This window comes from Marinobacter sp. V34, assembly GCF_055524115.1.
Genome location: NZ_JBUPZY010000005.1, coordinates 226,916 through 283,644, shown reverse-complemented (window position 1 = coordinate 283,644; position 56,729 = coordinate 226,916). Strand labels below are relative to the sequence as shown.

At 58.0% G+C, this 56,729-nt stretch carries 53 protein-coding genes (2 of these 53 running past the window's edge); 29 read left to right on the top strand and 24 right to left on the bottom strand.

Features of this window, described 5'->3' with window-relative positions; genetic code table 11:
• The 3 genes in view from pstA to phoU are tightly spaced (at most 33 nt apart) and all read left to right on the top strand, a layout consistent with a single transcriptional unit that may run on beyond the window.
• A protein-coding gene (gene pstA / locus AC0B60_RS11010; protein WP_465085840.1) for a phosphate ABC transporter permease PstA crosses the window boundary here: on the top strand, positions 1–672 show its 3' portion. It extends 603 nt beyond the left edge of the window; only the last 672 of its 1,275 coding nucleotides appear in the window; its start codon lies beyond the left edge, outside the window; it ends in the stop codon at positions 670–672.
• An 11-nt stretch (positions 673–683) separates the two neighbouring features.
• Positions 684–1,571 carry a phosphate ABC transporter ATP-binding protein PstB gene (gene pstB, locus AC0B60_RS11005; protein WP_465085839.1) on the top strand — a complete coding sequence of 296 codons (888 nt, stop codon included), beginning with the start codon at positions 684–686 and terminating at the stop codon, positions 1,569–1,571.
• Between the two features lie 33 nt (positions 1,572–1,604).
• Positions 1,605–2,327, top strand: coding sequence for a phosphate signaling complex protein PhoU (gene phoU, locus AC0B60_RS11000; protein WP_465085838.1), 723 nt, complete (start codon positions 1,605–1,607; stop codon positions 2,325–2,327).
• A 182-nt stretch (positions 2,328–2,509) separates the two neighbouring features.
• On the opposite strand, the gene AC0B60_RS10995 is transcribed toward phoU, so the two are convergent.
• From AC0B60_RS10995 to mnmH, 5 genes are all read right to left on the bottom strand, one after another.
• Entirely contained in the window at positions 2,510–2,875 is a 366-nt protein-coding gene (locus AC0B60_RS10995) for a histidine triad nucleotide-binding protein (RefSeq protein ID WP_465085837.1), read from the bottom strand.
• Positions 2,876–2,914: 39 nt separating this feature from the next.
• Positions 2,915–4,201, bottom strand: a complete 1,287-nt coding sequence (locus tag AC0B60_RS10990; RefSeq protein WP_465085836.1) for an FAD-dependent monooxygenase — start codon at positions 4,199–4,201, stop codon at positions 2,915–2,917.
• Positions 4,202–4,287: 86 nt separating this feature from the next.
• Complete coding sequence (locus AC0B60_RS10985; protein WP_465085835.1) at positions 4,288–4,845, bottom strand: aminoacyl-tRNA deacylase; 558 nt, start codon at positions 4,843–4,845, stop codon at positions 4,288–4,290.
• 171 nt (positions 4,846–5,016) lie between these two features.
• Positions 5,017–5,850: a mechanosensitive ion channel family protein gene (locus AC0B60_RS10980; RefSeq protein WP_465085834.1), complete on the bottom strand. Its 834-nt coding sequence runs from the start codon at positions 5,848–5,850 to the stop codon at positions 5,017–5,019.
• 159 nt (positions 5,851–6,009) lie between these two features.
• The gene (mnmH, locus tag AC0B60_RS10975; protein WP_465085869.1) at positions 6,010–7,101 is read right to left on the bottom strand and encodes a tRNA 2-selenouridine(34) synthase MnmH; all 1,092 of its coding nucleotides are present in this window, start codon (positions 7,099–7,101) and stop codon (positions 6,010–6,012) included.
• 134 nt (positions 7,102–7,235) lie between these two features.
• Between mnmH and AC0B60_RS10970 the strand changes: the two genes are divergently transcribed.
• Positions 7,236–7,886 carry a class I SAM-dependent methyltransferase gene (locus AC0B60_RS10970; protein WP_465085833.1) on the top strand — a complete coding sequence of 217 codons (651 nt, stop codon included), beginning with the start codon at positions 7,236–7,238 and terminating at the stop codon, positions 7,884–7,886.
• Between the two features lie 479 nt (positions 7,887–8,365).
• Here the strand turns inward: AC0B60_RS10970 and AC0B60_RS10965 are convergent, their stop codons facing one another.
• On the bottom strand, positions 8,366–8,779 hold the full coding sequence (locus AC0B60_RS10965) for a VanZ family protein (protein ID WP_465085832.1): 414 nt from the start codon (positions 8,777–8,779) through the stop codon (positions 8,366–8,368).
• Positions 8,780–8,863: 84 nt separating this feature from the next.
• On the opposite strand from AC0B60_RS10965, the gene cysZ reads away from it, so the two are divergent.
• The 5 genes from cysZ (at position 8,864) to AC0B60_RS10940 (ending at position 15,982) form a co-directional block, all read left to right on the top strand.
• Complete coding sequence (gene cysZ / locus AC0B60_RS10960; protein WP_465085831.1) at positions 8,864–9,619, top strand: sulfate transporter CysZ; 756 nt, start codon at positions 8,864–8,866, stop codon at positions 9,617–9,619.
• A gap of 35 nt (positions 9,620–9,654) precedes the next feature.
• Positions 9,655–12,519 carry an RNA polymerase-associated protein RapA gene (gene rapA, locus AC0B60_RS10955; RefSeq protein WP_465085830.1) on the top strand — a complete coding sequence of 955 codons (2,865 nt, stop codon included), beginning with the start codon at positions 9,655–9,657 and terminating at the stop codon, positions 12,517–12,519.
• Between the two features lie 103 nt (positions 12,520–12,622).
• On the top strand, positions 12,623–15,076 hold the full coding sequence (locus tag AC0B60_RS10950; RefSeq protein ID WP_465085868.1) for an acyl-CoA dehydrogenase: 2,454 nt from the start codon (positions 12,623–12,625) through the stop codon (positions 15,074–15,076).
• Between the two features lie 79 nt (positions 15,077–15,155).
• Positions 15,156–15,536 (top strand): fluoride efflux transporter CrcB, encoded by a 381-nt coding sequence (gene crcB / locus AC0B60_RS10945; protein WP_317307647.1) that lies wholly within the window; start codon positions 15,156–15,158, stop codon positions 15,534–15,536.
• A gap of 239 nt (positions 15,537–15,775) precedes the next feature.
• Positions 15,776–15,982 carry a cold-shock protein gene (locus AC0B60_RS10940; RefSeq protein WP_007154967.1) on the top strand — a complete coding sequence of 69 codons (207 nt, stop codon included), beginning with the start codon at positions 15,776–15,778 and terminating at the stop codon, positions 15,980–15,982.
• A 165-nt stretch (positions 15,983–16,147) separates the two neighbouring features.
• Here the strand turns inward: AC0B60_RS10940 and AC0B60_RS10935 are convergent, their stop codons facing one another.
• On the bottom strand, positions 16,148–16,963 hold the full coding sequence (locus tag AC0B60_RS10935; protein ID WP_465085829.1) for a dienelactone hydrolase family protein: 816 nt from the start codon (positions 16,961–16,963) through the stop codon (positions 16,148–16,150).
• Positions 16,964–17,122: 159 nt separating this feature from the next.
• On the opposite strand from AC0B60_RS10935, the gene ald reads away from it, so the two are divergent.
• From ald to AC0B60_RS10880, 11 genes are all read left to right on the top strand, one after another.
• Positions 17,123–18,235, top strand: a complete 1,113-nt coding sequence (ald, locus tag AC0B60_RS10930) for an alanine dehydrogenase (RefSeq protein WP_465085828.1) — start codon at positions 17,123–17,125, stop codon at positions 18,233–18,235.
• A 29-nt stretch (positions 18,236–18,264) separates the two neighbouring features.
• Positions 18,265–18,837 (top strand): glutathione S-transferase family protein, encoded by a 573-nt coding sequence (locus AC0B60_RS10925; RefSeq protein WP_465085827.1) that lies wholly within the window; start codon positions 18,265–18,267, stop codon positions 18,835–18,837.
• Positions 18,838–19,168: 331 nt separating this feature from the next.
• Entirely contained in the window at positions 19,169–20,575 is a 1,407-nt protein-coding gene (locus AC0B60_RS10920) for a carbohydrate porin (protein ID WP_465085826.1), read from the top strand.
• Between the two features lie 81 nt (positions 20,576–20,656).
• Positions 20,657–21,877, top strand: coding sequence for an ABC transporter substrate-binding protein (locus AC0B60_RS10915; protein WP_465085867.1), 1,221 nt, complete (start codon positions 20,657–20,659; stop codon positions 21,875–21,877).
• 125 nt (positions 21,878–22,002) lie between these two features.
• Positions 22,003–22,875, top strand: coding sequence for a carbohydrate ABC transporter permease (locus AC0B60_RS10910; protein WP_465085866.1), 873 nt, complete (start codon positions 22,003–22,005; stop codon positions 22,873–22,875).
• On the top strand, positions 22,872–23,714 hold the full coding sequence (locus AC0B60_RS10905; protein WP_465085825.1) for a carbohydrate ABC transporter permease: 843 nt from the start codon (positions 22,872–22,874) through the stop codon (positions 23,712–23,714). The genes AC0B60_RS10910 and AC0B60_RS10905 overlap by 4 nt, the downstream gene beginning before the upstream one ends.
• A 16-nt stretch (positions 23,715–23,730) precedes the next feature.
• Positions 23,731–25,347, top strand: coding sequence for an alpha-glucosidase (locus tag AC0B60_RS10900; protein ID WP_465085824.1), 1,617 nt, complete (start codon positions 23,731–23,733; stop codon positions 25,345–25,347).
• Positions 25,348–25,396: 49 nt separating this feature from the next.
• Positions 25,397–26,533 carry an ABC transporter ATP-binding protein gene (locus AC0B60_RS10895; RefSeq protein WP_465085823.1) on the top strand — a complete coding sequence of 379 codons (1,137 nt, stop codon included), beginning with the start codon at positions 25,397–25,399 and terminating at the stop codon, positions 26,531–26,533.
• Between the two features lie 12 nt (positions 26,534–26,545).
• Positions 26,546–27,610 carry a LacI family DNA-binding transcriptional regulator gene (locus tag AC0B60_RS10890; RefSeq protein ID WP_465085822.1) on the top strand — a complete coding sequence of 355 codons (1,065 nt, stop codon included), beginning with the start codon at positions 26,546–26,548 and terminating at the stop codon, positions 27,608–27,610.
• Between the two features lie 122 nt (positions 27,611–27,732).
• Positions 27,733–28,344: a Yip1 family protein gene (locus AC0B60_RS10885; protein ID WP_465085821.1), complete on the top strand. Its 612-nt coding sequence runs from the start codon at positions 27,733–27,735 to the stop codon at positions 28,342–28,344.
• Positions 28,345–28,457: 113 nt separating this feature from the next.
• Positions 28,458–30,197, top strand: a complete 1,740-nt coding sequence (locus AC0B60_RS10880) for an alkaline phosphatase D family protein (RefSeq protein WP_465085820.1) — start codon at positions 28,458–28,460, stop codon at positions 30,195–30,197.
• Between the two features lie 29 nt (positions 30,198–30,226).
• On the opposite strand, the gene AC0B60_RS10875 is transcribed toward AC0B60_RS10880, so the two are convergent.
• Positions 30,227–30,622 carry a glutaredoxin family protein gene (locus tag AC0B60_RS10875; RefSeq protein WP_465085819.1) on the bottom strand — a complete coding sequence of 132 codons (396 nt, stop codon included), beginning with the start codon at positions 30,620–30,622 and terminating at the stop codon, positions 30,227–30,229.
• A complete protein-coding gene (locus AC0B60_RS10870; RefSeq protein ID WP_465085818.1) occupies positions 30,619–31,143 on the bottom strand; it encodes an HPP family protein in 525 nt (174 codons plus the stop codon). Before AC0B60_RS10870 ends, AC0B60_RS10875 begins: the two co-directional genes overlap by 4 nt.
• Before the next feature lie 358 nt (positions 31,144–31,501).
• Here AC0B60_RS10870 and ilvD point away from each other — a divergent pair, with 358 nt between their 5' ends.
• Positions 31,502–33,178, top strand: coding sequence for a dihydroxy-acid dehydratase (ilvD, locus tag AC0B60_RS10865; protein ID WP_465085817.1), 1,677 nt, complete (start codon positions 31,502–31,504; stop codon positions 33,176–33,178).
• Between the two features lie 5 nt (positions 33,179–33,183).
• On the opposite strand, the gene AC0B60_RS10860 is transcribed toward ilvD, so the two are convergent.
• Positions 33,184–34,818: an EAL domain-containing protein gene (locus AC0B60_RS10860; RefSeq protein WP_465085816.1), complete on the bottom strand. Its 1,635-nt coding sequence runs from the start codon at positions 34,816–34,818 to the stop codon at positions 33,184–33,186.
• A gap of 254 nt (positions 34,819–35,072) precedes the next feature.
• On the opposite strand from AC0B60_RS10860, the gene pbpG reads away from it, so the two are divergent.
• Positions 35,073–35,987 carry a D-alanyl-D-alanine endopeptidase gene (gene pbpG, locus AC0B60_RS10855; RefSeq protein ID WP_465085815.1) on the top strand — a complete coding sequence of 305 codons (915 nt, stop codon included), beginning with the start codon at positions 35,073–35,075 and terminating at the stop codon, positions 35,985–35,987.
• A 26-nt stretch (positions 35,988–36,013) separates the two neighbouring features.
• Entirely contained in the window at positions 36,014–36,493 is a 480-nt protein-coding gene (locus tag AC0B60_RS10850; protein WP_465085814.1) for an asparaginase domain-containing protein, read from the top strand.
• Here the strand turns inward: AC0B60_RS10850 and AC0B60_RS10845 are convergent, their stop codons facing one another.
• The 3 genes from AC0B60_RS10845 to AC0B60_RS10835 form a co-directional block, all read right to left on the bottom strand.
• Entirely contained in the window at positions 36,494–37,186 is a 693-nt protein-coding gene (locus AC0B60_RS10845) for a pseudouridine synthase (protein ID WP_465085813.1), read from the bottom strand.
• A gap of 2 nt (positions 37,187–37,188) precedes the next feature.
• Complete coding sequence (locus AC0B60_RS10840) at positions 37,189–38,220, bottom strand: metal-dependent hydrolase (protein ID WP_465085812.1); 1,032 nt, start codon at positions 38,218–38,220, stop codon at positions 37,189–37,191.
• Positions 38,221–38,308: 88 nt separating this feature from the next.
• Positions 38,309–39,463 (bottom strand): lytic murein transglycosylase, encoded by a 1,155-nt coding sequence (locus AC0B60_RS10835; RefSeq protein ID WP_465085811.1) that lies wholly within the window; start codon positions 39,461–39,463, stop codon positions 38,309–38,311.
• Positions 39,464–39,793: 330 nt separating this feature from the next.
• On the opposite strand from AC0B60_RS10835, the gene AC0B60_RS10830 reads away from it, so the two are divergent.
• Complete coding sequence (locus tag AC0B60_RS10830) at positions 39,794–40,651, top strand: response regulator (RefSeq protein ID WP_465085810.1); 858 nt, start codon at positions 39,794–39,796, stop codon at positions 40,649–40,651.
• Positions 40,652–40,669: 18 nt separating this feature from the next.
• On the opposite strand, the gene phoR is transcribed toward AC0B60_RS10830, so the two are convergent.
• From phoR to AC0B60_RS10805, 5 genes are all read right to left on the bottom strand, one after another.
• On the bottom strand, positions 40,670–41,986 hold the full coding sequence (phoR, locus tag AC0B60_RS10825) for a phosphate regulon sensor histidine kinase PhoR (RefSeq protein ID WP_465085809.1): 1,317 nt from the start codon (positions 41,984–41,986) through the stop codon (positions 40,670–40,672).
• Positions 41,987–42,043: 57 nt separating this feature from the next.
• The gene (gene phoB, locus AC0B60_RS10820; protein WP_465085808.1) at positions 42,044–42,736 is read right to left on the bottom strand and encodes a phosphate regulon transcriptional regulator PhoB; all 693 of its coding nucleotides are present in this window, start codon (positions 42,734–42,736) and stop codon (positions 42,044–42,046) included.
• A gap of 101 nt (positions 42,737–42,837) precedes the next feature.
• Positions 42,838–43,725 (bottom strand): 4-hydroxybenzoate octaprenyltransferase, encoded by an 888-nt coding sequence (gene ubiA / locus AC0B60_RS10815; protein WP_465085807.1) that lies wholly within the window; start codon positions 43,723–43,725, stop codon positions 42,838–42,840.
• Positions 43,726–43,809: 84 nt separating this feature from the next.
• Positions 43,810–44,385, bottom strand: coding sequence for a chorismate--pyruvate lyase family protein (locus tag AC0B60_RS10810; RefSeq protein ID WP_465085806.1), 576 nt, complete (start codon positions 44,383–44,385; stop codon positions 43,810–43,812).
• A complete protein-coding gene (locus tag AC0B60_RS10805) occupies positions 44,366–44,923 on the bottom strand; it encodes a hypoxanthine-guanine phosphoribosyltransferase (protein ID WP_465085805.1) in 558 nt (185 codons plus the stop codon). The genes AC0B60_RS10810 and AC0B60_RS10805 overlap by 20 nt, the downstream gene beginning before the upstream one ends.
• Before the next feature lie 265 nt (positions 44,924–45,188).
• Here AC0B60_RS10805 and AC0B60_RS10800 point away from each other — a divergent pair, with 265 nt between their 5' ends.
• The 3 genes from AC0B60_RS10800 (at position 45,189) to tesB (ending at position 47,485) form a co-directional block, all read left to right on the top strand.
• The gene (locus tag AC0B60_RS10800) at positions 45,189–45,356 is read left to right on the top strand and encodes a rubredoxin (RefSeq protein ID WP_007154989.1); all 168 of its coding nucleotides are present in this window, start codon (positions 45,189–45,191) and stop codon (positions 45,354–45,356) included.
• Between the two features lie 36 nt (positions 45,357–45,392).
• The gene (locus tag AC0B60_RS10795; protein ID WP_465085804.1) at positions 45,393–46,547 is read left to right on the top strand and encodes an NAD(P)/FAD-dependent oxidoreductase; all 1,155 of its coding nucleotides are present in this window, start codon (positions 45,393–45,395) and stop codon (positions 46,545–46,547) included.
• An 80-nt stretch (positions 46,548–46,627) separates the two neighbouring features.
• Positions 46,628–47,485, top strand: a complete 858-nt coding sequence (gene tesB, locus AC0B60_RS10790) for an acyl-CoA thioesterase II (protein ID WP_465085803.1) — start codon at positions 46,628–46,630, stop codon at positions 47,483–47,485.
• On the opposite strand, the gene AC0B60_RS10785 is transcribed toward tesB, so the two are convergent.
• The 3 genes from AC0B60_RS10785 to AC0B60_RS10775 form a co-directional block, all read right to left on the bottom strand.
• Positions 47,486–50,050: an EAL domain-containing protein gene (locus AC0B60_RS10785; RefSeq protein ID WP_465085802.1), complete on the bottom strand. Its 2,565-nt coding sequence runs from the start codon at positions 50,048–50,050 to the stop codon at positions 47,486–47,488. It abuts the gene before it with no gap.
• A gap of 102 nt (positions 50,051–50,152) precedes the next feature.
• Entirely contained in the window at positions 50,153–50,599 is a 447-nt protein-coding gene (locus AC0B60_RS10780; RefSeq protein WP_465085801.1) for a flavodoxin, read from the bottom strand.
• An 86-nt stretch (positions 50,600–50,685) separates the two neighbouring features.
• Positions 50,686–51,792, bottom strand: a complete 1,107-nt coding sequence (locus tag AC0B60_RS10775) for a GGDEF domain-containing protein (protein WP_465085800.1) — start codon at positions 51,790–51,792, stop codon at positions 50,686–50,688.
• A gap of 228 nt (positions 51,793–52,020) precedes the next feature.
• Here AC0B60_RS10775 and AC0B60_RS10770 point away from each other — a divergent pair, with 228 nt between their 5' ends.
• Positions 52,021–53,580 (top strand): inorganic phosphate transporter, encoded by a 1,560-nt coding sequence (locus AC0B60_RS10770; RefSeq protein ID WP_465085799.1) that lies wholly within the window; start codon positions 52,021–52,023, stop codon positions 53,578–53,580.
• Between the two features lie 104 nt (positions 53,581–53,684).
• A complete protein-coding gene (locus tag AC0B60_RS10765; protein ID WP_007154996.1) occupies positions 53,685–53,951 on the top strand; it encodes a hypothetical protein in 267 nt (88 codons plus the stop codon).
• Positions 53,952–53,957: 6 nt separating this feature from the next.
• On the opposite strand, the gene panP is transcribed toward AC0B60_RS10765, so the two are convergent.
• From panP to AC0B60_RS10750, 3 genes are all read right to left on the bottom strand, one after another.
• Positions 53,958–55,634, bottom strand: a complete 1,677-nt coding sequence (gene panP, locus AC0B60_RS10760; RefSeq protein WP_465085798.1) for a pyridoxal-dependent aspartate 1-decarboxylase PanP — start codon at positions 55,632–55,634, stop codon at positions 53,958–53,960.
• 126 nt (positions 55,635–55,760) lie between these two features.
• Positions 55,761–56,105 (bottom strand): DUF503 domain-containing protein, encoded by a 345-nt coding sequence (locus tag AC0B60_RS10755; protein ID WP_040474714.1) that lies wholly within the window; start codon positions 56,103–56,105, stop codon positions 55,761–55,763.
• 191 nt (positions 56,106–56,296) lie between these two features.
• Positions 56,297–56,729: the end of an acyl-CoA dehydrogenase family protein gene (locus AC0B60_RS10750; protein ID WP_465085797.1), read on the bottom strand. 1,271 nt of this gene lie beyond the right edge of the window; 433 of the gene's 1,704 nt are visible here — the last part of the coding sequence; its start codon lies beyond the right edge, outside the window — the gene reads right to left on this strand; it ends in the stop codon at positions 56,297–56,299.

Sequence of the window (56,729 nt, the reverse complement as noted above, 5' to 3'; positions counted from 1 at the left end):
ATTCTCGGGGCTATCGTCGGGTCCTTGCTGACCATGCTGGTGACTCTGGCTCTTTCGTTCCCTATCGGGGTTGCGGCTGCCATTTACCTGGAAGAGTTTGCACCTCAAAACAGGCTCACGGATTTCATTGAAGTAAACATCAATAACCTGGCTGCAGTGCCGTCGATTATCTTCGGTTTGCTGGGCCTGGCGGTGTTCATCAATCTGTTCGGCATGCCCAGATCGGTTCCGGTGGTGGGCGGTCTCGTACTGACGTTGATGACCCTGCCAACCATCATCATTTCCAGCCGGGCGGCCATTAAGAGTGTACCGCCTTCAATCAGAGAAGCTGCGGAAGGCATTGGTGCCTCCAAAATGCAGGTGGTGCTGCACCATGTATTGCCGCTGGCCATGCCGGGAATGTTGACCGGTTCCATCATCGGCATGGCGCAGGCACTGGGCGAGACCGCTCCACTGTTGCTGATTGGTATGGTGGCGTTCATTGTTGATGTTCCAGACGGCTTTTTCGATTCGGCGACCGTGCTCCCGGTTCAGGTTTTCCTGTGGGCGGGCAGCCCGGAGCTTGCCTTTATAGAACGTGCGTCAGCAGCCATCATGGTGTTGCTGGCATTCCTGGTTAGCATGAACGCACTGGCCATCTGGCTTCGTAAGCGCCTTGAGCGTCGGTGGTAAGGAGATAAGCGATGAATACGATGAACCCAACGATTACCAAAGAAGCCGATCATCAAGAGGTTGAAGCGGTTGCTCCGGTGCGGGAACAGCCCGAGGAAACGATTATTGAGGAAGGCAAAACGGTGGGAGAGCCTTTTGCCGACAATGCCAAATTCAAGCTTCGCGATGTCAATGTTTCCTACGGTGATACCCGGGCGATCAAGAACATCAGCTTGGATGTGGCGAAGAACGAGGTTATCGCCTTTATCGGCCCATCAGGGTGCGGCAAGTCTACCTTCCTGAGGTGCCTCAACCGGATGAACGACAGCATTGAAATCTGCAAGGTGACGGGGTCACTGCAGCTGGACGATCAGGACATCTATGACCGTCGTCGGGACGTTGTCGAATTGCGTGCGCGGGTGGGTATGGTGTTCCAGAAGCCAAACCCGTTCCCCAAGTCCATCTATGACAACGTGGCCTATGGCCCACGGATTCATGGCCTGGCCAATCGAAAATCCGATCTTGATGACATTGTCGAGAACAGCCTGCGTAAGGCTGGCCTTTGGAATGAGGTCAAAGATCGAATGGATGCGACGGCTACTGGAATGTCCGGTGGTCAGCAGCAGCGCCTCTGCATTGCGCGCGCCATTGCTGTTAGCCCAGAGGTCATTCTGATGGACGAGCCTTGCTCCGCGCTGGATCCCATCGCAACCGCGAGGGTCGAAGAACTGATGACGGAAATGTCCGAGAGCTACACCATCGTGATCGTTACCCACTCGATGCAGCAGGCAGCCCGGGTATCGAATCGAACGGCGTATTTCCACCTGGGGCACCTGGTGGAAGTGAATGAGACCAGCAAGGTGTTTACGTCGCCCGAGCACGAACTTACCGAATCCTATATCACCGGCCGTTTCGGTTAATGCCGGTATTGTTGAACACTGGAGAACACAGTCATGCCAGATAAAAAGGACGATGTTTACGGCGATCATATTTCGCACAAGTTCAATGACGAACTGATGGCTCTGAAGAGCGAGTTCCTCGAGATGGGTGGCCTGGTGGAGTCTCAGGTTGACCGTGCGATTACCGCACTGGTGGATAACGATGGCCACCTGGCGGACGACGTTCGGGCTACCGACAAGAAAGTCGACCAGATGGAAGTGGAGCTCGACGAGGAAGCGACGCTGATCATTGCGCGCCGCCAGCCCACTGCTCGTGACCTGCGATTGGTGATTTCGGTGATCAAAATGGTGGCGGACCTGGAGCGGGTGGGTGACGAGGCGAAGAAAATCGCCAAGTTCGCTATCAAGCTGTCAGAGGAAGGTCAGGCGCCTCGTGGCTACGTCGAAGTACGTCACATTGGCAATCATGTTCTTAGTATGTTGCACGACGCCCTGGACGCCTTCGCCCGTCTCGACTCGGAGCAGGCGCTTCGGATCATGAAAGAGGACAAGCGCGTTGACGAGGAATACCAGGCGGCCACGCGAACGTTGCTGACGTTCATGATGGAAGACACCCGCAACATTTCCCGCTGCATGTCGGTGATGTGGATTCTCCGCGCCCTGGAGCGGGTGGGGGATCATGCCTGCAACATTGCCGAGAATGTGATCTTCATGGTCAAAGGCGAGGATGTTCGGCATACGCCCGTTGAGGAAGCCGAAAAAGTCGTTGGTCGCTGAAGCTTAGGCGGTCTGAATTTGGTGGCAGGGCCGGTGGGCGGTACGGCTTTCCGGGACACGCTCAAGCCGTCCATGGGCGCTTAGCTTTCGCCATCCATGGCGAAAGATAGATCCCGGAAAGCCGTACCGCCCACCGGCCTATCAAGCTTTGAGCTGGCCTCGGCAACAACTACCTAAAACCATCAGGCCTGCTTCATTCTGTCGGTATACGGCGGCCAACCGAGGGGCTTGCCGGCCAGCAGGTGCAGGTGGATGTGGAATACCGTCTGGCCGGAGTTTTCTCCGCAGTTCATCACGGTCCGGTAGCCGTCATCCGAAAATCCCATCTCCTTCGCCAGTTTGGCTGCCACCCAATACAAATGGCCGAAAAGCTCGCGGTCGCCTTCTTCCATGTCGTTGATCGTTGCGATTTCCTTCTTCGGAATGATCAGCAGGTGTACCGGTGCCTGCGGATTGATGTCCTTGAAGGCCAGGCTGATGTCGTCTTCGTAAACGATGTCCGCCGGAATTTCCCGGTTCATGATCTTGGTGAAAATGGTTTCCGCCATGATGATTCCCTGTTGGTGAGTTGAGGATTTTGAATTGGCTTAGAGGTGCTTCATCCCCGGTAGCCGCTCCGCCAGTTGGCGAATTAGCGGGGGCAGTTCGTCGTCGATACCCATAGCGTATTTGGCCACCCGGTTTCTGGCAAATGGCATCGCTTTCGCGGCGCCCAGGCCCAGATTGCGTAATAGGTGCAGCGGCGGCGTGCGGTTGCTGAACAGATGGTAGAACACATCCATCGCCATCATCATGCGGCGGTTGGCCGGGCGGCGTTGTTGCTCGTATTTGGCCAGCCACGCCGGATCGGCCAGGTCGCGGCCGGCGCGTTTGGCCTCGCGGATGACGGACTGCAGGCAGTGGGCGTCCTGGAAACCCAGGTTGACGCCCTGGCCTGCCAGTGGATTGATAGTGTGAGCGGCGTCGCCTGCCAGTACCACGCGATTATTTACGTAAGTTTGGGCGTGCTGGCGGGCAATCGGGAAGCTGGCTTTGGCTTCAATGTGTGTCAGCAGAGGCAATTCCGGCGGGAAGGCGTTCTGTATCTCCGCCATTAATGCACGGTCGTCCAGCGATTTCAGGTGCGCTAGTTGCTCCGGCGAGTCGTACCACACGAGGGATGCCCAGCTTTCGCCATTGCCAGCGGAATGCAGCGGCAGGAATGCGCGGGGGCCTGACGGGTAGAATCCTTGCCAGGTGATGTCCTCAACCGCGCCCTGGTAGCGAACCGAGATGACCATTGCCTGTTGCTGGTACTGGTCCCGGGTTATGCCGATGCCCGCCAGTTCCCGGACACCGGAGGCGGCGCCATCGGCACCCACTACCAGCTGACACTCAAGTTCGATGCCGTCCTCCAGGGTCACAGCGGCGTGGTGGTCGCCGTTATCGAGATGGCTGACGGCGTTGTTGGGAAACAGGGTAACTGAGGCCAGAGACGCGGCACCGCTCCACAACGCCTGCTGGGTAACGCGATTCTCCACGATATGCCCCAGGTGTCGGGCGGACAGGTTGCTGGCGTCAAACACCACATCAGCGACTTTGCGGGGTAGTAGGCTGCTGAGTGGGTGGCGGGTCTCGTCCCATACCGCCAGTCGGGCGTAGGGCGTGGCACGCATGGCGAGAATGCCGGGCCAGACGTCAAGTTCGCTGAGATAGCGTTCACTGCCGGCGCTCAGGGCTGACACACGGATGTCGGGAGGCTGTGAGGCATCAAACTCGGGGGCGGAGCTGCGGTCAACCAGGGCCACGCGGAAGCCACTGCGGCCAAGTCCGGTCGCGAGGGCGGCACCGACCATGCCGGCACCGACTATCACAATATCAAAGGCTTGAGTCATAACGGGTTCCTGTCTGGTACGCCCAGTTTACGCGATGGGCGCATTCAGACAAGCCGTCCGAATCAGGCCTCGGCCGGTTTTTGGTGTCAGTAACCGGCCAGGTTGGCGGTGGAGCTGCCGGTCAGGGACTCTGCCCTGCGGGGACGGCCTTTGAGCCAGGCTGGCTTTTGCGCACCGGGTTTTACAAATCCCTGCTCCAGCACCATCGGATGCACCAGCTCGAGGAAGTCTGACGTCTTCATGTGGATGGATTCGGTGTGGCTGCCTGCGGCAAAGGCCAGTTCCGGTTGCCGGGTCAGAGCCTCTGCGCAATAAACGGACATATCGAACAGGTTGCCGAATGGCGGCATGGCGCCCACTTCGCACTCGGGAAAGCGGTCCTGGAATTCCTGTTCGTCCGCGAGGTCAACAAAGTCAGTATCGAGAATTCGTGTCAGACGGTCCCAGCGGATGCGCCAGGTGGCTGGCATCACCAGCATCGCCATCTTGCCATCCAGTTCGATAATGACGGTTTTCACCACCCGGTCGCCAGCAATCTTGACGTGGTGGGCGAGTTGCTGGGCAGTGAACGCAGGGGGGTGAGACAGGCACATGTACTCCGCGCCTGCCTGGTCGAGGTATTCCTTCAACTGCTGTACCGGCATAGTGACAACCTCCTACCAGCAATGACAGCGGTACTGGAACCGGCGGTTTCTCGTTGCACCGGTTCCGGTGACTGGCGGTGAAACCGCTGTTGCGACTGCACCGCCATTACTGGTCAGCTTAGTTGAGGTTGTACAGAATGCGAGTAACAGTGTGTGTTAATGAGATACCAATCATTCTGATTTGTAGACATGCACATCCCGCTGCGGGAATGGAATGGTAATGCCCTCCGCATCGAACGCTTTCTTCACTTTTTCGTGCATGTCCCAGTAGTACGGCCAGAGGTCATCGGTGGCCACCCAGGCACGGAACATCAGGTTAACGGAGTTGTCGCCAAGACTGCCCACGCAGATACGTGGTTCAGGGTCCTTAAGTGAACGTTCGTCTTCGTCGAACAGCCGCTTGAGGATGGCCTTGGCCTTGTCGATGTCGTCGTCGTAGTGAATACCGAAGGTCATGTCGCAGCGGCGTGTACCGTAGATGCTAACGTTCACCAGGGTGGCATTGGAGAGGCTGCCATTGGGAATGACGATGCGGCGGTTATCAAAGGTGTTCACCACAGTGTATAGAATCTGGATCTCTGCAACAGCGCCCAGATAGCCCTGGGCTTCGATGGTGTCACCCACCTTGAACGGCTTGAAGATCAGAATTAGCACTCCGCCGGCAAAGTTGGCCAAGCTGCCCTGGAGCGCGAGGCCGATGGCCAGGCCAGCAGCACCAATAACTGCGATGAAGGACGTCGTCGCGATGCCGATCATCGACGCGACGGAGATCAGCAACATGACCTTGAAGATGGCGCTTATCAGGCCACACAGGAATTTGTTGAGTGTCGGGTCTTTTGCGCCCAGCTTTTTATCGAGAATGCCGATACAACGGTTGATCAGCCAGAGGCCGAGTACCAGCGTGATGATAGCCAGGACGAACTTTGGGGCGTAGGTCATGACCAACGCGAGTGCCTGGTCCCATAGCTCTGAGGCATTAATGTCGGTTCCCAGAAGATCTTCCATTCAGTGACTCCTTGTTCGGTAGTAGTGGCTTTTTGTTTGAAATCTGACAGGGACAACGGCTGTTCAATTGAGATTTGCCTGCGTTTTGTTATAGCAGAGGTTTGTGGCAAACGTACAACATGCGTGTCCGGATTACGTGGGGGCGTTGTACGTTATAAATCAACGACTGGCCCACCCGATGATGGTTTCCGGCCCGCCCTTCACGACAACGCGGCCTTCCTTCTGGCGGAGTTGGAAGTCATACATGGGGTCGTAGTAGTCCCTTAACAGTGCCTGGATCCATTCATGGTGCGCACCGGTCTCCCCGGTTCGGTGCTGGCGGTCGAGGGCATCCTCCATCATCTGCCGCAGTCGGCTATGGCGTTCACCGCCGAGGCGTTTCTGAATTCTGTCGAGGGCGCTGAGAAGATAGTCGCGGAAGTTGAGCCAGCCGGCTTCTGTGCCGTCGCGTTCCACGTAGTCGGCCGTCATCTGGTCAACATAGTCTTCGCGGATAATTCGTACTCGCTCCTCAATCGGTTGATCCAGCACCATCAAGGGTGCTGTTGCCATTCGGTTCCTGAGGCTTTCCGGCAGGGCGCACCGGCCCACCAGCCTGCTTTCATCTTCGAGGTAAACCGACCCGCCGACATGATGATGGGCTTTAAGCATGGCGACGGCCAGGCGGTTTTCGAAATCAATCTGTGACGGTTGGGGCGTTACCTGTCGACCGAAACTGGAGCCACGATGATTTGCCAACCCTTCAAGGTCAACAGGGTTGGGCAACTGATTCAGCACGCGGGTTTTACCGGTGCCGGTGCGGCCGCTGAGAATAACGAACTCGGACGATGCCGTGAGGGCTTCCAGGCTGTCGATCAGGAAACGACGCATGGCCTTGTAGCCACCCTGAATGAGCGGATACTCGATGCCAGAGTCTTTGATCCACTGCTGAGTCAGCCGCGAACGCAGGCCGCCGCGGAAGCAGAACAGGTAGCCCTGTGGATTCTGGGCTGAAAATCGCTTCCAGGTTTCAATGCGTTGCGCCTTGAGGTCCCCGGAAACCAGTTGGTGGCCCAGTTCAATAGCTTTGTCCTGACCTTTTTCCTTGTAGCAGATACCCACCCGATGACGTTCTTCGTCGTTCATCAGTGGCGCATTGATAGCGTTCGGGAAGCTGCCCTTGCTGAACTCGATCGGGGCCCTTACGTCCATCAGTGGAACGTCGTTCAGGAACAGGGAAAGATAGTCACTGGTATCAGGTCTGGACGGCATGGCAGGTTTGGGTTCGTACGGGAAATGAGGCAGCAGTATAACGGACATGCTGGTTTTTTGCTCGCCTGCGGGTGTGTCACCGCGCTGCTGCCGTTACAATGCGTGCCTTGCCAGGCCTGTGTTCCGGAGTAACAATGACCCCCGATATTCTAGATCAGCATCTTGCGAAAACCCTCAGTCGGGGGAGGGTTGCCGTTACAGCCCCGGCGAGTTGCCCCGACCTCTTCCTCTATCTGTTCGACCCTGGGGTGTTGGAAGGCCCACTGAGCCACGAAGAAGCGCAGGCGGTGGTCGCTGAGCCTGCGTACTGGTCGTTTTGCTGGGCCAGTGGGCAGGTATTGGCGGCTTACATCCTCGCCCATCCACATTTGGTGAAAGGCAAAAAGGTGCTGGATTTTGGGTCCGGTTCCGGAGTGGTGGCCATCGCTGCCGCAATGGCCGGGGCGAGGGAGGCCATCGCCTGCGATATCGACCAGGCTGCACTGGACGCGGCTGCGGCGAACGCCAGGTTGAATGGCGTGTCGGTCACCCTGAGTGGCGATTGGACGGCGCGACCAAGCGATTTGGACGTTGTGACTGCGGCGGACGTGTTGTATGACCCGGAAAACCGCCCGCTGCTGTCCGAGTTCAGGCGAGCTGCGCCCTTGGTGGTGCTGGCGGATTCCCGCTTGCGGAATCTCGGTGATGATCACTACCGGCAGCAGGAAGTGATCGAAGGTCGTACCTGGCCAGACCTGAATGAGTTCGAGGAGTTTAATCGGGTTCGGGTGTACTTGGCGGGTTAGAGCTTGATGGCCTGAGAGCGGACGAAAAAAAAGGGCAACCTCTCGGTTACCCTTTCTCGGAACAGACATCGCGTCCCTGCGCTGTTGGCAACTACCCTGTTGCCGGTTTCCCTTGCCAGTCCGTGGTGCCGGCGTCCGAGCCGGCAATCCGAAGAGTTCTCCCTTAAGCGAGGCATCCCTGTGTCCTTGCTTCTCCCTGCGTCCAATTGCCGGGGTGCATCCAGTGCGTCGTCCATTTCCCTGTCATCCTTGATGTAGCCACTATACCAATCGCAGTTTTACAAACATGTGAACTGTGCACGCCAGAGCAACGGTGCTGGCAATGGTTGGCTTATAATTTCTTAAATATCAGTTAATTGAATTGTTGGCGAGTATTCTTTCCGGGGAAACCTACGCTATTTCGCAGTAAGATCCTACGTGTTTGTGGGATATGTCTCACACGGATTCGAGTGGATGTCTCAAGTCCGCTGCATGGTGTTTTATGGACGGGTATTGGCGTGAGCGTTGGCCCGGCTGTCGTGCTCGTGTGGCTTTATAAATACTGGACACGGTAGCAATCCAATAGCAATGCCCGCCGCGTCGGCGAGAATATCGGCAATGGCAAAGGTCCTATAGGGCAGCTGGGCCTGGACAAGCTCGATGACGAGCCCGAACGCCAGCAGGCCGATGACAATCCATAATCTCCCCAACGCCGGCCAAGCCAGTCGGGTAACCACCGCCAATTGGAAGAATGCCAGCAGGTGATTGACCTTGTCGCTTGCTGCGGAGGGAATCGGGTAGGGCTGGCTGGTGGTCGCGAGGTAGATGATGGCTGCTGCCGAAAGCACCAGTATCGCCCGCCATAAAGGCTGATACTCGAGCAGGAACAAAATGCGTTGCCTCAGGAATGCCATGGTCACCGTCGGGCTGTGGTGGAGTTTGCAACATGATATGCTTTGCGCCCCGTCACTGTCATCGAAGCTGAGGTGCTGCGAGGTATGTTGAAAGGTAATTTTTTCCGCGGCCTGGGTTACCTTGGAGAAGGATTCCGGCTGATACGACAGCCTGGACTGAGACTGTTCGTTGTTATCCCCTTGGTTATTAATATTCTGTTATTCGGCCTCCTGTTCTACTTTCTGGCTGAACTCTTTGCCGCGATGATTGCCACAGCCATGAGCTGGTTACCGGATTGGGCCTGGCTGCAAAGTCTCGACTGGTTGTTCTGGATTCTCTACGGTGCCGTCATCCTGTTGATGTTGGCTTATGGGTTCGTGATTCTGGCGAACCTGATCGGCTCACCTTTCTACGGTTACCTGGCGGAGCTGACGGAAAAGCACCTGACCGGTCAGGAGGTCAGTACCGATGACGGCTGGAGCCAGATAATACAGGACATCCCACGTTCTCTCTGGCGGGAGGTGCAGAAGATCCTGTATTACCTGCCCAGGGCCATTGGCCTTTTCATCATCGGTGTTATTCCGGTGGTCAACCTGGTGGCAGCCGTGCTGTGGTTCGTCTTCAATTGTTGGATGATGTCGCTGCAGTATGTGGACTACCCCGCGGACAACCATCGGGTCAGTTTCCCGGCCTTGCGGCGACTGTTGGGCGACACCCGCCTGTCGGCCCTCGGGTTTGGCCTGCCGGTTGCACTGGCGGCCATGGTGCCGGTGCTGAATCTGGTGGTGGTGCCGGCGGCGGTTTGTGGTGCTACGGCCTTTTGGGTGCGTGAGAACGGTCCCTCGAACACAGACGTATAAAGCAGTTACGGTGAGTTAAATCTGTCGGAGGTTTCTTGGATACATCGGAATTTGTAATTGGTCAGCGTTGGGTTAGCCACAGCGATACCGCGCTAGGCCTTGGTATTGTCACGGACATCTCAGGCCGCCGTGTGACGCTGGGTTTCCCGGCGGCGGATGAGGAGCGCACCTACGCCATCGACAATGCCCCGCTGTCGAGGATCATCTACCAGATTGGCGAGGCTATCGAGACCTTCGACGGCGAACGCTACACCGTGAGGGCGGTGGAGGATATCGGTGGTGTACTGATGTATCACGCCGATGACGGCGGGGAAAACCTGACTCAGGTTTCCGAGGTAAAACTCAGCAGTTCGGTGGACTTTTCCGCCCCCCACCAGCGGCTGTTTGCCGGCCAGTTTGATCGTAATGGCGCGTTTCGCCTGCGGATGGCAACCGCGCAGCATCTGGACCGGTTGCGGGCATCCTCGGCCCAGGGTCTGATCGGCGCACGCACGCAGCACCTGCCGCACCAGATCTACATTGCCCATGAAGTGGCCACGCGCTACGCACCCCGGGTTTTGCTGGCGGACGAAGTGGGGTTGGGCAAAACCATTGAGGCCGGCCTGATTCTTCACTACCAGCTGCACACCAGCCGCGCCCGTCGCGTGTTGATCGTAGTGCCGGATTCGCTGATGCACCAGTGGTTGGTGGAAATGCTGCGGCGTTTCAACCTGCGATTCTCGATCATCGATCGCAGCCGGTATGAGGCCATGGAAGATCTTGAGGGGCTGTCGGAAGAGGATGACGACCTGACTGATGCCGACGAAAATCCTTTTGAAAGCGAGCAGCTGGCACTGTGCAGCCTGGATTTCTTGATGACCAGCGAACAGGCTCAGGCGGACGCCATTGCCGCCGGTTGGGACCTGATGGTGGTGGACGAGGCCCATCACCTGGCCTGGAGCCCGGAAGCGGCGAGTCCTGAATACCGGCTCGTTGAACAGCTTTCAGAAGCCAGCAAAGGCTTGCTGCTGTTAACCGCAACGCCGGAGCAGGTGGGGGTGGCCAGCCATTTTGCCCGCCTGCGGTTACTGGACCCGGCACGCTTTCACGATCTGGAGACCTTCCAGGAAGAGGAAAAACAGTACGAAGTCATCAACCGGGTGGTTTCCCATATCCGTGAGCAAGGCATAACCGCTCTCTCGGATGCGGACCGGAATGCCCTCAAGGGCTGGCTGGGTGATGAGCTGGAAGGGTTGATGACATCCCAAGAGCCGGAACAGGCCGTGATTGACGCATTGCTGGACCGTCACGGTACCGGTCGGGTGTTGTTCCGGAACACCCGTGCAGCCATCAAGGGGTTCCCGGAACGCCATCCGCTACCTTTAGCGTTACCCTGCCCGGAACTCTATCAGCAGGGCGATGCTTGCCTGGGACTTGCCGGGTTGACGCCCGAAACGGCCGTGGACGAGGAACAATGGCTGGCGGATGATCCCCGCGTCGCCTGGCTGGAGAAAACCCTGACCGGCCTGAAGCCGGCCAAGGTGGTGGTAATCTGTGCCCATGCCTCGACCGCCATGGCCCTGGAACATTATCTGCAGCTACGCGCGGGTATCCGCAGCGCCGCCTTCCACGAACATCTCAGTCTGATCGAGCGGGACCGGGCCGCAGCCTACTTCGCCGACACGGAACAGGGGGCCCAGGCGCTGATCTGCTCGGAAATTGGCAGTGAGGGCCGCAATTTCCAGTTCGCCCATCACCTGATCCTGTTCGATCTGCCCGCCAACCCGGACTTGCTGGAACAGCGCATCGGCCGGCTCGATCGTATCGGCCAGACCGACACCATCGATATCCATATCCCCTACTTGCAGGGAACGGCCCAGGAGGTTCAGTACCGCTGGTTTGAGGAAGGCCTGAATGCCTTTAACGAGAGTTGCTCGGTGGGTGTTGCAGTCCATGACCATGTGGCGGGGCAGTGGCAGACCGTGATCGACGGTGCGACAGATGAGTTACCGGCACTGGTGGACGCTTCGCTGGCGGAGGCCGAACGGCTGCGGACTTTGCTGCGAAACGGCCGAGATGCGCTCATCGAGCTCAATTCCTGTCGCCCGGACGTGGCAGAGTCGCTGATAGGTCAGATCGAATCGGAGGAAGAGTCTGCCCAGGTCCGTGACTATATAATGGAGGCCTGCGATATCCTCGGCGTTGAGGTCGAGGATCATTCCGAGCACGCCGACGTGCTGAGACCAGGTGAGCAATACCAGGCCGGACATGTGACCGAACTGCCGGAAGACGGTTTGACCGTTACCTGGAGTCGTCAGCAGGCCCTTGAGCGCGAAGACATGGCCTTCATGAGCTGGGAGCATCCGCTGGTAACCGGGGTCATGGAATCGGTCACCAGTTCCGGGCTGGGTAAGGCGGCTTTGGCCAGTATGACGGTTAAGGCGCTGCCACCCGGCACCCTGTTGCTGGAGGCCCTGTATACCGTGCATTGCCCGGCACCGGAATCGCTGCAATTGTCCCGCTACCTGCCGGTCTCGCCGTTGCGGCTGCTGGTAGACGTGAACGGGCGTGACCTGTCGGCAACGTTGCCCCACGACAGGCTCAACGATATGTGCTCGAACATCCGCAGGCGTACAGCCCAGGCGATCGTGCCGCAGATTCGCCCGCAAGTTGAAACCATGGTGGATCATGCTGAACATCTTGCCGAGCCGCATCTTGAGCCCCTGAAAACCTCGGCTCTGGCGCAGGTCAGGGACGTGTTTGGGCCCGAAATTCAGCGTCTTGAAGCGATGAAAAAGGTGAACCCCGCCATTCGTGATAGCGAAATCGACTTTTTCCGCGCGCAAATGGCGGCGGCGGAAACGGCGTTGGGGCAAGCCACGCTATCACTGGAAGGTATTCGCGTGATTGTAACTGCCTGATGGTGAACCAGTTGCTGGTCAGGATTCATCTGATCAGGTAGGTTAAACGTAACAAATTGTAGTTTTCGACACTTAAAACGACGGACGACAGAGAGTATCCATGATGACTTTCATACTGTTTCTTGTTGCTGTTGCCGGACTCCTTGTTGTGATGCGAAAGGAATCCGGTGCTAAACCCGCTATCGGGGTCATGGTAGTAACCGGCGTGTTGTCGCTGGTCCTCGCATCAGGGTGGCTAGCGCTGATTCTGTTTATAGGTGCTGCGGTTACCGCAGCGGCAGGCCTTCCCGGGTTCCGCCGCAGCTGGCTGACGCCGCGGGTGTTTGCGATGTTCAAGAAAGTGGCACCGAAGGTTTCCGACACCGAAAAAGTTGCTCTTGAGGCCGGCACAGTGAGCTGGGATGGTGAGCTGTTCACTGGTCGTCCGGACTGGCACAACCTGCTGATCAACCGCAACACGGGCCTGTCCGAAAAAGAGCAGGCGTTCGTGGACAATCAGTGCACCCAGGCGATCTCGATGTGCAATGCCTGGGATCTGGCGGTTGAACGTGCTGACCTGCCGGAAGAGCTATGGGACTTCCTCAAGAAAGAGAAGTTCTTCGGCATGATCATTCCCGAGGAATACGGCGGCCTGCACTTTTCTGCCAAGGCACAGACGGCGGTGCTGCAGAAGCTGGCGGCCAACGAAATGCTGATGGTTACGGTAGGCGTGCCCAACTCCCTGGGCCCGGGCGAACTTCTCGTCAAGTACGGAACGGATGAGCAGAAGAACCATTACCTGCCTCGCCTGGCGGACGGTCGCGAAATTCCCTGTTTCGGCCTTACTGGGCCGCGCGCGGGTTCTGACGCAACTTCACTGCCCGATACCGGTGTGGTCTGCAAGGGTGAGTTTGAAGGTAAAGAAGTGCTGGGCCTGCGACTCAACTTCGAGAAGCGCTGGATTACCCTGGCGCCGGTGGCCACCGTGGTTGGTCTCGCTTTCCGCATGTTCGACCCCGACGGATTGCTGGGCGATACCAAGGACTACGGCATTACCTGTGCGCTGATTCCCCGTAATACCGAAGGTATGGAAATAGGCCGCAGGCATTGCCCCATCGGTACCCCGTTTATGAACGGCCCCATCAAGGGTACTGACGTTTTCATTCCGCTGGATTACATCATCGGTGGCCAGGAAATGGCCGGTCAGGGCTGGCGCATGCTGGTTGAGTGCCTGTCTGTTGGCCGCTGCATTACCCTGCCATCCGGCGCGGCCGGGGCGGCTGCCTACTCCGTGGGCACTGCTGGCGGCTTCACCCGCATTCGCCGCCAGTTCAATACCCCGGTGGCTGATATGGAAGGCGTTCAGGAGCCGCTGGCGCGCATTGCTGCCAAGACCTACATTGCCCAGTCGGCGGTGAATCACACCGCGAACATGATCGACAAAGGCGAAAAACCGGCGGTGCCGTCGGCGATCCTCAAGTACCACCTGACCGAATTTCAGCGCGGTGTCCTGACGGACGCCATGGATGTGCACGGTGGTAAAACGGTCACCCTTGGCCCCCGCAACTACCTGGGTATCGGCTTCAGTGGTGCGGCGGTGTCCATCACCGTGGAAGGCGCCAACATAATGACCCGCAGCCTGATGATCTTTGGCCAGGGGGCGATCCGCTGTCATCCCTATGTGCTCCAGGAACTGGCGGCCAAGGACAACGACGACATCGATGCGTTCGACGATGCGTTCTTCGGCCACGCCGGGCTGATCTTTGGCAATGCCGCCCGCGCCTTCACCCAGGCCCTGGGGATTGGTAGGGCCGATGTGCCGTTTGACCATGCTGCTCGCAAATACGCTCAAGGCGTAGCCCGCTTTAGCGCGGCCTTTGGTCTGTGCGCGGACGCTGCGATGACCACGCTGGGTTCAGAGTTGAAAATGCGTGAGCTGATCTCCGCCCGCCTGGGCGATGTGCTGGCCAACCTTTACCTGGCTTCCATGGTGCTCAAGAACTGGCATGAGTCCCAGTCCGTTGACGGTGAGCGCGACCTGATGGAATACAGCATGGCGTTGCTGCTGAATCGAGCGGAAACCGCCATGGAGGAATTCCTCCAGAACCTCCCCAACCGCCCGGTAGCCATGGCCTTGCGTGCCATCACCATGCCCCTTGGCCGTCGTTGGGACCAACCCCATGATGATCTGGCCCGCAAACTGGCAAAAGCCATCTCCACCGACAGTCCGGTACGGGAAAAGCTGTTGGCCGGAGCCTGGACAACGGCTGGTGAAGGAAAAGGCGCAGTGGAGAATCCCATTGCGCAATACAACCACTTGTTGAAGGACTACGACAAGGCGGAGCAGCTTTACCGCAAAGTCACCAAAGCATACGCCAAGGGGCAGCTTCCGATGGATGCCCTGCACCCCGAGGAACGCTTTGAAGCGGCTCTGGAGGCAGACATTTTCACCAAGGAAGAGGCCGAGTTTATGCGTGATTACGAGGCGGTCGTCCTGGAAATGCTGACCGTCGACGACTTCCCGTTCGACGAGTTCGCCCGCAATAAGGACACATTGATCGACCACAACCCGGCCTGACAGACGGTACTAGGGTTTGGATTGAAGGGCGCCGGATGGCAACATCCGGCAGGCACCAAACCAGGAGGTAACTCGGAGAATGTGGCTATCAATCCTGGCGGTAAGCACCGGGGCCGTCATCGGCGCGAACCTGAGATGGGCCCTGGGCCTTTGGCTCAACAGCAGCTACCACGCCATTCCCTACGGCACCCTGGCGGCCAACCTCTCCGGCGGCTGGCTTGTCGGCCTGCTGATTGGCTATTTCGTTCACGGCACGTCGTTAGCACCGGAATGGCGCCTGTTCGCCATTACCGGCCTTTGCGGCGCCCTGACCACCTTCTCCACCTTCTCTCTGGAAATGCTTTCCGCCATTCAGGAGGGCAAATGGAGCATGGCCCTGGCTGGAATTCTGGCCCATGTTGTTGGCTCTATCCTCATGACAGCGCTGGGAATTTACACCTTCGGCCTGGTCCGGGGATGATGGGTAACTCTACGTACTCAATAAATTAAAAATACGCTTGGCAATCCCAAAAACAAAGAGTAGAGTTATTTGCGTAGGAAAGATTCAGTAAAGCTTTCATGAATAAGACGTACCTCCGCAGTTAGTAGTGACCGTCCTGTTTTTGATTCCGCGAATTCTGTATTTCCGTAAACGCTGATCAGGCATCACGATGATGGCTTGGCGGCAAGATAAAATGATTGATTTCAGGAAGTTTAAGTATGTCTACTACTACCGGCACTGTTAAGTTCTTCAACGAAGCAAAAGGCTTTGGCTTTATCACTCGTGAAGGCGGCCCGGACGTATTCGTTCACTACAGCGCAATTCAGGGCAGCGGCTTCAAGACCCTGGCAGAAGGCCAGCAGGTTGAGTTCACCGTTACCCAGGGCCAGAAAGGTCCTCAGGCGGAAAACGTTACTGCTATCTAACGGATAGTAGGACACCGCCAAAAAGGCAGCTTCGGCTGCCTTTTTTTGTGGGTGGATTTTGTGATTCCCACCCAACATGACATCGTTCATCCCCTGCCGGACGTGGAATGGGGGCGGGGAGGAAGTGAAGGGCATCATAGAAGATGCCCTCTGAGGGATATACTGTCAGTCGCTGAAAACGTCTTCGTAGAGCCGCAGGGTGCCCTCCCAGGAGCGTTTCGCTGCCTGCTTGTCATAGGCGATGGGCATATTGAATTCCTCGGCGACCTGATCCGCTCCCGGGTTGGTGAACGAATGCATGACACCGGGGAAGCTGACCAGGGTCAGATCAGCTCCGGCATCCTGCATTTCTTTTACCAGGCCGGACACCTGGTCCGAAGGTACCATCTTGTCTGCGCCACCGGTGTAGACGTGAATCCGAGGCTGCACTTTGCCAGCTTCGGCCTTGATAGGGCTGCCCAGCGCACCGTGATAACTGACCACGGCATCCAGATCCACGCCCAGGCGCGCCATGTTCAGTACCACGGCACCGCCAAAGCAATAACCCTGGGCGGCAATTTTGCTACCGTCGACACTGTCGTGCTGTGCGAGTAACTCCTTGGCAGCCATGAAGCGAGCCTTGACCTGATCAATATCTTTGGTCGCTTCCTTCATGAAGGCCTGCGCGTCTTCGGGGTGCTCGGCGAGTTTGCCCGAGCCGTACATATCCAGCGCAAACGCCGTGTAGCCGGCGGCGGCCAGCTTTTCCGCCTGTTCACGGGCAAATTCGTTGTGCCCCCACCATTCGTGAACCACCAGAACGCCGGGGCGCTTGCCATCGGCTTCGTCGTCGTAGGCCATGTAGCCGGTAAACGTTTCGCCGTTTACGGTGTATTCCACGGTTTCAGTCTGCATGTCGGCTGTCACCTGTCCGCTTGCCAGTGTAAGGGCTGCTGCGAGTGAGAGTGGCGTTGTCGCCAGGGCGTGCCTGTACCTGTTCATTGGTTCCTGCTCCGTTTGGGTCGATTGCGTGGATTGCTTCGGGTTTTATGCCGAGGCCCATCAAACCGATGCATTCAATTGCTACTGCCGGCGTCAGACCTTTTTACTACACTTTACGGGATGAGACATTGTTTACCTCACGGATTCAAGGGGTCAGTCATGAAGATCGGCGTACCGAAGGAGATCAAGAATCAAGAGTACCGGGTAGGAATGACACCGGCAGCGGTCCACGAACTGTGTGGCCATGGCCATGGTGTTTGCGTTGAGAAAAATGCTGGCGCCGCCATCGGCTTCACAGACGACGATTATGTGAAGGCGGGGGCCGAGATTCTGGAGAGTGGAGCGGCCGTGTTTGAGGCCGCCGACATGATCGTCAAGGTCAAGGAGCCCCAAGCGGGAGAACGAGCTTTGTTGAGGCCCGGCCAGACGCTTTTCACCTATCTGCACCTGGCGCCAGACCAGGCCCAGACCGATGACCTGGTGGCATCGGGGGCGACTTGTATTGCCTATGAAACCGTCACCGACAGCCACGGGCGGCTACCGCTACTGGCCCCGATGTCGGAAGTGGCGGGGCGAATGTCGATTCAGGCTGGTGCCCACTGCCTGGAGAAATCCCTTGGCGGGCGGGGTGTGCTGCTCGGCGGTGTGCCGGGTGTGAGTCCAGCGAAGGTAACCGTGATTGGCGGTGGTGTGGTGGGGCAAAACGCGGTGGCCATGGCTATTGGCCTGGGGGCCCATGTAACGGTGCTCGATCGTAATATGGATGTCCTGAGAAACCTCGACCATCTCTATGGCAATCGCATTAGCACATTGTTCTCAACCGCAGCGACCCTTGAGGAAGCGGTGACCGAGTCGGACCTGGTGATCGGTGGTGTGCTGATTCCCGGAGCGTCCGCGCCCAAGCTGGTAACCCGCGATATGGTCAGCCGCATGCCTGAAGGTAGCGTGATGGTGGATGTGGCCATTGATCAGGGTGGGTGTACCGAAACCTCGAAACCCACCACGCACGACGCGCCTACCTACGTCGTGGATGGGGTAGTGCACTATTGTGTTGCCAATATGCCGGGCGCGGTGGCAAGAACCTCCACTCTCGCACTGAATAATGTAACACTGCCGTTTATCGTCGCCCTGGCCAACAAGGGACCGGAACGGGCGATGAAAGACGACCCACATCTGCGCAACGGCCTCAATGTGTTCGAGGGCAAGGTCACCTTTCGCGAGGTGGCGGAGTCCACCGGCTATGAATTTGCAGATCCTGAAAACCTGTTCTGACCGTAACGCCATTCAACCAAGGAGATCTCATGAAACTGATCGGTTCCACCACCTCCCCCTATGTTCGTCGTATCAGGCTGCTGTTGGCTGACAATGACCATGAATTCGTGAACCTCGACATCTACGGTCAGGGCAGGGACGAGCTCAGGCGCAATAACCCGGCGCTGAAAATCCCCATGCTGATTGATGACAATCAGGAGGTCTACGATTCCCGGGTGATTGCCCGCTACGTCGGCGAAAAACAGGGCCTGGCGCCGTTGACCTGGGATCAGGAAAACCAGCTGACTCTGATTGACGCCGCCAACGACTCCGCAGTGATCCTGCTGCTGTCGGCACGATCTGGCGTGGATACCAGCGAAGACCTGATGTTTTTCAACCTCCAGCGTGAGCGCATCATGATGACGTTCAGAACCCTGGCGGCCATGGTGGACGACGGTCAGTTTTCTCAGTGGAACTACCCGGCCATCTGCCTCTACTGTCTGGTGGACTGGATCGATTTCCGGGATCTGGTGGATTTTACCGGTGTTGAGAGTCTTCTCGGTTTCAGAGACCAGTATCGCGATCAACCGCTTATCGCCGCCACCGACCCGAGAAAGGCGTAGTATTTCGGCAGGCCGGGGCTCACCTGGTCTGCCTTCAGCCTGCGAAAATTAAGTTGAAATTAAGTTCCCCGCAAGGTTGCAGGTCCTATCTATCGTGATTATGGTTGGTCATAACTTAATCATTTAAGTTTGTGTGCATTAGACATGCAGCCGGCAGGAAATGATTAAGTGAAATGACAGCTAAATACGCATTCAAAGCACTTGATACATTGATGTCGTGATGATCATTCTGAAGACAGGATTTTCTTAATCTTGAACTTAATGCATTAAGTTGCCAGCGTAAAAGCTGTATGGAAATCAGACCTTACAAAAACAAGACGAGGTTCCAACGATGATTTTTCATAAAGCACCTGGCCATCATCCCATGGCGGCTGCACTGACCCTGGTGGTGACCGCAGGGCTTCCGTTTGATCTTCACGCCCAGGGAAGCGTGGAAGAGCGCCTGTCTGCCCTTGAAGCGCAACTGACGGATGTTGAGCCCCATGCCCGTGGTGAGCAGGGTTTCTCCTTCAACACTTACGCCCGCTCCGGGCTTCTGCTGAACAAAGAGGGCAAGAGCGCCCCTGGCAGCCCCTACTTGACCCCCGCCGGTTCTGTGGGCGGTGCCGTGGGCCGGCTGGGTAACGAACCGGACACCTACCTGGAAGCCATCCTCAATTACAAAACTGTGGCGGACAACGGCACCAAGGCCCATTACCGCCTGATGATCGCCGATTCCACCACCTCCAGTAACGACTGGACCGCTGGCGACGGCGCCCTGAACGTGCGCCAGGCGTATGTGGAGTTCAGCAACCTGGCCAGCTTCACCGGTATTTTTGAGGACGCCTCGATCTGGGCCGGCAAGCGTTTTGACCGGGACAATTTCGACATCCACTGGCTCGACAGTGATTTCGTCTTTTTGGCTGGTACTGGTGCCGGCATCTACGACGTGGCTTTCAGCGATTCGGTAACGTCCAATTTTTCGTTATACGGCCGCAGTTTTCTGGACTTTCCATCCGACCCCAATACTACCGACGGCACTTCGGACACCGACAACCTGATCCTCACTGCCAATAACTATTTTGGCAACGTGCAATGGATGATCAACGGCATGTCCGCGGCGGACAACGAGGAGCGTATCGTTGATGGCGCTATGGAAGCGGCCGATACCGGTGTGAACACCATGCTGGCCTACCATGGCGACAGTTTTTTCGGAGTTTCCGAAGGCAACTTCAAGGTCGCGCTGCTGCACGGCCAGGGCCTGGGTGCTGAGGTCAAGAACATCGGCGCCGATGGCAATCTGCATGAGGATGCCAACAGTACCCGGGTTGCAGTCTACGGTACCACTCGATTGGGCGATGCATGGCGTCTTGCCCCGATGATCATGGCGGAAACTAGTAAGGATCGTTATGTGGAAGGGGACGAGTACCAATGGCTGACCTTCAACACTCGCCTGGCGAACGAACTGGGTGCCAACTTCGAGATGCAGTACGAGGCCTCCTGGCAGGTGATGGACCTGCAAACCGAAGGCTATGAAGGCCGTGGTGACGTCGATGGCGACTATGCTCGTTTCACCATTGCACCAACGTTCAAGCCGCAGGTTGGCGGTTTCTGGAACCGCCCGGAAATCCGTGTCTTCGCCAGCTACTCCACCTGGGACGACGAGCTTAACCGCTACGACGGCGGCGATGCCCTGGGCCAGGAAGACTTTGGCGGCAGCCAGTGGACTTTTGGTACTCAGATGGAAATCTGGTTCTGAGTCCGACAACAACAAGATGAGGTAAGCACTATGTTCAGATCTCTTGGATTTCAGTGGGTCCTGGCAGGCGTTGCCGCCAGTATGTTGGCCGGCGGCCTGCAGGCAAAAACCATCACTATTTCTTGTGGCGCCGTTGGTGCAGAGAAGCAACTGTGTGAAGAGGGCACTCAGGCGTGGTCCGAGGAAACCGGCCATGAGGTGAAGGTGGTCTCCACGCCCAATTCTGCCACTGAACGCCTGTCGCTGTACCAGCAGTTGTTCGCCGCTCGGTCGGGCGACGTGGATGTTTTCCAGATCGACGTTGTCTGGCCGGGCATGCTGGCCAGCCACCTTGTTGATCTGTCTGAATACACGGACGGAGCAGAAAGCAATCACTTCGATGCGCTGGTAGAGAACAATACGGTGGACGGCAGCCTGGTGGCCATGCCCTGGTTTACGGACGCCGGCGTGCTCTATTACCGCAAGGACCTCCTGGAAAAATACAATCTGGAGGCGCCCGAGACCTGGCAGGAACTAACCAGTACCGCCGAAACCGTTATGGCCAAGGAGCGCAAGGCCGGTAACGACCGCTTCTGGGGGTACGTCTGGCAGGGCCGTGCCTATGAGGGGCTGACCTGCAATGCGCTCGAGTGGATCGCCAGCCATAACGGCGGGACCGTAGTGAATGATCAGGGCGAGGTCTCCGTCAACAATGAACAGGCCGCAGAAGCGTTAGCGCTGGCCAGCACCTGGATTGACGGCATCTCTCCACGCAGTGTCCTGAACTACACCGAGGAAGAGGCAAGGGGCGTTTTTCAGTCCGGCAATGCGCTGTATATGCGCAACTGGCCTTATGCCTGGAGCCTGGCGCAAAGCGAGGATAGTCCGGTCAAGGGCAAGGTGGGCGTGGTCGCACTGCCCAAAGGTGGAAAGGACGGCCGGCACGCCGGCACCTTGGGTGGCTGGCAGCTGGCGGTGTCGAAATACTCGAAAAACGTTGATGAAGCGGCCGACCTGGTGCGTTTCCTGACCAGCTACGAAGAACAGAAACGCCGTGCCATTGAGGGCAGCTACAACCCGACCATTCCAGACCTGTACCGTGATGAGGAAGTGCTTGCAGCGGTGCCGTTCTTCGGTGAACTGTTCGAGACCTTCAAGAACGGTGTCCCCCGGCCCTCTTCGGCAACCGGCGATCAGTACGGCCGTGTCAGTAACGCCTTTTTCAACGCCACCCACGATGTGCTTTCCGGCAAGACCGAGCCTGAAAAAGCGTTGAGTGATCTTGAGCGCCAACTGGAGCGGCTTGGTCGTCGCGGCTGGTAATGATCATGGCAGATTCCACCGTTACTCCGGCAAATGCGGATGCGGGCGAGCCACCACTCGCCCGGTCCGTTCCCCCTAAACGGCGACATAATCGGGTGCATCGTCAGCGCCTGCGTGCTGCCTGGATGTTCCTGATTCCGATGTTGGTGGTTCTGGCGGCGGTTGCCGGCTGGCCCCTGATGCGGACCATCTGGTTCAGCTTTACCGATGCCAGTTTCTCGGACATCAGTACCTACAGCTTGATCGGCTTCGAAAACTACCTGGTGTACGACAATGGCGCCTGGTATGGCGTGCTGGCAGACCCGAGCTGGTGGCGCGCGGTCTGGAACACGCTGTTCTTCACGGTGGTGTCGGTGGGGGCCGAAACCGTGTTGGGGCTGATTATCGCGCTGACGCTGAATGCCCAGTTTCGCGGGCGCGGCTGGATACGTGCCGCGACACTCATTCCCTGGGCCATCCCCACCATTGTGTCGGCCAAGATGTGGGGCTGGATGCTCCACGACCAGTTCGGGATCATCAACGACCTGCTGATGACCCTCGGCGTGATTGCCGACCCTCTGAACTGGACCGCCAACTCGGATCTGTCCATGTGGGCGGTGATCATGGTGGATGTCTGGAAAACGACCCCTTTCATGGCGCTTCTGACCCTGGCGGCGCTGCAAATGCTGCCCTCGGACTGTTACGAGGCGGCGAAGGTGGACGGTATTCATCCGGTGCGGGTGTTCTTCCGCGTGACCCTGCCGCTGATCTACCCGGCGCTGATGGTCGCCATTATCTTCCGGATACTGGATGCGCTGCGGGTGTTCGACGTGATCTACGTGCTCACCTCCAACAGCGAGGACACCATGTCCATGTCGGTCTACGCTCGCCAGCAGTTGGTGGAGTTCCAGGATGTAGGCTACGGCTCGGCGGCTTCAACAGTGCTGTTCCTGATCATTGCCCTATTGACCATTACCTATCTCTATCTGGGGCGAAAGCAGTTCGGAGGTGATGCATGAACCGCAAACTGTTGAAAAAAATAGCCGCCAAAACGGGCTTCGGGATACTGCTCACCGCCATCATGCTATTCACGGTGTTTCCCTTCTACTACGCCATCGTGACGTCGTTCAAACGTGGCTCTGAGCTGTTCAGCATCGATTACTGGATCACCTCCTTCAATCTGGAGAACTACCAGGCCGTGTTGGGAGAGGGGTCGTTCGTGACCAGTATCTGGAACTCGGTGCTGGTGGCGTCGTCGGCGGTCGCCATTGCCATGTTTTTTGGCCTCACCGCCGCCTACGCCCTGGGGCGGGTGCATTTCCGGGGCCGCGGCACTGTGCTGATGATTGTCCTCGGTGTGTCTATGTTCCCGCAGGTGGCGGTGCTGTCTGGTCTGTTTGAGGTGATCCGTGCCTTCAACCTCTATAACGATCCACTGTCGCTGGTGTTTTCCTACACCATTTTTACCCTGCCGTTCACGGTCTGGGTGCTGACCACGTTCATGCGGCAATTGCCGAAGGAGCTTGAGGAAGCCGCGATTGTGGACGGGGCTTCGCCGATGGTGACGCTTTTCAAGGTGTTTATTCCGCTGATGGGGCCGGCCATGGCGACAACCGGCCTGCTGGCGTTTATCGCCGCGTGGAACGAGTTTCTGTTTGCGCTGACCTTCACCCTGACGGATGACCAGCGCACGGTGCCGGTCGCTATCGCTCTGATTACCGGTGGGTCCCAGCACGAATTGCCCTGGGGGCACCTGATGGCGGCATCGGTGATTGTCACCGTGCCGCTGGTGGTCCTGGTACTGATTTTTCAACGTCGAATTGTGTCCGGCCTGACGGCGGGCGCGGTCAAAGGTTAACTAAGGAGTTATGTGTATGAGCCAGTCACAGCCCTGGTGGAAAGGTGGCATTATCTACCAGATCTATCCTCGCAGTTTTATGGATAGCAACGGGGATGGCATTGGTGACCTCAAGGGGGCAACCGAGAAACTGCCCTATGTGGCCTCGCTGGGGGTGGATGCCATCTGGTTGTCTCCTTTCTTTACCTCACCGATGAAGGACTTTGGCTACGATGTGTCCAATTACCGGGGAGTAGACCCGATTTTCGGAACCATGGAAGACTTTCGGGCCCTGGTTGGCGAAGCGCATCGACTGAACCTGAAGGTGATTATTGATCAGGTCATCAGCCACACGTCGGATGCCCATCCCTGGTTCGAGGAGAGTCGCCGCAGCCGCGACAACCCCAAGGCGGACTGGTTTGTATGGGCAGATCCCAAACCGGATGGCACGCCGCCCAATAACTGGCTGTCCATCTTCGGTGGCAGTGCCTGGGCCTGGGACACCCGCCGGGGGCAGTATTACCTGCACAATTTCCTGGCCAGCCAGCCGGATCTCAACTTCCATAATCCCGATGTACGCCAGGCCAACCTGGATAACATGCGTTTCTGGTTGGAGTTAGGGGCGGATGGTTTCAGGCTCGATACCGTTAATTTCTATTTTCATAACCAGAGTCTGGCGGACAATCCGGCGGTGCCGGTAGGGGAAAACAAGACGTTCGTGGCTCAGGGTATGAACCCTTACACCTACCAGCGCCATGTGAATGACCTGAGCCAGCCTGAGAATATCGGCTTCCTCAGTGACCTGAGGGCGCTGATGGATGAATTCCCGGAAACCACACTGGTGGGGGAGATCGGTGACGATAAACCCCTGGAACGAATGGCGGAATACACGGCCGGTGATGATCGCCTTCACATGGCGTATTCCTTCGACCTGTTGTCTGACCGTCATGGGCCAGACTATGTGCGTGAGGTGGTACGAAGCTACCAGAAGGGACTTGGCGATGGCTGGCCCTGCTGGGCCCTGAGCAACCATGATGTGGTGCGGGTGGCTTCCCGCTGGGGCGATGGGGCCGAGGACCTTCACGCTTACCCACGAATCCTTATGGCATTGCTGCTGTCGCTGCGGGGAAGCGTGTCCATGTACCAGGGCGAGGAACTGGGTCTGCCGGAGGCAACGGTACCCTACGACGAACTGCAGGACCCCTACGGCATCAGCTTCTGGCCCGAGTTCCGGGGGCGCGACGGTTGTCGCACGCCTATGGTCTGGGAGCCGGTCGCCCAGGGTGGGTTCAGCTCCGTAAGGCCCTGGCTGCCGGTGGACCGGGATCACCTGGAGTTTGCCGTCAGTGTCCAGGAGGCCGACCCGGGCTCCACACTCAATGCCGTACGAAAACTAATCCACTGGCGGCAGCAACAGCCGGCCCTGGTTCGCGGGGACCTCACCGTTCTTGAGGATACTGGGGAGGCCTTGTGTTGGCTCCGAAAAACCGATGAGCAGTCGTTGCTGGTGGCCTTGAACCTGACCGGAAAGGAGGTTCGGGTACCGTTGCCATGCGACATCAACAAACTCGCCCAGGGGCATGGGTTCAGTGGCCGCCTGGAAGATGGCGAACTCGTGTTGCCCCCATATCAGGCGCTGTTCGCGGAACAGTAAAGCACCGGAGCCCGGCTTGAGGGCCGGGCCCAACAGAGGAGTCTCCACCATGGCATGCGTGGAACTGAAAAAGATCAACAAGACCTTTGGCAAAATTGAAATTATTCCCAATGTGGATTTGCGCATCGAGGACGGAGAGTTCGTGGTATTTGTGGGCCCGTCTGGGTGTGGGAAGTCCACCCTGCTACGCCTGATTGCGGGGCTGGAGGAGCCCTCGGCCGGCGATATCGAGATCGGTGGCGAGGTTGTCACCGACCTGTCCCCCAAGGAACGCGGGGTGGGCATGGTGTTCCAGTCCTACGCGCTCTACCCGCACATGTCGGTCTATGAAAACATTGCTTTTGGCCTGAAGCTTGGCAAAGCCAATAAGGGCAAAATCCAGGAGTGGGTGGAAAAAACCGCAGAGGTGCTTCAACTCACTAGCCTCTTGCAGCGAAAGCCCAGGGAGTTGTCCGGTGGTCAGCGCCAGCGGGTTGCCATTGGCCGCGCCATGGCCCGGGAACCCAAAATCATGCTGTTCGACGAACCGCTGTCCAACCTGGATGCCAGCCTGCGTGTGCAAATGCGTACGGAAATTGCGAAGCTGCATGACCGGCTGCAGTCCACCATGATCTATGTCACTCATGATCAGGTGGAAGCCATGACCCTGGCCGACAAAATCGTTGTGCTCAATGGCGGGCATATTGAGCAAGTTGGTACGCCCTATGAACTCTACGAAACGCCCGCCAGCCTTTTCGTAGCGGGGTTCATCGGCTCGCCAAAGATGAACCTGATTCCCGCCACTCTGCAGGCATCGGGGCAGGACAATCGTGCCGAAATCAAGGTGTGTGGTATGGGCGCGGTAAGCCTGGATCGTGACACGTCGCATCTGGCTGACGGGGCGGAGATGACTGTGGGGCTTCGCCCTGAACACATTGAGCTTGAAGTTTCCGGCCCCGACCGTGGTCTGGAAGTGGTGAATGTCGAGTATCTTGGTAATGAAGCCTACGTTTATCTGGAAATGCCGGGAATGGGGGATCTTGTGGTGGTTCGGGAACCGGTACCCTGCCAGATACAGGCCGGCCAGAGGGTAACCATCAACACCGAGCCGGCGTTATTGCACGTGTTCGATACCAATGGGCTCAGTCTGCCGCCTTTGGTATCCGCTCCAGTCACGGATGATTCGGTACGGCTAGCCAGTCAATAGAGTGAGCTTTGAATGGAGATGAACAACCCTGATAACCGGCCGAGGCGACTTACCGTCAAGCTGATGGCCGAGAAACTCAATGTGTCCACCGCGACCATTTCAAATGCTTTCAACCGGCCGGACCAGCTTTCAGATGCCCGCCGCCGATGGATTCTCGAAGAGTGCCGTCGCCACGGTTATATGGGGCCCAATGCGGCAGCACGGAGTTTGCGTACCGGTAGGACCGGCAACGTGGGTGTCATGCTGGCGGACAATCTTGCTTACAGCCTGACCGATCCCGTTGCCAGCGAGTTTCTCCATGGTCTTGCAGAGGTGTTCGACCAGCGCCGGATGAATATGCTGCTGCTGTCCAGCCAGGAGGACGATGAGCACCGCAGCCGGTTACAGGAAGCCATGGTGGACGGATTCATCGTCTACGGCTGGCTGAAAAAGGGGCGCACCTACGACCGTCTGTTGCAGCATGGCAAACAGATGGTGGCCGTGGATTTTGATCTGGAGGGATGTACCTGGGTCAATATCGACAACTACGAGGGAGCCCGGTGCATTGCCAGGCACGCGCTCAAACAGCCGCCTTCCAACGTGGCCATCATGGGATTGAGGTTGGTGGATACCGACCGCGTCTGTCGGATTCGGGATCATGAACTGTTCAACGAGGTTCGGGCCATTTCTGTACGCAGGCTCCGTGGCTACCTTGATGCGCTGGATGCGGCGGGCCATCACGTGTCCTCCGACAGGATATGGTCCACCCCTACCAATACCCATCAGGATGCCTACCAGGCCGCCCGTGAAGCGCTAACCTGTAGTCCCCGCCCTGATCTGATGCTTTGCATGAGTGACCGGATTGCATTGGCGGCTATACAGGTAGCCTTGCAAATGGGCCTGAAAGTGCCGGAAGACGTTCGCATTGTCGGCTTTGACGGTATTCCGGAAGGCGCTAACCTGCACCCCTCGCTGACGACCATGTACCAACAGAGTGCCGAGAAAGGCCGCACGGCCGCGCAGATTTTTCTCGGAGAGAAAGAGGACGGGAATGTTCTTCTGCCAACCTGTTTGATGGTACGTGAGAGTTGTCCTTGATGTTTGGGGCTTTAACACTTGCGTTTCTAGTCTATAGTTGATGATAGCGTGGCCTGATCTTTCCAGGCTCGCGAGGCGTATCCATTCAACCAATAATAAAATTACCTCAAGGGGGTAAAGCCATGCTCCTGAACCACGCTTTTGGTCTGTTCACCCATCCTGATGCCGAGTGGGCCGAGATTCGCAAGGAACACGCACCTCCCCGGCGGCTTTATGTTGCCTATGTGCTGTTGCTTGGCGCGATAGCACCGATCTGTGCCTACATCTCCACGGCCCATATCGGTTGGACGGTGAGCGGTGAGCGCGTCATAAAGCTCACAGAAGTCAGTGCGATACAGCTAAGCATTCTGACCTATCTGGCCATGCTGGTGGGGGTGTTTGCCCTGGGATTTGCCATCAACTGGATGGCCCGGACGTATGGTGCCCATGAAGAAACCGTGCCGTCCAACGGCATTGCGTTGGCATCGTACTCCTGCACGCCGCTGTTCCTGGCCGGTTTTGCGTTGCTTTATCCGGTGCCCTGGTTCAACGCCTTGGTTTTCCTGGCGGCGGCCTGTTATGGCGCCTGGCTGATGTACGATGGCCTGCCGATTGTCATGGGCATACCCAAGGAACAGGCGGTGATGTACATCGGTGCCCTTTTGACCGTGGCGCTGGTTATCCTGGTGTCAACCCGCGTCGGCTCCGTCATCCTCTGGAACTATGGCATGGGGCCGATCTTCGTCGAAGGGTAGCGGGTTTGCCCGGCCTGTCGTGATTTGCTATTCAGGATGTCGCCATCCGTCATCCTGTCGTTACACTTTGGCGCTACCTTTTACCTGACCACTAAACCAGGGCAGGGAAAGGTATGAAACGACTGAGCCGCAGGGACTTCCTGAAAGCATCCGCCATGGGCATGGGCGCTGTAGCCATATCCACAGGGCTGGCCGGATGCGTACTCGACAGCAACGACAAACGTGACATCCGCTTCTCCCAGGGCGTCGCCAGTGGCGACCCCCTGCAGGATGGCGTGATCCTCTGGACTCGTGCCGTGCCGGACGACGATTCCGGGCGCGAGGTGGACATTGCCTGGGAAGTGGCCACCGACGCCGACTTCCGGGGCATGACCCATTCCGGCCGTACCCGAGCCTCGGCGCGGCATGATTACACGCTCAAGGTGGATGTTCGTGGCCTGATGCCAGGCCAGCGCTACTACTACCGTTTCCGCACCGCCAGAAACACTTCCCCGACCGGTATAACGCAGACCCTTCCGGAGGGCTCGGTGAGCCAGGTCACATTTGCCGTGGTGTCCTGTTCCAATTACCCTGCCGGCTACTTCAACGTCTACCGTGAAATCGCTGGCCTGGAAAATCTGGATGCCGTGCTGCATCTGGGGGATTATCTCTATGAATATGACAGTAACCCGGACAGCTATGGTGCTGCCGAGGCGGAAGCCATGGAGCGCACCTTCCCGCCTGCGAATAACCGCGAGCTGATCACTCTCAGGGATTACCGTCGCCGCTACGCCATTTACCGTGGCGACAACAATCTGAGGGAATTGCATCGCAAGGTGCCATTCATCGCGGTCTGGGATGACCACGAAGTGGCCAACGATACCTGGAGGAACGGTGCTGGGAACCACAACGCCGATGAGGGTGACTTCAGTGACCGTAAGCTCGACGCACTACGGGCCTACTTCGAATGGATGCCGATCCGGCCGGTCACGGATGGAGACCAGGAAACCATCTCCCGCAGCTTCCGCTTTGGCGACCTGGTGGATCTGCACATGCTGGATACACGGATCATCGGCCGTGACGAGCAACTGGCCTACGCTGATTACCTGACCCAGGATGGCATTGACGCGGCCCGATTTGCCGCAGATGTGGGCGACCCGAACCGCACCATGCTGGGCGCGGAGCAGCGGCTGTGGCTTGAGAACGCGTTGGCAACCTCAACCGCCACCTGGCAGGTACTGGGGCAGCAGGTGTTGATGGGGCGGATGACACTGCCGGCGGAATTGCTGGCCGGCATCATCAATCCGGACCCGTCTGTGTTACTGCCCCTGTTCGCGGAGCTGGCCACCCTCAAGGGGCGCTACCTGGCTGGAGATCCGTCGTTGACCGACGAGGAAATCGCCCGGATTGAAACCGTGCTGCCCTACAACCTGGATGCCTGGGACGGCTACTACGTGGAACGGGAGGTGATTCTGGAAACGGCGAGGCAACTACAAAAGAACCTCGTGGTACTGGCCGGGGATACCCACAATGCCTGGGCAAGCAACCTGAAAACCGGCAATGGTGACCAGGTGGGTGTGGAGTTCGCCACGCCGGGGGTGTCTTCCCCCGGTCTTGAAGACTATCTTCAGTTGCCGGAGGCGACCATACCCGATGCCGAGGCCGCTATAGAGCTTCTGGTGGACGATCTCGACTACCTGAATGTGAGCCAACGGGGCTATATGCTGGTGACGTTTACGCCCGACGAGGCGAAGGCGGACTGGCGCTTCGTCAGCACCGTCAAAGACCGTAACTACGAGATTGTCAGTGGCCGCAATGCTGCCCGGCGCACCTTGCCGGGGCCGGGCAACCGTTCACTGGTAACACCCGGTTGACGGCATCTATAAACCCGCTGCCGGACGATTCAGGCGGCGGGTTCGAATTGCCGTTGCAGCCATAGCTTGATGTCGTCGGATTCGTACAGCCATTGATCCTTGCCGTCATCCTGCCGAATTCGCAGGCAGGGCACCTTGACGTGACCGCCGCCGGCTTCCAGTTCTGAGCGGCGTTCGCTGTCATGTTGTGCGTCACGGGTTTCGATGTTGAGGCCCAGGCGCGCGATTTCCTTGCGGACCTTGATGCAGAAGGGGCAGGCCGTGAACTGGTAAAGCGCGAGATCCTCGCAGGCACTGTCCACCTTTGTCTGTGCGTCAGGAGTGCGCTTGATGCCCTTGGGTGTGCTCAACTTTTCGCTGATCAGCATGAAAGGGGTCAGGATCAATCGAAGGGTACGAAAGAAATAGCGGATGATGATTCTCATGGACTCGATACTGCTCCAGTCGATGGGGTGGATTTCGTTGCAGACCAAACCGGATAGGGAATGCCCGACAGCCTGTTCATGCAATAAGCGTGTGCCAGAAGCAGGCCAACGCCAGCCATCAGGATGGGCAGTTGTGCCGGATCAGGCATCAGGCCGAGTGATACAATAAGCGCAGTGGCTCCGGCCGGTGGATGCACGACACGGAATAGTACCATCAGGCAGCCGGTCAGGCCGAGGGATAAAGCCGAAGCGCCGACCCTTGGCAGATCAACTCCGTGTAAAAATGCGGATGCTTGGTCCTGCAGGCCGAAAATATGAAGGCTGAACAGTCCCATCAATGCACCGATGAGGTGGCCGCAAAAGGTATTGCGCGGAGAAGCCGGTTCCGCGAGTGGAACGTGGAACAGGATAAACGCCGTGGCGCCCAGCGACGGAAATATGAAGGCCTCCTGTGTGACCAGCGCGATAAAGGAAACCAGAGCGATACTCAATGTACCGTTGATCAGGCTAAATCCTGCCATCACAGTCCGGCGACTGTATCGGTTTGTCAGATGTTCAAGATGAAACACCCTTAGCAGACCACTGGCTAATTGCCATCGCAGTCGTTCGTTTCTGCGTCCCATTGTTATCCCATTCAATTGAGCTGTTTGCGCCAATTTGCACCAAAAAGGTGCGAAATAGTAAGCCTTGATCCTGAACAAGGCAAATCGCTATTTCCGATAACCGTAAGCGACGGGCAAGGGTTTACTGATGGTTTGATGCAGAGGGGAGTGCGGGATTGCCCGGGGCGTTGTATTGCTGTCGCCGTGCGTTTCTGACAGTCTTTTGTTAATTACAGGAACAAGGCCGGGCCAACCGGATATTCAGGAGAGCACAGAGATGACAGAAGACAAGCGCCGCCGTTATTCCGCACCCGTGGTTGATGGCCTGGGCAAGTCGGCAAGCCGCGCCATGTTGCGGGCCGTGGGTTTTACCGATGAGGATTTTCGCAAACCCCAGATTGGTATTGCCTCTACCTGGAGCAATCTCACCCCCTGCAACATGCACATTAACCAGTTAGCGGAAGAATCCGCCGCTGGTGCCGACGAAGCCGGGGGCAAGAGCCTGACGTTCAACACCATTACCGTATCGGACGGCATCGCTAACGGCACCGAGGGTATGAAGTACTCCCTGGTGTCGCGGGAAGTCATTGCTGACTCCATTGAAACCGTGGCCGGCTGTGAGGGATTCGATGGCCTGGTTGCCATCGGCGGCTGCGACAAGAACATGCCTGGCTGCATGATGGGCCTGGCAAGGCTGAACCGGCCATCGGTGTTTGTCTATGGCGGCACCATCATGCCCGGCGAAAATCACACCGACATTATCTCTGTGTTCGAGGCGGTGGGTGCCCATGCCCGGGGCGACCTGGACCTGATTGAGGTCAAACAGATTGAGGAAACCGCGATTCCGGGCCCGGGCTCCTGTGGCGGCATGTACACCGCTAATACCATGGCCTCGGCGATTGAAGCCATGGGCATGAGCCTGCCGGGCAGTTCGGCCCAGAACGCCATTTCCGACACCAAGGCGGCGGACTGCAGGGCGGCGGGTGCGGCTGTGCTCCACCTGCTGGAGAAAGACCTGAAGCCATCGGACATCATGACACGTGAGGCGTTCGAAAATGCCATCACCGTGGTGATCGCCCTGGGAGGCTCCACCAACGCGGTGCTGCACCTGATCGCCATGGCCAGCACCGTTGGCGTTGACTTGACGCTGGACGACTTCGTGGAAATCGGCAAGCGGGTTCCCGTGCTGGCGGACCTGCGCCCCAGTGGTCATTACATGATGTCGGAACTGGTTGCCATCGGTGGCATCCAGCCGTTGATGAAGATGTTGCTGGACCGGGGCATGCTCCATGGCGATTGCGTGACTGTCACCGGGCAAACACTGGCGGACAACCTGAAAGACGTGGCCCCATACCCGGCGAGCCAGGACATCATTCATGCCTTTGATGACCCCATCAAGGCGGATAGCCATCTGCGTATCCTATACGGCAACCTGGCGCCCACTGGCGCGGTGGCCAAGATCACCGGCAAGGAGGGCACTCATTTCACTGGCCGCGCCCGGGTATTCCAGTCTGAGGAAGAGGCCCAGGAGCGGATCATGGATGGTACCGTTGTGGCCGGGGATGTGTTGGTGATTCGGTTTGAAGGGCCCAAAGGGGGGCCGGGCATGCGGGAGATGCTGACCCCTACCTCAGCGATCATGGGCAAGGGCCTTGGCAGTGATGTGGCGTTGATTACCGATGGCCGATTTTCGGGCGGCAGCCACGGTTTTGTGGTTGGTCATATTACGCCGGAAGCCGCTGAAGGTGGACCGATTGCGCTGGTGGAAAATGGGGACACGATCACCATTGATGCGGTGGCCAACCGTATTGAACTGGATGTTTCAGCGCAGGAAATGGAGCGTCGCCGACAGGCCTGGTCGGCACCGGCTCCCAGGTTTACCCGTGGGGTGCTGGCCAAATACGCGCGCACTGTAAGCTCAGCCTCGGAAGGCGCAGTGACGGACAAGCCCTGAACGCGTCAGGGGCAGGCCGGTTCAGGCTTGCCCCAGAAAAAGCCTTGCCCGTAGAGGTTCGGGAATTGTTGCAACCAGTGCACCACGGCCTCATCTTCAACACCTTCAACCACCACGTCCAGGTCCAGCGCTTCACCCAACTCAAGGGCCGCGCGGAAGACTCTCTGGCGAGTCGGATGTTCGAGGATGTCTTTCAGGAAACTGCGATCTATCTTGAGTTCATCCAGTTCAAAGCTCGCCAGTGTGCCCAGTGACGAATGGCCGGTTCCGAAATCGTCCATGGCAATTCGGAACCCTTTTCGGTGCAGGGTGTGAATCATGCGACGGGAAGCGTCCGGATCGGTCATCATCGCGGTTTCCGTAATTTCCAGTATCAAGTCTTCCGCTTCCATGTTGTGACGGGTGATGATGTTGGTGATTTCCTCCTCGAATCCGGCTTGGGTCAGGTCCATGGCGGAAATATTGACGGCAATGGCCAGCTCGCCGCCGTAGCGGGAAGTCAGATGGCGGTATTCGCTGCAGGCCCGTTCGATGACCCAAAGCGTCACTGGGTAAATAACCCCCACCTGTTCGGCGTGTGGAATCCACTGGTCTGGTGAGACATACCCGAACTCAGGGTGGCGCCAGCGTATCAGAGCTTCCACCGAGTGAACTTTAGTGTCTCGAATACGCACCTTGGGCTGGTACTCCAGCCACATACAGTTGCTGGCGAGCCCGTTTTCCACGTCCAGTATTAACCGCTGTTGTCGGTCTTGCCGCTCGCTTATGGTCGGGCCGTGCGCAGTGAGTCCCCGTTTGTCGTTTGGTGGGGCGGCCCCTGTCGAAGAGAGCAGACTGGTGGCTCCGGTGGTCAGGATGACCGAGCCTGCGGCGGCGCCAAGGAAGAATGCGGACTCTGATAAGCTGATGAAAGGCGTCCAACCCATTGTATGTAAGAAAGAAATAACGGTTCCAGCAAGTATGGCGAGGATGGCTAGCCCATAATAGCGTGCATGGACATGCCGGCGAACCTGGCTTAGAACCAACAGCAGGATAAGCGCGCCACCGGCGAGAGCCAGGGCGAGGAAAGACGCCTCGCCAACACCGGGTATGTCCAGCGGTGTTGCCAGTAGATGCAGGAAAGCCAGCAGGCTGATGAAGTGAATGATTTGCCGGGAGCGTTGGCGTAGCGGCAGAAAGTGTGGCGTGAATTCACACAGTGCGATCAGGCACAGGGGGAGGCTGATGTGCAACAGTGCGTTGTACTGCGGCTGGTCGGGCCAAATAAACCAAAGGCCAAATCGTTCCAGCACCAACTGGCAGTGCAGGACACCGGCCATGAGCACGCTGAGCCAGGCGAGGCCGGGTCGCTGTAGCATAAACACGACCACCAGGTTGAACAGCAGTGCAAACGCCAGGATGCCGCCGATAAACACTTGCCATACCAGCGCCATCAGATCCTGAGGCAGGCCTGTTTCCAGGCTCGCAAACCAGTGGACGCTGCCCAGCGACTGGGGCGTCAGCGACGCAAGCAGCCACCCGTAAGCAATGGCAAAGATCAATAAGGTCAGGGGTAGCCAGCGGTAGAAACCATTGGCCGTATCAAAGGGCAGGTGCGTACTGGCAATCCCTTGCGTCGTTGGGGTTCCGGTTGAATCCATTCGCTTGGTTATCCTGCTCGTTTCCCGGAGTGCTTGTTACACTATGGTTACTTTTCTAAACGATATGTAACAATATGATTTCAATGTAATTTTACGCGATTTTATACAGTTTTGCATTTGCTGTTTTAAACGCTTGAATGAATTCTGTGTCCAGTCCCGTTAGCGCGTTACCTTGGCCAACCCGGAGCCAGCTGCCAATTTGGCTGGTATAGTGAGAGGCTGACACCGTAATGACACATAACAAGGTTTGACCAATGATCCGAACGGCCATTGTCCTGGCGCTGACTGTCCTGTGTTTGCTGAATATTTCCCGGGCGATGGCGATCGAGAGGTCCGAGCTGCAATTGGCGTCTGTTAACGCGGCCGTCGCCTATGCCGACGGTGAGGGACTGGTGTACGGCAAGAATGCGGATCGGCGGGTGCCCATTGCTTCCATCACCAAATTGATGACCGCGCTGGTGGTGATGGAGTCCGGCGAGCCCCTGACCGAATGGCTGGACTTCCGGGAGCGCCATATTCCCGCTCCGGCGAATGCCTATACCCGCATTCGTGTGAGCTCCGAGCTCAGACGCTCTGACGTGCTGCGCATTGCACTGATGTCGTCGGAAAATTTTGCGGCCCATACCTTGGCAAGACATCACCCCGGTGGGTACGACGCCTTTATCGAAGCGATGAATGCCAAGGCCGGTGAACTGGGAATGATGAGAACAACCTTCGTGGACCCGACCGGGTTGTCGGTTGACAACCGTTCCACCGCAGCGGACCTGGTTCGCCTGGTCAGGGCGGCCAGCCAGTACCCACAGATACGGGAGTATTCCACCACACGCTATTTCACCGCCCGGTTCCGCCAGCCCAGATACCGGCTGGCGTTCGGGAATACCAATGTTCTGGTCCATCGTGAGAGTTGGGGCGTGGGGATCAGTAAAACGGGCTATCTGTCCGAAGCTGGCCGTTGTCTGGTGATGCTGCTTGAGCTGGACGGCAAGCCATTGGTGACGGTGTTGCTTGACTCTTTGGGTACCCGATCACCGATGGGGGATGCGGGCAGGATCAAGCGATGGCTGACTACTGGCGCTGGGGGCAGTGTCGCTGCGGCAGCGCGTGCGTATGAGCGGAAAAAGAATGCAGCCTATGCCTCTTCGAAAGACGCATCCGTGAGCGTGAACTGACCTCTGGCGAATCGGGAACGCAGCGTATGATTGAGATATTCACCACCGGCGGCACCATCGACAAGGTGTATTTTGATGCCAACAGCGAGTTCGAGATTGGAGATAGCCTGATTGCGGAGCTGTTGGCGGAATCCAACATACATGACGGCTATGCCCTGAATGGGTTGTTGCGCAAGGACAGCCTGGAAATCAATGACAGTGACCGGGAAATCATCAGAAGCGCCGTCAGTCAGTGTGACGCCGAACGGGTACTGATTACCCACGGTACCGATACCATGCCGGAAACCGCCAGGGCGTTGCTGTCGGTGAAAAGGAAAACCATTGTACTGTTTGGCGCCATGCAGCCGGCACGGATGCGCTGGAACGACGCGGTTTTCAATATCGGCTATGCATGGGCTGCGGTCCAGCTATTGCCTCACGGGGTGTATATCGCCATGAACGGCGAGGTTTTCGAGGCCGGTTCCGTGCGCAAGAACCTGAAGGCCCAGCGCTTTGAACGCACCTGATCAGCTCACGCTGTTTACTTCCTCAGCAGTCAGTTCGCGGTAGTGTCCCGGTGCCAGTGAATCGTCGAGCACAAGGGTGCCGACACGCCATCGATGCAATCCCGTCACATGGTTGCCCACCGCTGCCAGCATTCGTTTGACCTGGTGGTAACGCCCTTCCGATAACGTCAGATCAATTTCCCTGACATTGAGCAAATGGACATCGGCGGGTCTGGTCGGTCGCGACTCACCGTGCAGTAGTATGCCCTGTTGCAGTTGTGTGATGGCGAGGTCATCAATGGGTTCGGCGAGCGTCACGCGGTAGGTCTTGGGGCATTTTACCCTGGGGGACGTGATGCGATGTGACCATTGTCCATCGGTGGTCAGCAGTAGGAGCCCGGTGGTGTCGGCATCCAGCCGCCCGGCGATGTGAAGCCCGTGACGGACGTCGGTGGGCAGCAGGTCCAGCGCCGTGGGCTGCTGGCTGTCGGTGGTGGCACTGATCACCCCATCGGGCTTGTATAGCATCAAGTACCGCTCTCCCGGCAGTGACAGCGGTTGGTCATCGAGGGAAACCAGGGTGTTTGTGTTTACGGGGGATGCGGGTTTGCGACAGGTCTGCCCATCCACCCGGACTCGGCCTGTGCTGATGGCTTTTTTTGCATCTCGGCGCGACAGGGCCGTCGCGTTGGCAACGAAATAATCCAGGCGCATGCTCAGGTACACCCTTCTCCCGGCGGCGGCAGTGTCAGGCTGGCAAGGCACAATACCTCGGCAGCGCCTGTCATTCGCGACCAGAGCACGCCGAGGAGCTCCCCGCCAATCGCCGGACGTTCCAGCTGTGAACTGGGCTCTGGCTCAAGACGGTCGCCATTGTACCTGGCGAGTATGAAGGTGAAGGGGTGCGCCCCGGGGATACCCAGACGGATGTCGGTGGCCGTGAGCTGGTCACCGTCCATGTCGTAGTGCAGGAAGCCACGCGTAAACCACTCCAGTCGCTGGCCTTCTGGCAATGACGTGGCGGCCTTTGCCAGGCTGGGTTCACGGGGGAAGTGTTCCACGGTAACCGGGCCGTCGCCATCAAGGAATCCGGTCACGATTTCTACCCTTTTTTCCTCACCCACAACGGTCACTCGCCACAGTACGGTATTGAAAGGCATCGGCTGAACCAGCCGTGGGGCATCTTCCAGGCCTTCCTGGGCCAGTGTGGGGCCAACACGTTCCTGGATGATCTGTTGCGCCGTTGCACTCCATCCCAGGTAAAGCGTTGAAAGGAGCAGGCCGGCCATGATGGCGCTGGTTTGTGGCCCGCGGATCAGGAACGCCATTACGCCGATCAGTAACGGCAGCGTATAAAGCGGGTCGATAATGAAAATGCTGCTGATGGCCACCGGTGGGCCGATAGGCCAGAACAACTGGGTTCCGTAGGTGGTAAAGGCATCGAGCAGGGGGTGCGTCATGAGCACAAGCGAGGTGAGCGCAAGCCAGCGCCCATAGCCGAGATGGGGGCGCCACCGATGGAGCGCAAAGGCCAGCAATACGGACAGCGGCAGCAGGACAAACAGCGAGTGGCTGAATCCGCGGTGCTGGGTGAAGTTGGCGACCGCCGTGCCGTAATCAATGACGACGTCCAGGTCGGGAAGGGTGCCGAGAACGGCACCGACCAGCAGGGCTGAACGGCCAAGGGTTTTTCCGGCAACGGCACCGGCCAGCGAGGCGCCCAGTGCCGCCTGGGTAATCGAATCCATCGGGATAACACCTTGTCATTAAAGTCCGGCAGGTATTATGCGCGGAATCGGTTGTCGGATCACGCCCCAGATGGTCGGCAGATGGCTGTCAGGTATCACTCCCGGAAGTCTCAGAAGTCAGGTCTACCCCCAAGGCATTGAGAACCGTTTCGCCGGGGTAGCCGTCGGCAACGAGGCCATTTTTTGACTGGTAGCCGCGAATGGCAGAGCGTGTATTGGGGCCAAGGATACCGTCCGGTTTCCCGGTATCAAATCCCTGCTCGTTCAACGCTTTTTGCAGGGTAAGGATATTGTTCCGTGACAACGCCGGCATATCCTCCGGTGGCGGGTTCTGCAGCTTGCCGGCGCCGGCGATGCGGTCCGCCAGATGTCCAACCGCGATGGCGTAGAATTCAGAGCGGTTCCAGCCCATGATCACATTAAAATTCTTGTAGGCCAGGAACGCAGGCCCCCTGTGCCCGGCCGGGACCACCAGCGCGGCTTCGATGGGCTCGTTCGCCAGTTTATTGCCGAAGGCGTCGGTTACGCCCAGGGTGCGCCATTTTTCCAGGGGTAGCCTGCGGCCGTCCGCCAGGCTGTAGTCAAATTCCGCAGGCAGAAGTACTTCCCGCCCCCAACGGTAGTCGCCGTCCCAACCCAGATCCTGCAGAAAGTGGCCGGCCGACATCATGGCGTCCGGCAAGCTGTTCCACAGGTCGCGTTTGCCATCGCCGTCGCCATCCACCGCGTGGCGCAGGAAAACCGTTGGCATAAACTGCACGTGTCCCATGGCACCTGCCCAGGAGCCCTCCATCTGCTCGGCGGGTATCGCCCCCTCGTCAATGATTCTCAGGGCTGCAATCAATTGTTCAGTAAAGAATTGGCTGCGCCGTTCGTCACAGGCCAGGGTGGCAAGGGAGCTGGGCACCGACATCTTGCCGAAATAGGAACCGAAATTGGTTTCCAGGCCCCAGAACGCCACAAGGTAGGGGGCGGGAACGCCCGTTTTCCGGGTGACGCGTTCAAGCAGTTCCTCATGTTGGCCCAGTAGTTCCCGCCCACGGCTTACCCGGTCGGCGTTGACCCGGCGGTTGAGGTAGTCCGCGAAGGTGGTGGTGAATTCGGGCTGGCGGCGGTCGAGCTCTATCACGCGCTCCAGGTATTCAGCGCCGGCAAGCACCTCACTCGCCGTTTGGGACGACACACCAGCCTCAATGGCCTGGCTTTCCATGCGTTCGATGCATTGGGGGAAACGGTTGGCCAAGTCGGCGTCAGCGGCCGCGGGCGCACTAGTCAGGATGAGTAATCCGGTGAGTGACAGGTGTCGAATTGTCCGTTGGCCTTTTGATGTCCCTGTGAATATGCTCGGCACGCTAAACCTCAGTCTGGGGTGGATGTTCCTGGCTCATGGTAGCCTGTTTTTGCGGCACTGAAACACCGTTGTTGCCGGATTCCGGTGACAATTCTTTAACCTGGGGTTCCATACCGTCCAGGATGTGTCGTCTTTTTGTAGTCCTGCTATTCCCCGCCATCGGCTTGTTCTATAGTTTGCAGGACGATACGACAACTTTCTGAAAGACAAAAGGTCCGAATCATGGCAACGCTGAAGGCGCTGGTGGTGGATGACGCCAGCTTTGTGAGGGATCTGGTCAAGCGAACGGTGCGTCAGCGTTTTCCAGTGATTGACACCACGGATGCCCAGAACGGCCGCCGGGCGCAATCACTGATGTCGCGCACAACGTTTGATCTCATCCTCTGTGACTGGGAAATGCCGGAGATGTCGGGTCTGGAGCTGTTGCAGTGGATGCGCCAACAGCCACAGTATGAAAAAACGCCCTTTATCATGATCACCAGTCGTGGTGACAAGGATCATGTGGTTGAAGCCGTGAAGGGGGGTGTCTCTGAGTACCTGGGTAAGCCCTTCAGCCCCGAGGGCCTGAGCAATAAGATCATCAAGGTTATGGGGCGTCGCCTGAAGGACGCCATGGACCGCGGCGGGAAATCCATGGGCGGGCCAGCGGAGGCGTTTCGCGAGTCCGCCAGCCTGTTGACCCAGAAGCGGGAAGCCGCTTCTCCGGCGCCAGTCCGTGCCGGCAAGTCGTCCACGCCCTCCGCCTCGGGGTCGACGGGCAGGCCGCCAATGAGTGTGGCGTCGGTGCGCTTTTCCGATAGCACTCTCCGCTCTGTCATCAAGGACATCACCCTGACGGAAGTGCGGGTGATTGCCAAACGTGATCAGCAGTTTCCGGGCATTCTTGATCAGGCGGTGGTGGATATCGAAGTGGCCGAAGGGCAGGTGGCGAGACTCAATGGTTATGTTCACCAATTGCAGGCGGTGGACAAACGCCAGGACACGGATTTCGTGGGCGTGACCATCCGATTCGTGGACGAAGACCCGAAAAAGCTGGAAGACCTGTCCCGCTTTATCGCCCGTTTCCGCAGCGGCGGTTAGCCGCGAAAGCCATCCCGATCAGGACGCGGTTTCAGGAAGCCTTTCCGCCAACCGTTCCCGGGGAAAGTGACAGATGAATTCGCTGCCGTCGCCAATCCGGCTTTGGATTTCCAGTTTGCCGTCGTGATTGAGCAACACGTGCTTGACGATGGCCAGCCCCAGACCGGTGCCACCGGTTTCCTTATGTCGGCTGGGATCGGCGCGATAGAAACGCTCGGTCAGCCGTGGGATATGGATCGGGTCGATGCCAATACCGGTATCCTTTACCGACAGATGCCCGCCGTCGCGGTCCGTTTTCCACGTCACGGTAATCTGTCCTCCGGCGGGCGTGTACTTTACTGCGTTGAAAATCAGGTTGGAGAAAGCGCTGCGCAGTTGGCTTTCGTCGCCCCCCAGCAGGTGGCGATCGCCAATGCTGACGTTGAACTCATGGCCCTGGTCACCGCTGAGGGCCCTCGCGTCGTGGCAAATCTGCTGGATCATTGTCTGTAAGTCCGCAACCGCATCGTTGATGGTTTGCTCGCCGGTTTCAATTCTGGACAGCAATATCAGATCGGTAATCAGTGCTTCCATACGCGAGGACTGCTGCGCCATGGTATTGATGGCGCGCCGCCACTTAGGGGGCAGGTCGTCGGCGTTGTCCACCAGGGTTTCCAGGTAGCCGCTGATCACCGTCAGGGGCGTTCTCATTTCATGGGAGACGTTGCCAACGAAGTCCCGCCGCATCTGTTCAAGCTGATATAGGCGGGTAACATCCTTGGCCACAATCAGCCGGTCGTCGTCACCAAACAGGCTGATCTGGATTTGCAGGTGAATATGTGGTTTTGCGGGTGAATTCAGTTCCAGCGGTTCCCGGTAGTCGCGGGAGTCGAAGTAGGCCTTGAACGCCGGGTTGCGGATCAGGTTGTGAATAATTTGCCCGTGGTCCGAACTGCGGCGAAAGCCCAGTAGATGCTCCGCTGATCCGTTCCACCACTCCATGGCGCCCCGCGAGTCGGTCATGATCACACCATCCCGCATGGCATTCGTGGACTCCTGAACCCGGTTGATCCGGGCACGAAGTTTGTCCTGGGTGCGCAGGTGGTTCTGGTGGAGTTTGTGCAGACTGTCGAAGATGTCGCCCCAGAGGCCAACGCTCTGTGGGGCCTCGTCGCTGCCACCCGGATTGCCCAGCCACTGGTACAGACGCTTGGCCTGGACCAGGGTCCACCACAGGTAAGCCAGCAGCCCCGCAGTTAGCCCGTAGAGCGGCTTGCCAAAGAAAAGCCCGACCGCCGTACAGGCAATCAGGAGTGCGATAATCCATCGCAGGTACTTTGACCAGTTGTGTTGCATGACTACTGCCCCTGAATCGGTTCCGGGCCCCTTTCGGGGTAAAGGGCACCGTTGTGGTTATGCCGCCCTGGTAGAGAACCGGTAGCCGGTGCCACGCACCGTCTGGATCAGGTGATCATATTGGTCGCCTAGGGCTTTGCGCAAACGACGTATGTGAACGTCGACCGTTCGCTCTTCAACGTAGACGTTTCCACCCCACACCTGGTCAAGCAGTTGGGAGCGAGTATAAACCCGTTCCTGATGTGTCATGAAGAACTGCAGTAACCGGTATTCCGTAGGGCCGATGTTCAGCGCACCGATTTCCGTGCTTACCCGGTGGCCGATCGGGTCCAGTGTCAGGCCGTCCACTTCGATGGGGGTTTCCACGCCGGGCGGTGTGGTGCGGCGCAATACCGCTTTTAGCCTGGCCACCAGCTCCCTCGGCGAGAAGGGCTTGGTGATGTAGTCATCGGCGCCCACTTCCAGGCCCTGAATCTTATTGTCTTCCTCAACCTTGGCCGTCAGCATGATGATGGGAATTTCAGCCGTTGCCTCTTCTTTCTTGAGGCGCCTGGCCAGTTCCACGCCGCTGGTGCCTGGCAGCATCCAGTCAAGGAGTATCAGATCGGGCTGTTTATCAACGATCAGGGCATGCGCTTCGCGGGCATCCGCTGCCTCAAGGTAGTCGTAGTCGGCCATTTCGAGGGCCACGGCGATCATTTCGCGGATGGGTGCCTCGTCATCGACGATCAGGACAGTTTTTCCAGTCATGAGCATTAACCTGTGTCATACCGAGTATTGTTGCTGCCTCATTACAACCGGGTAGTGTTACAAGTATATGACAGTAGCAGGCTGCGACCGGATTTGTTCGACTAACTGATGATCCGGTCAATCAACAAACCGGTGAACACGGCAAAGCCCGCCCAGTTGTTATTGAGAAAGGCTTTGAAGCACCCGTCGCGCTCGCGAAAGCGGGCCAGATGCTGCTGGAAGACAAACAGGCACGCCATGGCGACGAGCCCGAGATAATAGAAAGCGCCGAGTTCGGCCTGCTGGCCCACCAGAATGAGGATCAGCACCACCAGGGCCTGCAGGATTGCTATAACCGCCCGATCGGCGTCTCCGAACAGGATGGCCGTGGATTTGATGCCAATCCGGATATCGTCGTCACGATCCACCATGGCGTAGAGGGTGTCGTAGGCAACGGTCCAGAGCACGTTGGCGGTAAACAGCAACCAGGCCAGTTTCGTGATCTCGCCGGCCTCGGCCGCCCAGGCCATGGGAATGGCCCAGGAGAAGGCGGCTCCAAGAAACAGTTGCGGCAGGTGGGTGTAACGCTTCATGAACGGGTAGATGAACGCCAGTATTGCGCCCCCGAAGGACAGATAGAGTGTCAGCGTGTTGGTGAACAACACCACCATCAGAAAGGCTGTCAGGCAGAGGCCAGCGAACAGGGCTACGGCTTCCCAGGCCTTGATGCGCCCGGAGGTCAGTGGACGGTCTTTGGTGCGTTTAACGTGGCGATCCACCTTGCGGTCGGCAAAATCGTTAATGGCGCAACCGGCGGCCCGCATCATGAATACGCCAAGGGTAAAGACGATAAAGTTGCCAATGCCCGGGAAACCGTCAGCGGCCAGCCACAGTGCCCAGTAGGTCGGCCATAGCAGGAGGAGGCTGCCGATGGGGCGATCGACGCGCAGCAGGCGGGCGTAGTCTGCAAGGCGGGCCTGGATGTGATCTGGCACGGCATTGGGCAGCATAGTTTTGGTCCGTCCGGGATGATGTTCCTGAGGCTGAGCGGGGATTATAGCCAGCGGTGAGGTACGGTTAAAAGAGTTGCAGCGTCAGGGGCAGAGCGTGGGCAGGAAGTATTCCCCTACCAATAGAGCATGATGACCGCTGAAAAAACGGGAGCGGCGAGCTGCCACTGGCTGATGAGAGTTAACGCGGTGGCAAAGGCCGGTCTCGAATGGCCCCCGTTGCCACTGCGGATTGCTGAACAGATAGGCGCCGAGGGGGCGGCGTCCAAGGTTGCGCAGGCGGCGCCCGCGCCCTGAGAGGGTTGCCAGCGGAATAATCGTACGGGCAAGCACCCAGGGGGTGTTGTCGCCGTTCAGGCAGACCTCGCGGATCCATGCGTTCTGGCGCACTGGAATACCCAGGGTATGGGCTTCCTCCAGGGTAGGACGGGCAAAGCCCTCATGGAGAATATCCACGTGAAAGCGCTCGCGGCATCGGAGTTGAAGCGCCCGGGTTAGCGAGCCTTCCAGCGTCAACCAGTGGCTGAGCTGCCCATGGATGGCTGGATTTTTCAACGCGGCTGCTGAAAACGAGCGGTACCAGTCCGTAGCGGGGGTGGAGGTGGTATTGTCACCTTCAAGCACGCTGGGTGCGCCTCGGTCAAAGTCCCTTGACGGCATAAATTCCCGGGGCGTTGCGCCAATAACCTTTGTAGTCCATGCCGTAGCCAAACAGGAAACGGTCCTCAACGTCCAGCCCGGTAAAGTCTGCCTTCAGGTTTGGCTTTGCCTTGCGATCATGTTGTTTGTCGACCAATACGGCCGTCAGGACTTCGCTGGCGCCATGGGCGAGGCAGTAATCTGCAATGGCGCAGAGCGTCGTGCCCTCGTCGAGGATGTCATCAACGATCAGTACCGTGCGGCCATTCATATTGGCTTCCGGCTGCAGTTTCCATTCCAGGATGCCGCCGGTGGTTTCCTGGCGGTAGCGGGTGGCGTGAAGGTATTCCGCTTGCACGGGAAACGTCAGCCTTGGCAGCAGGTGGCCGGTGAGGATAAGGCCGCCATTCATCACGCAGAACAACAGGGGGTTGGTGTCTTTGAGGCGCCCGGTGATCTCGTCTGCGAGGGACTGGATGGCAGCCTGTACCTGCTGTTCGCTCACCAGGCAGTCGGCCTCGGCCATTACCTGATTCAGTTCGGCGACGGTGTCGGTCATAGCGCTGGGGTCCTATCGTAAAACGGCCGATTATACCGGAGGAGGCACGCTGAAGGGAGGGGCGATTCCCGGTTCGTCTGGTGGAAATTCTGGCGATTGGCAGAAAACCCGTTGGATAGCCGTCGGCGACGGCATTGGTCAATACGGCAGCGGTGGGTATGATGGTTTCTCGGTTTGAATAGGCGCCAGCTCGGTGCATGAAAGACTTGCGCGCATAATTGTCTGACAATTATTATTGCGCCCTAATGAGTTTCGGAGGAATGGTATGAAGAAGTGGCAGTGCGTTGTCTGTGGGTTTATTTACGATGAGGCGGAAGGCTGGCCGGAAGACGGCATCGAGCCTGGAACCGCCTGGGAAGACGTACCAGAAGATTGGGAGTGCCCGGACTGTGGCGTGGGTAAGGAAGACTTCGAGATGATTGAGATCGGCTGATGCGCCGGTACCGCTGAACAGGTTTGGAGAGCAGTAATGAACGCAGACGCCCCTATTGTGATTGTAGGTACCGGATTGTCAGGCTATTCACTGGCGAAGGAAATCCGTAAGCAGGACAAGGAAACACCGATCGTCATGGTAACGGCGGACGATGGCTACAGTTACTCCAAGCCTATGCTTTCCACCGGCTTTACCAAGGGTAAAGAGGCCGATGAACTGGCGCAGTCGTCGTCGGATGGAATGGTGGAACAGTTAAACCTGCAGCTGCGTACTTACACCACCGTGACCGGCATTGATCCGGATGCCCACGAACTTGTGCTGGGGGACGAACGGCTACGGTACGGCAAACTGGTGTTGGCCTGGGGCGCTGATGTGATTCGCCTGTCCATTGCCGGTGACGGCCATGAGGGTGTCTTTTCCATCAACGACCTGATGGACTACCGTGCCTTTCGCAAGGCTCTGAAGGGCAAGAAGCGGGTGGCCATCATGGGCGCGGGCCTGATCGGTTGCGAGTTTGCCAACGACCTTCGCAATGGCGATGTTGAAGTGGATGTGATTGCTCCTTCTGACGCCCTGATGCCTGGACTTCTGCCACCGGCCGCTGCGGAAGCTGTGCGTGGTGGACTGGAGGGATTAGGTGTCCGTTTTCATCTGGAAACGGTCGTGGAGCATATTGCCAAGGACGGGGATGGCATTCGTCTGACCCTGGCCAATGGCGAGGAGCTGGACTCTGACCTGGTTATTTCCGCGGTCGGACTGCGTCCACGCACGGAACTGGCCGCTGCGGCGGGTCTGGAGATCCAGCGTGGCATTGTGGTCAACCGCGCCCTGGAGACATCAATGCCGGACGTCTACGCACTGGGGGATTGCGCCGAAGTTGATGGCCACGTGTTGCTGTATGTGTTGCCGCTGATGGCGTGTGCGCGCGCGTTGGCAAAGACACTGGTGAGTGAGCGCACCGAAGTGAAGTACGGCACCATGCCCGTCATGGTCAAGACCCCCTGTTGTCCAACGGCGGTGTGTCCGCCACCGGCGAATGCGTCGGGCAACTGGGAGGTGGATGCGGACGGCCAGGATGTCCGTGCCCTGTTCAGGAGTGAATCTGGCGAGGTTCTGGGCTTTGCGGTGACCGGGAGTTATGCGGTGGAAAAGCAGACCCTGTCAAAGGAAGTGCCGCCGATTCATGGCTGATGGGCGACATCAGGATTGCGAAAAGCCCCGGCTTGCGGTAAAAATTAATTCGTGAGCTAACGATATTGACAGGAGCTGGCATGCTTGAAGTAACCAGAAAACTGGTGGATCTGCTGGATCTCTCCCCCATTGGTGATGATCATTTCCAGGGGGACAGTGAAGATCTCGGCTTTCCCAACGTGTTTGGCGGCCAGGTTCTGGGGCAGGCCCTGATGGCTGCCAGTCGCACGGTGGAAGGACGCCTGCCACACTCGCTGCATGCCTATTTCCTGCGCCCCGGTAATCACAGCATGCCAATCGACTACGAGGTCCAGCGGGTTCGGGACGGTGGCAGTTTTTCCGTCCGACGCGTGATCGCACGGCAGGGCGGCAAGGAGATCCTGACCGGCTCCATGTCGTTTCAGGTGGCTGAGGAAGGCTTTGAACATCAGCTCGACATGCCCTCGGCACCGGATCCGGAAAGCCTTAAGTCCGAGCAGGAGTATGGCGAACTGCTGGCACCTCATGTGCCCGAACATCTCCGTGAAACCCTGACCCGGGATCGACCCATCGAAATCCGGCCCGTGGACCCGGTCAATCCATTGAAGCCGGAACCGCGTCCTCCCTATAAGCAAAGCTGGTTCCGTACCCAGGGCCACCTGCCGGAGGACCCGGTGCTGCACTGTTGCCTGCTGACATACGCGTCAGACTTTTCTTTCCTGGGGACGTCCCTGAACCCCCATGGCGTATCATTTATGAACAAGAAGATGCAGATCGCGAGCCTGGATCATTCCATCTGGTTTCATCGTGAGTTCCGTATGGACGAGTGGCTGCTCTACGATAAGGACAGCCCTAGCGCTTCTGGCGGACGCGGATTCAATCGCGGCAATTTCTTTGATCGTCAGGGCCGGCTGGTGGCATCAACCACTCAGGAAGCCCTCATCCGTCAACGGGGATAGTTAGCCGAGCTTGCGGCTTCTATCGTGATGTTTGTAGTCGCCCAGCCAGACAACGATGTCGTCGAACGGCAGTGGTGGCGTCAGGATATAGCCCTGGATCATATCGCAGCCCATCTTTTCCAGCAGTTCCATGGTATCTTCGCTCTCCACGCCCTCGGCCACAACGGTATAGCCCAGGCTGTGGCACATATCGATGGTGGTCTGGACGATGACGCGGTCACCAGCCTGGGACGCCAGGTCAGTAATCAGTGAGCGGTCGATCTTGATCTCGCTGGCGGGCAATCGCTTGATATACGATAGCGAAGAGTAGCCGGAACCGAAGTCATCAATGGACAGCGGGATACCTGTGGTGTGCAGGGAATTGAGGGCGCGCAGTGAGTTGACCGGATCCTGCATCATGGATGTCTCGGTGACTTCCAGGATAATGGCCCCGCGATGAGTGTGATGACTGCTCATCAGGCGCTGGACGTATAGCGGGAAGTCCGGTTCCCGAAGATTGTTGGGGGAGATGTTCACCGAGATGTTGAGCGGGTAGCCGTTCTCCAGCAATTGCCCTCTCAGCGCCAGTGACTGCTCCAGTACCCAGCGTGTCAATGGCTTGATCAGTCCGGTTTGCTCGGCCAGGGCAATCAGCTCGTCGGCGGGTATTGGCTTTTTCCGGTCGGGCCAGCGAATCAGTGCTTCAAGGCCGATCACCTCTCTGGTTATCAGTGACAGCTTTGGCTGCAGGTACAGGGCAAGTTCACCGTGCTGAAGGGCGTGTCGCAGTTCGGACACCAGGGTGAGGCGGTCTGCGCTGTAGGAGTCCCGTGAAGGCTGATAATAGGCCAGCCCACGGTCTCGGGCGTCGTCCGAACCCTGCGCAATAAAGGCGCGTCGGATCAGGGTGTTGCTGTCGGTGGCGTGATCCGGATAGATCGCCGAGCCAGTGTGGGGATCCAGCGGTAACTGCATGCCCAGGTAGTCCAGCGGTTCACGAATTTCCTCAAGTGCGCGAACAATGGCGCGGGGTGTTTTCGAGATAACATCCGCTTCCACAATAAATCCGAAGGTGGCTGATTCCAGTGACGCCAGGCAGAAACTCTTCCGATCGTTGGTCTCCACCGCACAGATACCGGGGAGTTCGCTGACGATGCTGTTGAAGCGCCGGGCGGCAAGCTCGAGCAGCCGGTCGGTATTGCGATGTCCCAGGGTTTTGGTGATGGCTGGAAGGTTGTTTAGGTGGATCACCGCGATGGAGAGGCGTTTGTCCGGCTCTCGGTTGATCAGTTCGTTGATGGTCATTTCCAGGCAGGTGCGATTGGGCAGCCCCGTTAACGGATTGTGAAGAGCCTGCTCGATCAGTCGCACCTCTGCCGAGCGCCGTGCCGCCATGGCGGTAATCTCTGCCTCGCGGGCACGAACCTTGTCTTCACGCTCCTGGTATAGCCGGGCGGCCAGGGCAATGGTCAACAGGACGGCTTCGAGCGCGGAGCCGATTTCGATGCCGTAGGCCGTCACGAAACTGTTGGGCACAAAACCGTATTTATTGGCTGCGGTGATGGCGCTGCCCAGGGTGAGCAAGCCCCAGGCAATAGTGTAGTAGCCGGCCTGGGGGTTGCCCCGAATCCATTGCACGGGCCCCATGACGGTCAATAGCAGACAGCTGGGGATCGCCAGGGCAACCGTGAGCCTGCTGGCAATGTTGTAGTCGGTAATGAACGTCATCACCGCCACCGCGACGTTCACCACCACCATATACCGCACAAGCTTGTCCATACGCGGGCTGGTGACGCGCAGGTTGAGGAAGGCGCGGGAGAATAACAGGGTGAATATCAATGCTATTGGCACGGCCAACACCATGGCCTGGTTGTGCAACCAGGGCGATTCTGGCCAGAGCAATTGGTAGGTGCTGCCATTCAGGCTGCCAATAAACATCAGATAGCTAAGGGTGGACAGCACGTACAGCAGGTACATGCGCTCCCGCAGGGCCAGGAAAATGAACAGGTTGAAAAAGATCACCATGATCAGGATGCCGTAATAGATCGCGTGCATCTGGTCTTCGATGGACGTGGCTTCGAAGTAGGTTCGAGGGTCCCATAGCCTGACGGGGATCTGCATGGCGCCCTGAGTTCGAATACGCAATAACACTTGGTAATCGCTTTGCGGATCGGTTTCGAAGGAGAACAGAAAGTTGCGGTGCCGAATCTGGCGCTGGGCAAAGGGCAGGTGATCGCCAGTTGATACGCGTTGCCTGACGACACCGTTCTCCATCAGGTAGAAGGTGATATCGTCGAGCTGCGGATAGCGTATCTCCAGCAGCTTGCGGTCACTGGGTATGGTGGATACAGGAACGCGGAGCCACACGGTGTCACGAATGTAGCCGAAGTTGGGGCTTTCGCCTTCCAGTGATTGCCACCGGTCGGAAGCAAGAGCTTCCCTGAGATCCATCTGTTCCGAAGGTGCCACCCGGATGTAGTCCATATCCGGTTCTGCAAAGCCGGGCGAAGCCGCATTTGCCTGGGTTCCGAAAGCCATCATGATCAATGCGCCCGCCAGGGCGAAAAACTGAGCAATATGGCGCACGTAGTACCGATCTTGTTGTGATTGTCTGGCTCAGTATGGCGTTATCTGCCGGGGGGCTCAAGGCCGATATCGCCGGTTTTCGAACGTCACTTGTGTCAGGTGTTACAGTTGTTCAAGCCATTCCCGTACCCAGGGAACGGCTTCCATCTCCGGCTCGGTGGTTTCCAGGGCATCGATCCTTAAGGTGTCCCCCACTTTCCGGGCTGAAGTTTCGTATAAAGCCTCTTCCATCAGCTCACCGGCGCCACAAAAGGTGTCACCGTAGGAGCTGTCTCCAAGCACAATGACCCCAAACGGACGCGCCGGTTGCTGGGGCAGTTGCTCGCGCAGTCGCAGGTAGAACGGCAGCAGATTGGGGGGCAGCTCTCCCTGGCCGGTGGTTGACGTACAAATCAGCAGAGGCTCGTCGTTCCCGGTGATGTCCTCCAGGTCGGGCTCCTCAAGGACCGTTATCCGGTGCCCTTCCGGTTCCAGGGTTTTCTTCAGGGTACGTGCCGTCAGCAGGGCGCCGCCATAAACGCTGCCGACCAGAATCCGGATTGAAGCCATGAATGGTCCTGTTGGTTTGTAATGACAGTCATCCCGTGATGGCTGTCTGCCTTGGGGCCCGATCATAGCCGGTGATGTGGTAACGCTCAAGATCCGGATCCGGAGGGGCTGGTTTCCATGGAGGAGGTTCGTACTCTGGGAGCAACGCGATTGCGCCCGCCTTCCTTGGCGTTGTATAGATGGACGTCAGCCTGTTTCAGCAATTCATCCACTGAGCCGGTCTTGGCGATGGAGCAGATGCCCGCGCTGATGGTGACCGGCATGCGCTTGCCGCTGAATGAGAAATCAGCACAGGCTACTTCGGAGCGGAGCCGTTCTGCGAGCGTGAGAGCCTGTAGCAGTGAGGTGTCAGGCAACAGGATCAGAAACTCCTCTCCGCCCCAGCGTGCGGCCACATCCGTTTGGCGGATAACGGTTTGCATCAATTCCGAGAAGGCCCGCAGTACGTGGTCTCCGGCGTCGTGTCCGTAGTCGTCGTTGATACGCTTGAAGAGGTCCAGGTCGATCAGAACGATGGAGAAGTGGTGGCCGGAACGCTGGTACCTTGAATACTCTTCGTTCAGCCGATGCTGTATATCCCTGCGGTTGGACAGCCTTGTCAGGTCGTCAGTGCGGGCCGCGAGTTGGTGGGTGCGAGCCAGTTCCATCAACTCACTACGTGCCTTCAGGCGACTGGATTCCAGAACGAAACAGAGGATGGACTCAAAGGTCAACGTAGCGAAGAAGCGGATCTCGAAGTCGGTGCTGTATTCGGCGGTCACCAGTGGTAGTTCGGGAAACTGGAAAACCACAACCGCCAGCAGGCAGCAGAACAACAACACCGCAGTACCGGTTTTCAGGTCCGTCAGGTAGAACAATAAGGGTGGAAACACGTAAAACCAGAGCGGGCCGGTATTGCTCTCGCCACCTGTTATAATCAGGTATCCGAACAGCAGGCCGACGATGGAGATCATGCCCACCTTCTGGCGGCGGCGATTGCCTGAACGGGCAAACGCCAGCATGTTCATCGCCGACAGTCCGGCAAAGAACCACAGTGAGAACGCATGGTGGGTGTGAGTTGCAAACCATGCCTTGGCACCGATGCCGAGCAGGAAAAGGATAGCCATGGCTGACAGGCCGGTCAGCAGACGGGATACGCGCTCCTCCTCGCCTTCGTCGGCTCGTTGTTGACTGGTATCGAGGAGTCTGGTCATGACATTGTTTGTTGTTGTCGATTTGTTGTTGATGCTGCGCTCAGGCTGCGTGAGCGGGGATAGAGACTTAGATTAGTCGAAGCGGAAGATCTTTAAAGCGACTTTGATCAAGCATTCACCATTATGACCGATTTGTTTCAATTTCATGGTAAAAAATTTATAGTTGCCGCCGTAAGTACTGAGAAACTGCAACTTCCGTATCCTCTCTGTTGCGAGACCTGACGTATTATGGCCGGCAAAAACGGATTCCTCGATACTCTCCTGACTAGCCCATTGACCGAACGTTATCGTGTTGGCTTCAGCTTTCTTTTCCTGTTCTGCATTTTCTTGGCAGTGGGGCAGATCAGCGAAGGCATGCCCAACAATATGCTGCTGATGGCAGCCGCGGTCATTGGCGGCTATATGGCTATCAATATCGGCGCGAATGACGTCGCCAACAACGTAGGCCCTGCCGTGGGGTCAGGGGCGCTGTCTCTGGGGGGGGCAGTCCTGATTGCCGCCATATCTGAGGCCGGAGGTGCGATCATCGCCGGTGGCGACGTGGTGTCTACCATCAAAGGGGGCATTATTGCCGCAGAGAGGCTCGACGATGTCAGCGCCTTCGTGTGGCTGATGACAGCAGCGCTTCTTGCTGGTGCGCTGTGGTTGAACCTGGCCACCTGGATGGGGGCTCCGGTGTCCACTACCCATTCCATTGTCGGGGGCGTGCTTGGGGCAGGAATTGCCGCTGGCGGCTGGGGCATTGCGGACTGGGCGGTTATGGCTAAGATTGTCGCCAGCTGGGTGATTTCCCCGGTGATGGGTGGCGTGCTGGCGGCGTTGTTCCTGTATGCCATCAAGAGAACCGTGTTGTATCGCAAGAACGTGGTGCCGGCGGCAAGAATCTTCGTGCCCTGGTTGGTGGCGATCATGGCATGGGCCTTCGGCACCTATCTGATGGTGAAGGGGGTCAAGAAGGTCGTAGAGGTTGATTTCCTGGGAGCGTCACTGGTTGGCCTGGGACTCGCCGCGGTCATTTTCATCCTGATGAGGGTGTTGGTCGGTCGTCGGGCCGCCACCATGGAAAACAGCTCCGCTGGTGTAAATACCCTGTTTACCTGGCCACTTATATTTGCCGCTGCATTGCTGAGTTTTGCCCATGGGGCGAACGATGTCGCCAACGCCATCGGCCCGCTGGCGGCCATTAACGATGCGCTTTCGGCTGGCGCGGTGGTCACCGCAGCGTCCATTCCTTTGTGGGTGATGCTGGTTGGTGCCCTTGGCCTGGCCGTTGGTCTTATGTTGTTCGGCCCACGCCTGATTAAGACCGTGGGGACTGAGATCACAGAGCTGGATAAAACCCGCGCGTTCTGTATCGCCCTGTCGGCGGCGCTTACCGTCATTATCGCCTCCCAATTGGGGCTCCCGGTCAGTTCCACCCACATTGCGATTGGTGGCGTGTTTGGTGTTGGCTTCCTGCGGGAATATCTGAAGTCGAACTACGCCACCCAGCTCCACAGCATCATGGATAGCCATGAGGAAGCGGAGCGCGAGCGTCTGCGTCCGTTCCTGGAGGATTTTCGTAGTGCCTCGGTGGAGCAGATGGAACACCTGCTCCAACAGGCCAAGAAAAAGAAACAGGTGCCGCTCTCCAAGAAGGAGCGCAAGCGCCTTAAAAAGATCTATCGAGAGGAGATGGTCAAGCGTTCGCACCTGACTCGCATCATTGCGGCCTGGATTATCACGGTGCCCGCGTCGGCCTGCATGGCGGCCATCCTGTTCTTCACCCTGCGCGGGCTGATGCTGTAAGGGATTGTCGCGCTGGTTGTCAGGTGCCTGTTTGGCCCATACTATTCTTCAATACGGGAGGTATTTACCTCCCACACGTTGCCACTCTGTCCGGGGATTGATTCATGAGTTCAGCAGAAGAAAGCCGTCAGGCGAAGGTCATTGACGAGCTCAGGGTGTTTATCAAGAAGGTCCTCAGTGATCCGACCATTGCGGTGAAATCGGTGGAAATCGCCCGCAAATATCGCAATCAGCCCAATGCCAATGAGTTGATTGCCCGTGAGATCAGCGCCAACACTACGATCCGTATTCCAGAGAGTTGGAGTCGGGCGGATCACATGTTTCTCGATATCCTGGACGAAGTCCTGGATGACGAAGAGGCGCTTTACTGATCTTTGTCAGGCCTGCCGAACACCAGGCTGATGCTGCTTCAGCACTGCATCGGCCATCTGGTCCAGGATGGTGATTTCGTCCTGGATGCCCTCGTCCGAGGATAATTCCCGCTGTTCCTTCAGTATGTCCGCGAGGATTTCTTTCGTCGTCAACGGGTTGGCCAGTACCACCCGGAACACGATGCAGGGGAAGTGAAAATAGCGCGACGGTTCGAGTCGGGTACGGGAAACGAAGGCCTTGCCCCGTTCGCGCTGGGTTTTCTGAATGAACTTGGTGATGCGGTTCAAACATGCGTTGAGCCGTTCGGCCTGTAGCGAGTTCGCGATTGCCAGTGCCTGCTGCGCTTTCTCCGGGCAATAGCGGTAGGTCAGGATGTTGAGCTCAGGTTTGGTGATGAGTTCAAAGTCCGTCTCCGCATTGATCATTTCCGCGAAGGTTCTGGCCTTGTCGATGCCTTGGTCGATAAGTATTTCGTAGCCTTCCCGCGCCAGAATTCGCAACCCCGACTGAATCAGCATGGACATGCCTGGCCGAGAGCCTTCCAGGGTGGTGCTACCCAAATCCCGGGAGCCCTTACGAATAATGTATTGGGCATGGTGTTCAACCGCGCTGGCCAGTCCGGGATCACGGAAAACCACCAGGCCGGCCCCCATGGGCACGTAGAGCTGTTTGTGGGCGTCGAAGGTGACCGAGTCGGCCTTTTCAATGCCCCTCAGCAGGTGCCGGTGGCTGCGGGAAAACAGGGTGGGTCCGCCCCAGGCGGCGTCCACATGGAAATGGGCGTTGAATTCACGGGCGATATCCGCCATGGCGTCCAGAGGGTCGACGTTGCCGGTTTCGGTGGTGCCGGCGATGCCGCAAATGGCCATCACGCGTATTTTCTGGCGGTGCAGTTCCAGGCATTTTTCCCGCAGCGCATCGGTGTTGATGCGGTTGTCGTCGTCGGTGTCGACGGGTACCAGGAAGTCCCGGCCCAGGCCAAGGACATCGGCGGCTTTGCGCAGCGAGTAGTGGCCGCGGCGTGATACCAGGATAGCGGCGCCCTCGCATCCGTAATAGCGTAATGCCCGGAACAGGCCTTCCTGATGGATGCCGCGGAAGCTGCCTTCGGCGGGGAACGCGTTGTTGCGGGCCACCCAGAGCGCAGTCAGGTTGGCCACGGTGCCACCGGAGCACATGGCGCCGAGGGCGTAGCGGGGATCGTGCATCCACTTGCGGTAGAAGGCGCCGTCCTGTTCGTATACAAGGCGGTGGATCATGCCCAATACCTGGCGCTCCATGGGCGTGAAAGCCTTGGAGGTTTCGGTTTTGACCAGGTTCTGGTTGAGGGCAATCATGATCTTGGACAGCGGCAGCATGAAGTAAGGCAGTGCCGAGGTCATGTGGCCGATAAAGCTCGGAGACGCGGTATGTACCGAGTTTGCCACTAGCTTGTCGAGCAGGAATTGGGCCTGTTCGGAGACGAAGATAGGCTTTTCGGGAATGGCGTAGTCCGAGAAGTCTTTCTCGACTTCGGAAAGATCCCGCTCGACCGCAACGATGTGTTCCTGCAGGAATCCAGCAAGGTTGCGGGATATGTTCTGGTCAATCCGGCTCAGGGTGGATTCAGGTGCCTCGGGCACGGTGAACACACGGTACATGGCCTCTACCGAGGCCTGGGCCGATTTTTTCTTTCCGGTCATAGGTGCCACACACTATCAGTGGTCATTCACAGAGCCTGTCCCGGCCGTTCTGTTCTCCCTGAGGGGGCGTAGTATACGGTGTCGTGAAACCATACGCTACAGCATGGCCCCTGCTTGGCGGGAGGGTCAAAGTATCTCGCGGTGTACGTCCAGTATGGCAGCGTCGATGCGTTCCTGTATGGCTTTTTCGATCTGGTCGAGGCGCTGGGCGATTTGTTGCGATGAGCCTCCGAGGGCGGCGATGGTCCAGGTGGCGCAGTCGAGGGCGTCCTGGTCGGCGGTTTCGGCAACGGCCAGGTCGGGTTCTTTGCCCCAGACGGCTTTCAGGGCGGTGAAGACCTTGCGTTTGGCTTTGAGGTCTTCGCAGCCGTAGAGCTGGAAGTGCAGGGTCAGGATGCCCACGTGGGGCGTGATGACTGTTTGCTGGGGCGTGTTGCCTTCTTTAAGCAGTCTTCTTAGAGCTTCAGACATAAGTGTTCCGGCTTTGGTGCTGGAACCGGAGGGGCGGCCTTTCCAAAACACGCTCAAGCACATCCCTGTGGCGCTTGGGCTCCGCCATCCATGGCTCCGCACAGTTTTGGAAAGGCCGCCCCCTCCGGTTCGCGAACCTTTTTGGTGGAGTCCGCTACGCTGGAAAACTTGGAATCATCCAGCTGTTTTTTCTAGCCTACTACAGGCGTTGCCCGTTTGATAATGGCGGCCGGGTCGGTGCCGGAGGGTAGGTTGCCATAGTTCAGGCCGCCGTTGTGTTCCAGCCGGGAGGCGCAGAAGGCGTCGGCGACCGCAGGGTCGGAGTTTCTCAGCAGCAGTGAGGACTGCATCAACAGGGCCAGGCGATCCACCAGGTTGCGGGCGCGGTATTCGAAGTCGCTGATGTCGGCGAAGTCGTTCTGTAGTTGCGCCAGGAAGCGGTCGAAGCGGGCGTCGGCGCCGCGGGCTTCGGCGGCTTCGCTGAAGAAGGCGTCGAGGGTGTCCGGTTCTTTTTGCAGCGCGCGCAGGGTATCCAGGCACTGGACGTTGCCGCTGCCTTCCCAGATGGCGTTGACCGGGGATTCCCGCAGCAGGCGGGGCATGATGCAGTCTTCCATCACGCCG

What these genes read in the sequence shown, in the direction of transcription:
- pstB (WP_465085839.1), top strand. Translation starts at nt 684, where the DNA reads ATGAATACGATGAACCCAACGATTACCAAAGAAGCCGATCATCAAGAG.
- phoU (WP_465085838.1), top strand. Translation starts at nt 1,605, where the DNA reads ATGCCAGATAAAAAGGACGATGTTTACGGCGATCATATTTCGCACAAG.
- AC0B60_RS10995 (WP_465085837.1), bottom strand. Translation starts at nt 2,875, where the DNA reads ATGGCGGAAACCATTTTCACCAAGATCATGAACCGGGAAATTCCGGCG.
- AC0B60_RS10990 (WP_465085836.1), bottom strand. Translation starts at nt 4,201, where the DNA reads ATGACTCAAGCCTTTGATATTGTGATAGTCGGTGCCGGCATGGTCGGT.
- AC0B60_RS10985 (WP_465085835.1), bottom strand. Translation starts at nt 4,845, where the DNA reads ATGCCGGTACAGCAGTTGAAGGAATACCTCGACCAGGCAGGCGCGGAG.
- AC0B60_RS10980 (WP_465085834.1), bottom strand. Translation starts at nt 5,850, where the DNA reads ATGGAAGATCTTCTGGGAACCGACATTAATGCCTCAGAGCTATGGGAC.
- mnmH (WP_465085869.1), bottom strand. Translation starts at nt 7,101, where the DNA reads ATGCCGTCCAGACCTGATACCAGTGACTATCTTTCCCTGTTCCTGAAC.
- AC0B60_RS10970 (WP_465085833.1), top strand. Translation starts at nt 7,236, where the DNA reads ATGACCCCCGATATTCTAGATCAGCATCTTGCGAAAACCCTCAGTCGG.
- AC0B60_RS10965 (WP_465085832.1), bottom strand. Translation starts at nt 8,779, where the DNA reads ATGGCATTCCTGAGGCAACGCATTTTGTTCCTGCTCGAGTATCAGCCT.
- cysZ (WP_465085831.1), top strand. Translation starts at nt 8,864, where the DNA reads ATGTTGAAAGGTAATTTTTTCCGCGGCCTGGGTTACCTTGGAGAAGGA.
- AC0B60_RS10950 (WP_465085868.1), top strand. Translation starts at nt 12,623, where the DNA reads ATGACTTTCATACTGTTTCTTGTTGCTGTTGCCGGACTCCTTGTTGTG.
- crcB (WP_317307647.1), top strand. Translation starts at nt 15,156, where the DNA reads ATGTGGCTATCAATCCTGGCGGTAAGCACCGGGGCCGTCATCGGCGCG.
- AC0B60_RS10940 (WP_007154967.1), top strand. Translation starts at nt 15,776, where the DNA reads ATGTCTACTACTACCGGCACTGTTAAGTTCTTCAACGAAGCAAAAGGC.
- AC0B60_RS10935 (WP_465085829.1), bottom strand. Translation starts at nt 16,963, where the DNA reads ATGAACAGGTACAGGCACGCCCTGGCGACAACGCCACTCTCACTCGCA.
- ald (WP_465085828.1), top strand. Translation starts at nt 17,123, where the DNA reads ATGAAGATCGGCGTACCGAAGGAGATCAAGAATCAAGAGTACCGGGTA.
- AC0B60_RS10925 (WP_465085827.1), top strand. Translation starts at nt 18,265, where the DNA reads ATGAAACTGATCGGTTCCACCACCTCCCCCTATGTTCGTCGTATCAGG.
- AC0B60_RS10920 (WP_465085826.1), top strand. Translation starts at nt 19,169, where the DNA reads ATGATTTTTCATAAAGCACCTGGCCATCATCCCATGGCGGCTGCACTG.
- AC0B60_RS10915 (WP_465085867.1), top strand. Translation starts at nt 20,657, where the DNA reads ATGTTGGCCGGCGGCCTGCAGGCAAAAACCATCACTATTTCTTGTGGC.
- AC0B60_RS10910 (WP_465085866.1), top strand. Translation starts at nt 22,003, where the DNA reads ATGTTCCTGATTCCGATGTTGGTGGTTCTGGCGGCGGTTGCCGGCTGG.
- AC0B60_RS10905 (WP_465085825.1), top strand. Translation starts at nt 22,872, where the DNA reads ATGAACCGCAAACTGTTGAAAAAAATAGCCGCCAAAACGGGCTTCGGG.
- AC0B60_RS10900 (WP_465085824.1), top strand. Translation starts at nt 23,731, where the DNA reads ATGAGCCAGTCACAGCCCTGGTGGAAAGGTGGCATTATCTACCAGATC.
- AC0B60_RS10895 (WP_465085823.1), top strand. Translation starts at nt 25,397, where the DNA reads ATGGCATGCGTGGAACTGAAAAAGATCAACAAGACCTTTGGCAAAATT.
- AC0B60_RS10890 (WP_465085822.1), top strand. Translation starts at nt 26,546, where the DNA reads ATGGAGATGAACAACCCTGATAACCGGCCGAGGCGACTTACCGTCAAG.
- AC0B60_RS10885 (WP_465085821.1), top strand. Translation starts at nt 27,733, where the DNA reads ATGCTCCTGAACCACGCTTTTGGTCTGTTCACCCATCCTGATGCCGAG.
- AC0B60_RS10880 (WP_465085820.1), top strand. Translation starts at nt 28,458, where the DNA reads ATGAAACGACTGAGCCGCAGGGACTTCCTGAAAGCATCCGCCATGGGC.
- AC0B60_RS10875 (WP_465085819.1), bottom strand. Translation starts at nt 30,622, where the DNA reads ATGAGAATCATCATCCGCTATTTCTTTCGTACCCTTCGATTGATCCTG.
- AC0B60_RS10870 (WP_465085818.1), bottom strand. Translation starts at nt 31,143, where the DNA reads ATGGCAGGATTTAGCCTGATCAACGGTACATTGAGTATCGCTCTGGTT.
- ilvD (WP_465085817.1), top strand. Translation starts at nt 31,502, where the DNA reads ATGACAGAAGACAAGCGCCGCCGTTATTCCGCACCCGTGGTTGATGGC.
- AC0B60_RS10860 (WP_465085816.1), bottom strand. Translation starts at nt 34,818, where the DNA reads ATGGATTCAACCGGAACCCCAACGACGCAAGGGATTGCCAGTACGCAC.
- pbpG (WP_465085815.1), top strand. Translation starts at nt 35,073, where the DNA reads ATGATCCGAACGGCCATTGTCCTGGCGCTGACTGTCCTGTGTTTGCTG.
- AC0B60_RS10850 (WP_465085814.1), top strand. Translation starts at nt 36,014, where the DNA reads ATGATTGAGATATTCACCACCGGCGGCACCATCGACAAGGTGTATTTT.
- AC0B60_RS10845 (WP_465085813.1), bottom strand. Translation starts at nt 37,186, where the DNA reads ATGCGCCTGGATTATTTCGTTGCCAACGCGACGGCCCTGTCGCGCCGA.
- AC0B60_RS10840 (WP_465085812.1), bottom strand. Translation starts at nt 38,220, where the DNA reads ATGGATTCGATTACCCAGGCGGCACTGGGCGCCTCGCTGGCCGGTGCC.
- AC0B60_RS10830 (WP_465085810.1), top strand. Translation starts at nt 39,794, where the DNA reads ATGGCAACGCTGAAGGCGCTGGTGGTGGATGACGCCAGCTTTGTGAGG.
- phoR (WP_465085809.1), bottom strand. Translation starts at nt 41,986, where the DNA reads ATGCAACACAACTGGTCAAAGTACCTGCGATGGATTATCGCACTCCTG.
- phoB (WP_465085808.1), bottom strand. Translation starts at nt 42,736, where the DNA reads ATGACTGGAAAAACTGTCCTGATCGTCGATGACGAGGCACCCATCCGC.
- ubiA (WP_465085807.1), bottom strand. Translation starts at nt 43,725, where the DNA reads ATGCTGCCCAATGCCGTGCCAGATCACATCCAGGCCCGCCTTGCAGAC.
- AC0B60_RS10810 (WP_465085806.1), bottom strand. Translation starts at nt 44,385, where the DNA reads ATGCCGTCAAGGGACTTTGACCGAGGCGCACCCAGCGTGCTTGAAGGT.
- AC0B60_RS10805 (WP_465085805.1), bottom strand. Translation starts at nt 44,923, where the DNA reads ATGACCGACACCGTCGCCGAACTGAATCAGGTAATGGCCGAGGCCGAC.
- AC0B60_RS10800 (WP_007154989.1), top strand. Translation starts at nt 45,189, where the DNA reads ATGAAGAAGTGGCAGTGCGTTGTCTGTGGGTTTATTTACGATGAGGCG.
- AC0B60_RS10795 (WP_465085804.1), top strand. Translation starts at nt 45,393, where the DNA reads ATGAACGCAGACGCCCCTATTGTGATTGTAGGTACCGGATTGTCAGGC.
- tesB (WP_465085803.1), top strand. Translation starts at nt 46,628, where the DNA reads ATGCTTGAAGTAACCAGAAAACTGGTGGATCTGCTGGATCTCTCCCCC.
- AC0B60_RS10780 (WP_465085801.1), bottom strand. Translation starts at nt 50,599, where the DNA reads ATGGCTTCAATCCGGATTCTGGTCGGCAGCGTTTATGGCGGCGCCCTG.
- AC0B60_RS10775 (WP_465085800.1), bottom strand. Translation starts at nt 51,792, where the DNA reads ATGACCAGACTCCTCGATACCAGTCAACAACGAGCCGACGAAGGCGAG.
- AC0B60_RS10770 (WP_465085799.1), top strand. Translation starts at nt 52,021, where the DNA reads ATGGCCGGCAAAAACGGATTCCTCGATACTCTCCTGACTAGCCCATTG.
- AC0B60_RS10765 (WP_007154996.1), top strand. Translation starts at nt 53,685, where the DNA reads ATGAGTTCAGCAGAAGAAAGCCGTCAGGCGAAGGTCATTGACGAGCTC.
- panP (WP_465085798.1), bottom strand. Translation starts at nt 55,634, where the DNA reads ATGACCGGAAAGAAAAAATCGGCCCAGGCCTCGGTAGAGGCCATGTAC.
- AC0B60_RS10755 (WP_040474714.1), bottom strand. Translation starts at nt 56,105, where the DNA reads ATGTCTGAAGCTCTAAGAAGACTGCTTAAAGAAGGCAACACGCCCCAG.